Origin of the sequence: Flavobacterium sp. C4GT6, from assembly GCF_036347315.1 — a bacterium.
GTDB lineage: Bacteria > Bacteroidota > Bacteroidia > Flavobacteriales > Flavobacteriaceae > Flavobacterium.
This window is the reverse complement of record NZ_JAZGZU010000004.1, coordinates 57672-115342: the sequence shown is the minus strand read 5'-3', so window position 1 is coordinate 115342 and position 57671 is coordinate 57672. Positions and strand designations below refer to the sequence as shown.

At 37.7% G+C, this 57671-nt stretch carries 48 protein-coding genes, 1 tRNA gene and 1 pseudogene (2 of these 50 cut by a window edge); 19 read left to right on the top strand and 31 right to left on the bottom strand.

All coding sequences use genetic code 11. The features are described 5' to 3' along the window. From V3Z67_RS06760 to V3Z67_RS06725, 8 genes are all read right to left on the bottom strand, one after another. Positions 1 to 1367: the 5' portion of a calcineurin-like phosphoesterase family protein gene (locus V3Z67_RS06760; RefSeq protein ID WP_330442589.1), read on the bottom strand. 208 nt of this gene lie to the left of the window's left edge; the window shows 1367 of its 1575 coding nt (coding positions 1–1367); the start codon lies at positions 1365 to 1367; its stop codon lies beyond the left edge, outside the window. 15 nt (positions 1368 to 1382) lie between these two features. Beyond that, positions 1383 to 2813 carry a SusD/RagB family nutrient-binding outer membrane lipoprotein gene (locus V3Z67_RS06755; RefSeq protein WP_330442588.1) on the bottom strand — a complete coding sequence of 477 codons (1431 nt, stop codon included), beginning with the start codon at positions 2811 to 2813 and terminating at the stop codon, positions 1383 to 1385. Between the two features lie 12 nt (positions 2814 to 2825). Further along, a complete protein-coding gene (locus tag V3Z67_RS06750; RefSeq protein WP_442902261.1) occupies positions 2826 to 6263 on the bottom strand; it encodes a SusC/RagA family TonB-linked outer membrane protein in 3438 nt (1145 codons plus the stop codon). A 93-nt stretch (positions 6264 to 6356) separates the two neighbouring features. Continuing rightward, on the bottom strand, positions 6357 to 7289 hold the full coding sequence (locus V3Z67_RS06745) for a FecR family protein (RefSeq protein ID WP_330442586.1): 933 nt from the start codon (positions 7287 to 7289) through the stop codon (positions 6357 to 6359). Between the two features lie 99 nt (positions 7290 to 7388). Next, entirely contained in the window at positions 7389 to 7967 is a 579-nt protein-coding gene (locus tag V3Z67_RS06740) for an RNA polymerase sigma factor (protein ID WP_330442585.1), read from the bottom strand. A gap of 97 nt (positions 7968 to 8064) precedes the next feature. Next, entirely contained in the window at positions 8065 to 9156 is a 1092-nt protein-coding gene (locus tag V3Z67_RS06735; RefSeq protein ID WP_330442584.1) for an acyl-CoA dehydrogenase family protein, read from the bottom strand. A gap of 74 nt (positions 9157 to 9230) precedes the next feature. Then, complete coding sequence (locus V3Z67_RS06730; RefSeq protein WP_330442583.1) at positions 9231 to 10418, bottom strand: porin; 1188 nt, start codon at positions 10416 to 10418, stop codon at positions 9231 to 9233. An 88-nt stretch (positions 10419 to 10506) separates the two neighbouring features. Next, complete coding sequence (locus V3Z67_RS06725) at positions 10507 to 11763, bottom strand: DoxX family protein (protein WP_330442582.1); 1257 nt, start codon at positions 11761 to 11763, stop codon at positions 10507 to 10509. A 306-nt stretch (positions 11764 to 12069) separates the two neighbouring features. On the opposite strand from V3Z67_RS06725, the gene V3Z67_RS06720 reads away from it, so the two are divergent. Then, entirely contained in the window at positions 12070 to 12360 is a 291-nt protein-coding gene (locus V3Z67_RS06720) for an RNA recognition motif domain-containing protein (protein WP_330442581.1), read from the top strand. Positions 12361 to 12506: 146 nt separating this feature from the next. Next, positions 12507 to 12689 (top strand): annotated as a pseudogene (locus V3Z67_RS06715) (cold shock domain-containing protein); the annotation flags it as partial. A gap of 146 nt (positions 12690 to 12835) precedes the next feature. Here V3Z67_RS06715 and V3Z67_RS06710 read toward each other — a convergent pair. Next, positions 12836 to 12908, bottom strand: a tRNA-Phe gene (locus V3Z67_RS06710). Between the two features lie 99 nt (positions 12909 to 13007). Between V3Z67_RS06710 and V3Z67_RS06705 the strand changes: the two genes are divergently transcribed. The 7 genes from V3Z67_RS06705 (at position 13008) to V3Z67_RS06675 (ending at position 20617) form a co-directional block, all read left to right on the top strand. After that, the gene (locus tag V3Z67_RS06705) at positions 13008 to 13742 is read left to right on the top strand and encodes a type III pantothenate kinase (protein WP_330442580.1); all 735 of its coding nucleotides are present in this window, start codon (positions 13008 to 13010) and stop codon (positions 13740 to 13742) included. After that, on the top strand, positions 13735 to 15000 hold the full coding sequence (locus V3Z67_RS06700; protein ID WP_330442579.1) for a hypothetical protein: 1266 nt from the start codon (positions 13735 to 13737) through the stop codon (positions 14998 to 15000). The genes V3Z67_RS06705 and V3Z67_RS06700 overlap by 8 nt, the downstream gene beginning before the upstream one ends. Positions 15001 to 15020: 20 nt before the next feature. Then, positions 15021 to 16391: a tetratricopeptide repeat protein gene (locus V3Z67_RS06695; RefSeq protein WP_330442578.1), complete on the top strand. Its 1371-nt coding sequence runs from the start codon at positions 15021 to 15023 to the stop codon at positions 16389 to 16391. After that, positions 16391 to 16948 (top strand): LPS export ABC transporter periplasmic protein LptC, encoded by a 558-nt coding sequence (gene lptC / locus V3Z67_RS06690; protein WP_330442577.1) that lies wholly within the window; start codon positions 16391 to 16393, stop codon positions 16946 to 16948. Before V3Z67_RS06695 ends, lptC begins: the two co-directional genes overlap by 1 nt. A gap of 9 nt (positions 16949 to 16957) precedes the next feature. Continuing rightward, positions 16958 to 17140, top strand: a complete 183-nt coding sequence (locus V3Z67_RS06685; RefSeq protein ID WP_330442576.1) for a hypothetical protein — start codon at positions 16958 to 16960, stop codon at positions 17138 to 17140. Positions 17141 to 17153: 13 nt separating this feature from the next. After that, positions 17154 to 18413 (top strand): hemolysin family protein, encoded by a 1260-nt coding sequence (locus tag V3Z67_RS06680; RefSeq protein WP_330442575.1) that lies wholly within the window; start codon positions 17154 to 17156, stop codon positions 18411 to 18413. Positions 18414 to 18514: 101 nt separating this feature from the next. Beyond that, positions 18515 to 20617: a peptidylprolyl isomerase gene (locus tag V3Z67_RS06675; protein ID WP_330442574.1), complete on the top strand. Its 2103-nt coding sequence runs from the start codon at positions 18515 to 18517 to the stop codon at positions 20615 to 20617. Between the two features lie 53 nt (positions 20618 to 20670). Here the strand turns inward: V3Z67_RS06675 and V3Z67_RS06670 are convergent, their stop codons facing one another. Then, positions 20671 to 21585 (bottom strand): GYDIA family GHMP kinase, encoded by a 915-nt coding sequence (locus tag V3Z67_RS06670; protein ID WP_330442573.1) that lies wholly within the window; start codon positions 21583 to 21585, stop codon positions 20671 to 20673. After that, the gene (locus V3Z67_RS06665; protein WP_330442572.1) at positions 21566 to 22915 is read right to left on the bottom strand and encodes a hydroxymethylglutaryl-CoA reductase, degradative; all 1350 of its coding nucleotides are present in this window, start codon (positions 22913 to 22915) and stop codon (positions 21566 to 21568) included. The genes V3Z67_RS06670 and V3Z67_RS06665 overlap by 20 nt, the downstream gene beginning before the upstream one ends. A 176-nt stretch (positions 22916 to 23091) precedes the next feature. Here V3Z67_RS06665 and V3Z67_RS06660 point away from each other — a divergent pair, with 176 nt between their 5' ends. Genes V3Z67_RS06660 through V3Z67_RS06635 form a run of 6 tightly spaced genes read left to right on the top strand, consistent with a single transcriptional unit; the run spans position 23092 to position 31828 of the window. Further along, positions 23092 to 25257, top strand: coding sequence for a S9 family peptidase (locus V3Z67_RS06660; RefSeq protein WP_330442571.1), 2166 nt, complete (start codon positions 23092 to 23094; stop codon positions 25255 to 25257). A gap of 12 nt (positions 25258 to 25269) precedes the next feature. Beyond that, entirely contained in the window at positions 25270 to 26991 is a 1722-nt protein-coding gene (locus tag V3Z67_RS06655; RefSeq protein ID WP_330442570.1) for a peptide MFS transporter, read from the top strand. A gap of 18 nt (positions 26992 to 27009) precedes the next feature. Then, positions 27010 to 28638: a peptide MFS transporter gene (locus tag V3Z67_RS06650; RefSeq protein ID WP_330442569.1), complete on the top strand. Its 1629-nt coding sequence runs from the start codon at positions 27010 to 27012 to the stop codon at positions 28636 to 28638. A gap of 18 nt (positions 28639 to 28656) precedes the next feature. Continuing rightward, positions 28657 to 30807, top strand: coding sequence for a peptide MFS transporter (locus V3Z67_RS06645; RefSeq protein WP_330442568.1), 2151 nt, complete (start codon positions 28657 to 28659; stop codon positions 30805 to 30807). Between the two features lie 43 nt (positions 30808 to 30850). Beyond that, the gene (locus tag V3Z67_RS06640) at positions 30851 to 31312 is read left to right on the top strand and encodes a thioredoxin family protein (RefSeq protein WP_330442567.1); all 462 of its coding nucleotides are present in this window, start codon (positions 30851 to 30853) and stop codon (positions 31310 to 31312) included. 36 nt (positions 31313 to 31348) lie between these two features. Then, entirely contained in the window at positions 31349 to 31828 is a 480-nt protein-coding gene (locus V3Z67_RS06635; protein ID WP_330442566.1) for a thioredoxin family protein, read from the top strand. 61 nt (positions 31829 to 31889) lie between these two features. Here the strand turns inward: V3Z67_RS06635 and V3Z67_RS06630 are convergent, their stop codons facing one another. From V3Z67_RS06630 to surE, 5 genes are all read right to left on the bottom strand, one after another. Beyond that, complete coding sequence (locus V3Z67_RS06630) at positions 31890 to 33881, bottom strand: ComEC/Rec2 family competence protein (RefSeq protein ID WP_330442565.1); 1992 nt, start codon at positions 33879 to 33881, stop codon at positions 31890 to 31892. Between the two features lie 59 nt (positions 33882 to 33940). After that, a complete protein-coding gene (locus V3Z67_RS06625; protein WP_330442564.1) occupies positions 33941 to 34645 on the bottom strand; it encodes a C40 family peptidase in 705 nt (234 codons plus the stop codon). Positions 34646 to 34709: 64 nt separating this feature from the next. Further along, complete coding sequence (gene lpxB / locus V3Z67_RS06620; protein WP_330442563.1) at positions 34710 to 35831, bottom strand: lipid-A-disaccharide synthase; 1122 nt, start codon at positions 35829 to 35831, stop codon at positions 34710 to 34712. A 45-nt stretch (positions 35832 to 35876) separates the two neighbouring features. Then, positions 35877 to 36167, bottom strand: coding sequence for a hypothetical protein (locus tag V3Z67_RS06615; RefSeq protein WP_330442562.1), 291 nt, complete (start codon positions 36165 to 36167; stop codon positions 35877 to 35879). After that, complete coding sequence (gene surE / locus V3Z67_RS06610) at positions 36154 to 36936, bottom strand: 5'/3'-nucleotidase SurE (protein WP_330442561.1); 783 nt, start codon at positions 36934 to 36936, stop codon at positions 36154 to 36156. Before surE ends, V3Z67_RS06615 begins: the two co-directional genes overlap by 14 nt. A gap of 138 nt (positions 36937 to 37074) precedes the next feature. Here surE and V3Z67_RS06605 point away from each other — a divergent pair, with 138 nt between their 5' ends. Next, the gene (locus tag V3Z67_RS06605) at positions 37075 to 39273 is read left to right on the top strand and encodes a carboxy terminal-processing peptidase (RefSeq protein ID WP_330442560.1); all 2199 of its coding nucleotides are present in this window, start codon (positions 37075 to 37077) and stop codon (positions 39271 to 39273) included. Between the two features lie 8 nt (positions 39274 to 39281). After that, positions 39282 to 40391, top strand: a complete 1110-nt coding sequence (locus V3Z67_RS06600; RefSeq protein ID WP_330442559.1) for an ABC transporter permease — start codon at positions 39282 to 39284, stop codon at positions 40389 to 40391. Between the two features lie 8 nt (positions 40392 to 40399). Here V3Z67_RS06600 and rodA read toward each other — a convergent pair whose 3' ends face one another. Genes rodA through purH form a run of 6 tightly spaced genes read right to left on the bottom strand, consistent with a single transcriptional unit; the run spans position 40400 to position 47452 of the window. Continuing rightward, positions 40400 to 41656: a rod shape-determining protein RodA gene (gene rodA, locus V3Z67_RS06595; protein WP_330442558.1), complete on the bottom strand. Its 1257-nt coding sequence runs from the start codon at positions 41654 to 41656 to the stop codon at positions 40400 to 40402. Then, positions 41656 to 43506 carry a penicillin-binding protein 2 gene (mrdA, locus tag V3Z67_RS06590; RefSeq protein ID WP_330442557.1) on the bottom strand — a complete coding sequence of 617 codons (1851 nt, stop codon included), beginning with the start codon at positions 43504 to 43506 and terminating at the stop codon, positions 41656 to 41658. Before mrdA ends, rodA begins: the two co-directional genes overlap by 1 nt. Further along, complete coding sequence (locus V3Z67_RS06585; protein ID WP_330442556.1) at positions 43503 to 44006, bottom strand: rod shape-determining protein MreD; 504 nt, start codon at positions 44004 to 44006, stop codon at positions 43503 to 43505. The genes mrdA and V3Z67_RS06585 overlap by 4 nt, the downstream gene beginning before the upstream one ends. Further along, positions 43999 to 44823, bottom strand: coding sequence for a rod shape-determining protein MreC (gene mreC / locus V3Z67_RS06580; protein WP_330442555.1), 825 nt, complete (start codon positions 44821 to 44823; stop codon positions 43999 to 44001). The genes V3Z67_RS06585 and mreC overlap by 8 nt, the downstream gene beginning before the upstream one ends. Positions 44824 to 44836: 13 nt before the next feature. Beyond that, a complete protein-coding gene (locus tag V3Z67_RS06575) occupies positions 44837 to 45865 on the bottom strand; it encodes a rod shape-determining protein (RefSeq protein ID WP_035133962.1) in 1029 nt (342 codons plus the stop codon). A 60-nt stretch (positions 45866 to 45925) separates the two neighbouring features. Then, a complete protein-coding gene (gene purH, locus V3Z67_RS06570) occupies positions 45926 to 47452 on the bottom strand; it encodes a bifunctional phosphoribosylaminoimidazolecarboxamide formyltransferase/IMP cyclohydrolase (protein WP_330442554.1) in 1527 nt (508 codons plus the stop codon). Positions 47453 to 47609: 157 nt separating this feature from the next. Between purH and V3Z67_RS06565 the strand changes: the two genes are divergently transcribed. After that, entirely contained in the window at positions 47610 to 48860 is a 1251-nt protein-coding gene (locus tag V3Z67_RS06565) for an ABC transporter permease (protein ID WP_330442553.1), read from the top strand. A gap of 57 nt (positions 48861 to 48917) precedes the next feature. Here the strand turns inward: V3Z67_RS06565 and accD are convergent, their stop codons facing one another. From accD to tamL, 3 genes are read right to left on the bottom strand one after another with little or no spacing between them, the layout of a single operon-like run. Then, positions 48918 to 49772, bottom strand: coding sequence for an acetyl-CoA carboxylase, carboxyltransferase subunit beta (gene accD / locus V3Z67_RS06560; protein WP_330442552.1), 855 nt, complete (start codon positions 49770 to 49772; stop codon positions 48918 to 48920). 35 nt (positions 49773 to 49807) lie between these two features. Then, the gene (gene fbaA, locus V3Z67_RS06555; RefSeq protein WP_035133950.1) at positions 49808 to 50875 is read right to left on the bottom strand and encodes a class II fructose-bisphosphate aldolase; all 1068 of its coding nucleotides are present in this window, start codon (positions 50873 to 50875) and stop codon (positions 49808 to 49810) included. 47 nt (positions 50876 to 50922) lie between these two features. Continuing rightward, positions 50923 to 53493, bottom strand: a complete 2571-nt coding sequence (gene tamL / locus V3Z67_RS06550; RefSeq protein WP_330442551.1) for a translocation and assembly module lipoprotein TamL — start codon at positions 53491 to 53493, stop codon at positions 50923 to 50925. A gap of 39 nt (positions 53494 to 53532) precedes the next feature. Here tamL and V3Z67_RS06545 point away from each other — a divergent pair, with 39 nt between their 5' ends. Beyond that, complete coding sequence (locus V3Z67_RS06545; RefSeq protein WP_330442550.1) at positions 53533 to 54273, top strand: TrmH family RNA methyltransferase; 741 nt, start codon at positions 53533 to 53535, stop codon at positions 54271 to 54273. Here V3Z67_RS06545 and porT read toward each other — a convergent pair. The 6 genes from porT to V3Z67_RS06515 form a co-directional block, all read right to left on the bottom strand. Next, on the bottom strand, positions 54260 to 54961 hold the full coding sequence (gene porT, locus V3Z67_RS06540) for a type IX secretion/gliding motility protein PorT/SprT (protein WP_330442549.1): 702 nt from the start codon (positions 54959 to 54961) through the stop codon (positions 54260 to 54262). The two genes, V3Z67_RS06545 and porT, sit on opposite strands and share 14 nt — an antisense overlap. A gap of 4 nt (positions 54962 to 54965) precedes the next feature. Continuing rightward, positions 54966 to 55694, bottom strand: coding sequence for a bifunctional demethylmenaquinone methyltransferase/2-methoxy-6-polyprenyl-1,4-benzoquinol methylase UbiE (gene ubiE / locus V3Z67_RS06535; protein WP_330442548.1), 729 nt, complete (start codon positions 55692 to 55694; stop codon positions 54966 to 54968). Between the two features lie 74 nt (positions 55695 to 55768). Continuing rightward, on the bottom strand, positions 55769 to 56056 hold the full coding sequence (locus tag V3Z67_RS06530; RefSeq protein WP_330442547.1) for a hypothetical protein: 288 nt from the start codon (positions 56054 to 56056) through the stop codon (positions 55769 to 55771). Beyond that, complete coding sequence (locus V3Z67_RS06525; protein ID WP_330442546.1) at positions 56049 to 56552, bottom strand: dihydrofolate reductase; 504 nt, start codon at positions 56550 to 56552, stop codon at positions 56049 to 56051. Before V3Z67_RS06525 ends, V3Z67_RS06530 begins: the two co-directional genes overlap by 8 nt. Beyond that, complete coding sequence (locus V3Z67_RS06520; protein ID WP_330442545.1) at positions 56552 to 56929, bottom strand: 2TM domain-containing protein; 378 nt, start codon at positions 56927 to 56929, stop codon at positions 56552 to 56554. Before V3Z67_RS06520 ends, V3Z67_RS06525 begins: the two co-directional genes overlap by 1 nt. A gap of 40 nt (positions 56930 to 56969) precedes the next feature. Beyond that, on the bottom strand, positions 56970 to 57671 hold the 3' portion of the coding sequence (locus V3Z67_RS06515; protein ID WP_330442544.1) for a thymidylate synthase. 123 nt of this gene lie beyond the right edge of the window; the window shows 702 of its 825 coding nt (coding positions 124–825); its start codon lies beyond the right edge, outside the window — the gene reads right to left on this strand; the stop codon is at positions 56970 to 56972.

Here is a 57671-nt window from a genome sequence, read left to right as displayed (position 1 = left end):
TACGACGGATCCTGCGCTTCAATATGGTGCATTTGCTCCCACTTACCATTGTCTACACGATATTCAATTTTGTCATTTTTACCACCCATAAAGAAGTTTACAAAAACACCTGCTTTTGTTCTTTTTCCTTTAGCAACCACCTTAGGGGCAAATATCTCCATTTGATGTTCTTTGGCTTTTCCGGCAGCTTTATAATCAATAGTATATTGATTTCCGTTAAAACGAATAAAGGCATAACCTTTTGGAGTACCGTCCCTCATTACAGAGATAGGAATTCCTTTTTCATCCAGTTTACCTGAATACCAGTCGCCCGAAGTTGTACCGATATTATAATGGTGATGCGGTTTGTCCTGTAACCATCCGTCTTCTTTAGAGAAGAAGTCCTGACGCTGTAAATGTGTATGAGCTGAAAGGGAAAGGGTATAAGGATAATCTTTTAACGCACGGAACATCCTGTTACGGTCTTCATCACGAAAAGAATCGTCATTTTCATCCGGTTCGCTAATTGGGATATGGAATGCCAGTACGATAAGATGGTCTTTAGGTACAAATTTCAGGTCGTTTTCAAGAAACTCAAGTTGGTCTTCCCTAAAACCACCCCAATAGCCTTTTGCATCCCTTGGGTCCGGGTACATAACATCGTCCAGCACTATAAAGTGAACCTTACCATAGTTGAATGCATAGTTGGCAGGGCCAAAGTGAGCCTCATAGGTCTCGTCGGCAAGGTTGTCACTTTCAGTATCAAAATTCAAATCGTGGTTACCCAGTACGTTATACCATGGCAATCCTACTTTTTTTGTAGCCTGTATGTACGGATTAAAAAGGCTAAGGTCATTACCTACAAGGTCACCCATACTAAGCCCGAAAACAACACCTTTTGTGTCCTGGACATCGGCAACAATACCTCTTGCATAAAAGTCAATCTCTTCAAGATTGTATGGTTGCGGATCACCAAAAACAAGCGCGGTGAAATCTTCGGTTTCCTTAGCGGTTGTTAGAGCAAAGTCTACCGACTTAGGTAGTTTCCCTGTTGGAGCAACACCATCGAATTTTGCTTTAGGAGAACCCTGTGGTTTGTGGATGTAAAAAAACTGAGGCAGGTTGTCACTGTTTACAGGAACATTATATCCGGCCGGTTTGATTACCGATATTATGGCATCATCGCTAAGGCTAAGTTCATAATTACCGTTTTTGTCGGTAAGTACAACATCACGTCCGTTAGTAACGGCAACATTGGCAACGCCTTTTTCTTTTCTTTCTTTTTTACCGTTTAGGTTAGCATCGTTATATACTGTCCCTTTAACGGTTTGGGCAGAAAGGTATGCTGCGAAAAGCAGCATACCTGTTGTAATAATGTGTTTCTTCATTTTTAGTTGAATCTATTAATTATCCCACCAAACTTTGGTGTTGATATCATCTTCACCTATCATTTGTACAGCGTCCTGATAGTTTGAAAGGTTATAAATCTGCTGATCTGATGGATAAGGAAATCTTGATGGCATTATACCGTTGTTAAGCATTGCCGGAGTTGTAGGGAGTTCAGGTAAACCTGTTCTTCTAAACTCAAACCATTGCTGATAGTCTACAAAGTACAGTGCGTAGTATTTTTGAAGCATTATCTGTTCCAGTGTGCCGTCATACTGTGCTGCTGTGTTATCAAAGTAATCTTCGGACATAGTGGCTTTAACCTGCTCTATAGCTGCTTTAACACCTTTGTTGTAATGCTCTTCAGCATCACCTGTAAATCCTCTTTGTGCTACCTCAGCCTTAATGAATTCTACTTCAGAATAAGGAAGTATAAAAATTTGCATAGGGTTTGTAACCTGTAATATCTGTAAGGTTGAGGCATTGTATTCAAACTGAGAATCCGGTCCGTCATATCCGCTGGGAATACCGATGTAGCCAATGTTGTTATTGTCAAGATCAGTACCTGTAGTTGCAATAAGCGGTCTCCTTGGGTCATTCCAGTCGTTAAGATTGTCAATAAAGAACGATGCCATTTTTACATTAAGCCTGAAATCCTGTGGTCTTCCCCATGGCGATACATTTGCACCCACACCTGTTACCTGTAGTATAGCCGACTCGGCATTGCTTTCAAATACAGGATATTCTTCAGGGTTGTTTATCATTGTTGTCAGCTTTTGGAAGGCATTCGTCTCAGTACGGTTTGAAACCCTTAATAAAAGTCTCATGTGTAGTGAGTTGGTGAATTTTTTCCATTTCTCAACATCATTGTTAAAAAGGATGTCACTTGCATATATCATACCTGCATCGGTATCATATAGTTGGTTAGCTGTTTCCAGGTCGTTAAGTATGGTTTCATAAATAAGTTCCTGACTGTCGTATGCAGGGTAAAGTATACCGTCTTCAGCTCTTACGGCCTCAGTCATCGGTACAGGCCCAAACTGGTCTGTTAGGTTTGAGTATACCCATGCGTTAAGCGTTAAAGCGGCTGCAAGGTAGTTGTTATCTCCCGAAGCTTCGGCAGCCATACGCATTTCGCGTATGTTTGCCAGCCACTTGTAGGATGTATTCCATGACGAGTTACCTATATTAGGACTAACGTCATAACGATGTAAGCCTCCCGATACACTTGGGAAAGGCAGGGTAACCTGCATAAGATCAAAATTAGTACTGGCACTGCGTGATGCATTGTGACTGGCCATACCATAAATGATAGGGTTAATAAGTGTACCCGGACTAATTTGTGCTATACGGTTTGGATCTTCGTTTATTTCTTCAAAATCACCTGTACAGGCTGTGTTAAGCATAAACAGCGATAAACAGGCGGCTATATAAGTTATCTTTTTCATTTTCAAATCAGATTAAAAATTCACTTTTAAGTTAAAACCATAAGTTGCAGGCGAAGGCATTTGCCCCATTTCTATACCCTGTAGCATTACGTTACCGTTAAGTGCTGCAGTTTCCGGATCGTATATAGGGAAGTCTGAAACTACTGCCAGGTCTCTACCGAATACTGAAAGCTGAACTGAGTTAAGTCCTGTATTTTTTAACCACGTTTTTGGGAAGTTATATCCAAGGCTCACCTCACGAAGTTTTAGGTATGAAGCGTCAAATGAGTTTGACTCAATATTAGCCCTGCGGTAGTATCTCTTATACCAGTCGGCAGGTTTAACCTGCGTAGTGTTTGGAGAATAAGTACCGTCGCCATTTTGAACAACACCGTCACCTACAATAAAGCCTTCTTCTCTACCGTAATAAGTTGAGGTAAGTTTACCCTGCTCCATAGACTTGTGGTGCGTTTGCGAATAAATGATACCGCCATACTGTCCGTCAACTGTTACACTGGCAGTGAAATCGCCAACGGTGAATACGTTTGTTAAACCAGCTTTCCATTTAGGACTGGCATCGCCTATGTATTGTATCTCATCCGGGTAAGCCGGTAAACCTGCATTGTCGTAAACAATCTGTCCGTCGTCAGAACGTACAAAACCATAACCGTAAATTGCAGTTGTTGTACCACCTACACGTGCAATTACCGATGCAGTACCTCCTTCACCAATTACCTGCTGATCCTGGATGCCTTCGGCTAACGAAAGTACTTTGTTCCAGTTGCGTGACCAGTTAAGGTTAGCAGACCATTTAAATTTCTGGTTGTCAAATATTTTACCGCCTAATAATATTTCTATACCGCGGTTTCTTACTTTACCAGCATTAAGTACGGCTCTGCTGTAACCTGTACTGTAATCCATAGGCACTTCTATAATTTGGTTCTTGGTGTTACTTTCATAAATAGTAGCATCAAGATTAATACGTTTTTTAAGCATGTATAACTCAATACCTGTTTCAAAGCTGGTAGTAATTTCAGGCTTAAAGTGGTCGTTAAATAATAATACCGGAGCTACAGCCGAGCTTGCAAAATCACTCTGGTCATAGTATTTCTGTGTTTTGTAAGGTCCGGTATCGTTACCTACCTGTGCAAAAGAGAAACGGTATTTTAAGTAATCGATAGCCTTTGGCATGTTGAACATCTCTGAAAGAACAAAACTCGAGTTTGCCGAAGGGTAGAAGAATGAGTTGTTAGCAGCCGGGAGGGTACTAGACCAGTCGTTACGTCCGGTAAGGTCAATAAATATCTGATCCTTATAAGAGAACGACATTAAGCCGTAAAGTGAGTTTACCTTTTCAAAAGCATCTCTTGCCCTGATAAGCGGAGCATTAACACCATTTGTTAATTTGTAAACATTCGGTACTACAAGTCCTTCAACCTCTGCTTCAGTGTTTCTGTATTTGTAGTTTTTAAGGTTACCACCTACAGATCCCGAGAATGCAATAGTGTTACTTATATTGTTTTTGTATGATAGTAAGAAATCAGTATTAACTTCCTGCTTAAATACATTTTGTGTTTTAAAGAAACCTTTTGCATAACGGTTAATGCTGTAAGGTCTTCTTTGCTCCCTGTGCTGACTGTAAGTGTTAATAGCCGATCTAAGCATTAAGTCAAGGTTTGAAGCCAGATTAATGTTAGCAAAAATGTTACCTACTATCTGGTCATTGTCCAGTGAGTTAGTAGCTTCATAAGCTATAAGGTACGGGTTGTCTATATACGAACTGAAAGGGTGTACCTGCTGGATATTTTCCTGTCCCTGTTTCCATATGCTACGGTACCAGTCAAGGTCTACGTTAGGGTTTTGGAATATCATAAAGTAAGCAATAGATCCGTTGTTGTAACCTGTAGAAGGAAGGTTGTCACTGGTTCTGTTATTAAAGTTAACCGATGTTCCCAGTTTAATTCTTTCTGAAACCTGATAGTTAGCGTTCACGGCAGCAGATATTCTTTCGAAACCTGTGTTAGGCATTATCCACTCATTTTTTTGGTGGCCTAAAGAAAAACGCATAGAACCTTTCTCGTCACCTCCCTGAATAGAAAGGTTGTTGTTGTAAGTTACACCTGTTCTCCAAAAATCCTTACGGTTATCTTTGTATGGCTGCCATAATTGTCTTTCTGCCGACTGACCTTCAAGAGTTGGGTCGTACTGGTAAAATGACTGACCGTTAAATTCAGGTCCCCATGCACTACTTGTACCACCTGTACTACCTCCGTCTTCAGAACTCCCGTAAGAATAGTATGGGTTTCCGTCTGCGCCAAAAGAGTTTCCTGTACCCTGACCGTATTTATACTGCCAGTCCGGCCATCTTTGTATTACATCAAACGTAGCTCCCGTTGTATAAGTAATACCTAAACCTTTGTTCTTTTTACCCGATTTTGTTGTAATGATTAATGCACCGTTTGCAGCACGGCTACCATAAAGAGCTGTTGCACCTGCACCTTTAAGTACAGTAACGGTCTCTATATCGTCAAGGTTAAGTTCAGATATACCGTTACCATAATCAATAGGAGAGTCCTGCCCCATGTAAGCTGATGATGATCCAGATGTTGTCATCTCCTGATTCATCGGCACACCGTCTACTACTATAAGAGCATAGTTGTTTTCGGTAACAAGTGATCTGTTTCCTCTTAATACAATTTGTTGTGAGTTAAGTGGCCCTGATCCTGATGATACTATATTTAAACCGGCTACTTTACCTTTTAGGGCAGATGACCAGTTGTTTGGAGTTGTAGTTTCAAGCTGATCCGTTTTAATAGTTTGCTGTGCGAAACCTAAACGTTTTTCTTCCCTTTTAATACCAAGAGCTGTTACTACTACTTCATTAAGCTCGTTTGATTTTAGAGCAAGCGTAATAATAAGTTCTTTAGAAGGGTTTGCTTTTACCTCTACGGTTTCAAAACCTATGAATGACACTGCAAGGGTAGCACCTGTAGAAGTGGTAATGGTAAAGTTACCATCCATATCGGTCACTACACTGTTGTTGGTTCCTTTTTCAAGTACCGAGGCGCCCGGTAGTGAAAGTCCGTCTTCATCTATTACCTTACCGCGGATTATTTCCTGTTGATTTTTAGTAACAGTGATGGTGTTGTTTATTTTTTTGAACAGAAATCCTGTTTTAATGGTGATTTTGTTTAAAACATCTTCAACGCTTTCGTTAACTGCTTTAATGGTTAGGCGCTGGTTAGCTCCCGATATTTTTTCGTCAAAAACAAAAGTGAATTCTGTTTCTTTTTCAATAGCAGAAAAAACTTCTGTTATTGAGGCATTTTTTAGGTCTAGGTTAATTTGCTTACCTGTTGTCTGTCCTTTTACCGGAGCTGCAATTGTGGTTGCAGCCATGAGGATGGTGCAAAACAAATAAAATAATTTGTTTAATATTCGATTCAAAAAAAATTGTAGTTTAGTATCCATTACTATAGGCTATAAATTTGATTTTGTTTGTAGTCTTTGTTTTAAGTAAGTGGCCCGTTTCTGTTGCAGCAGACGCGGGTTTTTTTGTGTTGGTTAATGTTGAGTATTTCTTCTTATAATGATTTGGTTTTTAGTTAAATAATCAATTTTTACTTCTTTAAGGAAGGCGATACTTTCTAATATGTTTTCCAGCTTCTCGTTTTTATACTTACCGGTTATGGTAAGGTTCTCAAGGCGGCTGTCTTCAAATTTTATGGATACATCATACCAGTTTTCAAGTATTCTGGCAGTTTCGGCAAGAGTATTGTCTTTAAGTATTATTATGTTTTTAGTCCAGGCTATACCATCGCTGCTGTTCTCTTTAGAGAGCACAAATTCATTTTGAGTAGTATATTCTGCCTGCTCATTTTTAATAAGGAATACTTTTTTTCCTGTATCGTCAGTCACCTGTACTTTTCCGGTAAGCACACTTACTTTGGTATTAAGAGTGTCGTAAGCATTAATGTTGAATGAGGTTCCCAGTACTTTTATATCTACCTTATGGGTTTGAACTATAAAAGGCTGTTGCGGGTTGCGAAATACTTTAAAGTACGCTTCACCTTTCAGGGTTACTTCTCTGGTTTTGCCAAACTCTTCAGGATAACTTATACTACTGTTGGAGTTAAGTACAACTACACTACCATCATGCAGCATAACTTCTTTTTTCTCCCCTTTAGCGGCAAACTCGGTAACAGTAGGGATTTTTTTATTGATAAGCGTGTAGCAAAAAGCAAGTCCGGCTACTATAAACAGGGTAGCGGCAACCCTCATGGCTTTTTTCCATAGCGGAATAACCTTAACCGGTTTTATAGCTTTGTTTATAGTATTGTAAATGTTGTCTCTTTTTGAGTCAAGAATATACTCAGGGACATTATCAGTGGTTTTTTGCATGTTTTCAAAGTAGGCTTCAATGGCATTTTTTTCTTCTTCTGTGCAGTTGCCTGATGCATACTTTTGGGCTAAAACGATAAAATCTTCTTTTTTCAAAATACTTGCTTTTACCCTTAAGTCACATTTTTTGACCCGAACAAGTAGTAGGAAAATAACGTTTAATGTTTTCTTAAAAAACGAGGTTAAGCCGTAACATTAAAGAAACAATGAGACAACAACTATTGCTAGCTGATAATTGTCTAAGTTGTTGCGTAGGTGTTTAATAGCGTTGCTTATGTGCTTCTCTACAGTATGTACTGATAAATCCAGTTTTTTAGCAATTTCGCTATTAGTGTAGTTTTCAAAACGGCTTAAAAGGAAAACTTCACGACATTTTGGTGAAAGTTTTTCAATTTCGGTAAGGATGCCTTTTTCAAATTCCTGATATTCTATATCAACGGTTGTTTTTGACGGAGTAGGGATGTCCTGTAACGCATCAATATGTTCCTGAGTGAACTTTAGTCCTCTAATATGATTGGCTACCCTGTATTTTACCGAACGCATAAGGTAGGCTTCAAGATTTAATATGTTTGAGGAGGAAGTATTTTTCCAAAGACTGATAAAAATTTCCTGAACTATGTCCTGGCAAATTTCTTCGTCGCGATAAATTTTGTGGGCGTAGTTGTAGAGTTTTTTCCAGTAGCGATCAAAAATAACACCAAAAGCCGCCTCATTCCCTTGTTTTAAAAGGTTTTGTAATTCATTGTCTGGTAATGAAGTAAGCTTTTCTCTCATGGTAAAAACAGCATAGGCAAATGAATGACAATCCTGTAAAACCTACCAGAGATTTATTTTAAGTTTGTGTTACGTAATGTTTAAATTGATAACGTTTTTAAAAAGGGAAAGTAAGTAGCGAATGCTGACTTGCCGTATGTAAATCCCGCCATACCCGGTTAAGTTCAGATTCGGTTTTGGCAGCTTCCAGTCCGCAGTAAGGGTATAGGGTATCAGTGATCTTTAGGGCAGTATGAGCTAAAGTTCTGCTGTAATGCGATACCTGTTTCAGTATATCGTCAGGAATAGTATAATGTTTTATGTAGTTCTCCCACGATAAATCGACCGCATCATAAAAAAGTTTAGAATTCTCCTGTAGTTGTGATTGTTGTTCTCTGAATTCGTTTTCAAAATATGATTTCTGTTCGGGGGTAAAACGTTCCATGCCCGGTCTGTTATAAAACAAATCCTTAACCAAATCAATAAAATGTGATGCCATTCCTAAAAAGTTAACAGCAAGTGTAGCTTCAGCTAATTGCAGGAAAGGGTAGTTGAGGTAGGGAGCAGCTGTTTTAGGGCTTCCGTTTATGGTAAAGCTTCGGTTTGTAGGGACTTCAATGTTGTTTACGGTAAAACTATGGCTGCCCGATGCTACCATTCCCATGGAAGGCCAGTTAGGTACAACGGTTACTTCATCTTTTTTGAGGAGGAAGGAAATTACCTGTTCTTCATTATTATCATTAATAACTGCAAATCCATCATTGTTTTTAACCATGCAGTTCATGGTAAAGTGAGTGGCGTGCAGTGCTCCGCTGGCATATTTCCAGCTACCGTTAATACTATATCCGTTTGGGGTAATGGTTGCTGTTCCTGTTGCGGCACCGCTTCCTGCCAGGCAGGCTTTTGGGGTGCTGAATACTTCTTTTGCTAAATCAGGGTCTAAAAATGCTGCAAACCAGGCTGCTCCGCTACAAAGGGTAACGGTCCATCCGGTACTACCGTCGGCTTTTGCAATCTGTTCCTCCAGTCGTAGTATTTCGGGTAATGGTTTTTCCAGTCCGCCATATACTTTCGGTACATAAATGTTAAACCAGTTTTGGGAATGGATGAGGTTAAGGATTTCATGATGCAGTTTACCATTTTGTTCCGATTGTGCTGCATGTTCTTTTATGGTTTGTGCCCATAAATCGTTAAACTCAAAATTATCCATAATTGTTTTTTACCTCGATACTTTGCAAAAGTAAAGTATAGCCTAGTTACAGAAAATATAAACGTACAGAAATATTAAAAAGAAATATCCAGCTGAAGCCTAAAGCGCCATCCGCCTTTATAAGGAAGACTTTTATCCTGATAACTGAAATACGATCCTTCGCCTGTTAGTTTGCACGCGTGCCCGTGGAAAAACCAGTTACACGCTATGGAGGTTTCTGTTTCCAGGTTTTGTGCCATATCGATGTTTGGTTTATATTGGGCATATCGGGCGGCAATCTCCATTTTTTTAGGGAACCAGTCCAGCAGGTAATGAAAAAAGTACCCGACCTGAAAGTAATATCCTCTCATTCGGGTTTTCTCGTTGCCGTTAAGTTTGTCAAAAATGTTTTTATGATGCCATTCGGCCTGTGCAGAAAATCCGCGGTATACAAAAGCTGTTTCTAAATTGTTTTGGTTTACCCTGTATTGTCCGTCAAGGCCATCTTCAAATCCGGTTATGTAACCACCGCCTGCCTGTGAGAAACGCGTGTAGGGGCTACGGTTTGTGGCAGCCGAAAAAGCAATTATAGCGGCAGGTTTTCCATGAAACTCTAAATCACTGCTTTCAAACCCTACCTCACGCCCTAAAAAGTTCCATTGCAATCGCCCGAAGTACATAAGGTTATTATCGTCGTTAGCAGTATTGCCGCGCCCGTTTCCGGTAAGGGTGGCGACCCAGTAATTAAAGTCAATTATACCTTTGCCTTTCAGATGTCCGTAAACCTCAATGCCCTGTTGCCTGTCCAGTGTGAATTCGCGGTTTATAAGAGAGCGGTCTACCATTTGCTGTTCACCGCTGCTTATAAAGCGTTCGCGGGAAAACTCCACTTTCCACTGTCCGGCCTTGAAGTTTAAAAAATCCCATTTTTCCAGCATTACCCTAAAGTCAAGCAGGTTGCTTTGTGACAGTTCGTATTCAAAATAATATTTAAGCCATGATTCATAGGCGTGTCCGCCTACTTTAAGGCGTGCCCTGTTTATTTTGAAAACTGTTTTATTATCGGTTTGAAAATCATCATAGGTTAACGGGTTCTGGTCACCGGGTGTAGCACCTCTAAATTGTAATCTTGTCCTTATCTGCATCTCAAAACGATTGTCTGCTGTGGTAAGTTCGAAACCTTTGTGCCCGTAACGGACTTTAACTACAGAAGAATCTCTTTCGGTTTGTGAAAATACCGATAAGGGGAGGAGCAAAAGCAGGTAAGGTAATGTTTTGTTCATTATGTTGGTTTTCAGTTGGATATAACTAATTTATAAAAAAAGCCTCTGATTTTCAGAGGCTTTTTTGTTTTGATGTGATAATGGTGATTTATCTGTTATACGGATACTCATTTATCCAATGAAACCCTCTGTTCATAAGCAGGTAGTCATTCTCATCAGTACGCAATGTGTTTAATTTTATAGTATCGTTTTTATAAACGCCTTCAAAGGCATAATGAATACTATCGGTTTTTCTATACTTAAGTTTTACAACCTCGGTAGAATCTTTATAACTAAAAAATGAAATGCCTTTATTTACAGTGTCTGTTTCTGAGCGGTAATATACCAAATTGTGGTAGCCTGATGTTTTCATTTTAAAAACATTAGCCGAATTTCCTTTGTCTACCACAAAGTAACGCCATCTTATGGTATCAGTAAGTACGGGCGGTATGGTATCGTTATTTATAATGAAGTCTTCCACTTCATAAATTCCATACATAGGTGGTTTAGGGACAGCATCGCCATATTGCGCCTGAGATTCGAGTCCGTTATAAACCATAAGTGATACTGCTGCTATAATAGCTATCCCTTTTAATGCCTGTGTAGTAAGATTTGCCCATCTTGGTTTAAAAGGGTTTCGGTTAAGTTGTGCACTAACAGGTTTATTCAGGATAAATACATTTACAAGTCTTTTATAATCGAGCCCTATAAGGAAAGCGGAAAGGACTAGTAATTCGAAAGAGAATAATTTTACAGGTATATCATAAGACATGTTCATTAAAAACACGTTTAGCATTACGCCAAAACATACAACAGCTCCCAGTGTTCGTGTTTTACGGTACATTAAAAGCAGTCCGCCTGCTACTTCACATAAACCTGAAAATATAGTGTAGGTGTCAGAATATCCCATAAATGTCCATGCCAGTCCCATAGGTGATTTATTGCCCAAGGGGAAAAGCAGCTCAGAAAGCGAAGGATATCCAAACTGGGTTTTAATAACTTTAGAGAATCCGTATATAAGCATAAAGCCGCCTAAATAATAACGGATGTAGGTTTCCTGCAGGTAGAGTATAAGCTTGTATTCTTTGCTCTTTCTGTCAATAAGAGTCCAAATCAATGCTACTATTAGTGCAAGAGTAAGTGTAAATGCTAGTTTGGAATAATCGTAAAGGGTGTCTCCGCTGCCACTTGGATGTCTAACAATCTCAATGTCTAGTAACGGACTGATTAATTCGTTAGTGATGTTAAACAGGGTGTTTCCTATTATGGGTAGTATTGAAAAGGAACAATAAGCAAAGAAAAACCTGAAAATAAATTTAGAAACCCAATTCCAGGGTGTTGGGGTCAAGGTGTTTGAATTATTCATTACTGTTGGTTTGATTGTTTAATGAATAACGCTAAGGGTTTAAAAATGTTGTAGGCTTTTTCTTTGGTTTTAACCTTAAAAAAATGAAGTATTTATTATTGTGTTTTTTCTTAACTCTTAATGTAGTGGTCTATTACTGTTGTTTTGTGCAGTTTTTTGAATAATATGGTGTAAATGAATTTATTATGCTTACCTTTACCCATATTGGTTTTCTGCCTGAGCTTTTTCTGATCTGCAATTTGTTTACACTTTCTCTTCAGCCCGGCGTTTCAGTTGCCACTTTTCTAATCTAAACAAATTTTTATCATGAACATTTATGTAGGGAATCTGAGTCAGGAGACTTCGGAAACCAAATTACGTGACCTATTCGCAACGTATGGCGAGGTCGAAACAGCGAAAATTATAACAGACAGTCTTAGCGGTTTTTCCAAAGGATTTGGTTTTGTTGAAATGAGTAGTAAAAAAGAAGGAGAGAAAGCTATTGATGAGCTTAATTCGACCGTTTTTGAATCAAGTACTATAGTTGTTAACGAAGCACGTAAAAAGCCTACCCATTCGGGAGGAGGGAACTTTAAGTTCAATAAAAGGAGTTACTAGAGCTAACCTTATTTAAAAAGCTAAGGGTAGCACATTTTATGTATTATCCTTAGCTTTTTGTTTTAACGTGTGCTTAATGTAACTACTATTGGCTTTTATAGCCAAACACAAACAAGTAAATATAAATTAAAAACTAAATAACATTTATGCCAGACTCATTTACAAAAAAAGAGAATATCAAAAAGAAAATTAAAAAGAAAAAAGACAAAGAGTTAAAAAGAGAGGATAGGAAAACAAACAACAATAAAGGTAAAAGCCTGGAAGATATGTTTGTTTATGTTGACAAGAACGGGCAGTTAACCTCTACACCACCGGTACAAAAGCAGCCTGAAACAAAAAATGAAAAGCGTAGTGATGCTTTTAATAAAAAGTACAAATAAACTAGTATAGGTTTTTATATAAAAAAAACAAAAGCCGATTTACTTTAGTGAATACAAATAAAAAAGCCCTTGAAATTTCAAGGGCTTTTTTTAAGTGGTACCTCCAGGAATCGAACCAGGGACACATGGATTTTCAGTCCATTGCTCTACCAACTGAGCTAAGGTACCGTTGTCATTGCGGGTGCAAATATAGAACCATTTTTATATTATCCAAAACAAAAATCAAAAAAAATCAATTTGTATCTTTGCTGTACTAACAAAAGGAAAATGCTTTTAGCTGTAGATATAGGTAATACAAAAATTAAAGCCGCTGTGTTTGAGGTGAATGCCTTGAAAGAGAAATTTATTTTTGAGAAAAACGAGGCCGAAAAAAAAATTAAAAAAATTTTTCATCAATATGAAAAAATTGAGGTTTCCATTCTTTCTTCGGTAGGAGAAAAGGAAAAAGAAGTAATCAGTCTACTTCAAAAATATACCCGTGTTGAGGTGGTGGACCAAACTTTTTTGTTTCCGTTTATAAATAAATATGCCACTCCGGCTACTCTAGGTATCGATAGGATGGTGCTTGCGGCAGGTGCCGTGTTGCAATATCCGGATAAAAACAGGCTGGTGCTCGATGCCGGAACCTGTATAACCTACGATTTTATAGACAGGAACAATCACTATCTGGGTGGTGCTATTGCCCCAGGTTTGCAAATGCGTTATGATGCCATGCATAATTTTACCGCTAAACTTCCGTTGTTATATCCTGAAGAGCCGATAAACTATATTGGAAACTCTACTGCGGGCTCAATGCATTCGGGAGCGGTTAATGGTTTTTTGCATGAAATTGAGGGGTTTATAAAAGACTATAGTAGGGACTATGAAGATTTAACGGTTATATTAACAGGAGGAGATGCTGAATTTTTGGCTAAAAGATTAAAAAACACCATATTTGCCAATTCAAATTTTCTACTGGAAAGTTTGAACAATTTGTATATATATAAAACCAACAATGATTAAAAAGATAATCGCAGGTATATTCCTTCTTTCTTCGGGGGTAATATTTTCACAAGAGAGTAATTCGTCACCATATTCATACTACGGCCTGGGTGACAGAAAATTTAAAGGTACTGTAGAGAATATAAGTATGGGAGGCGTAGGGATACTAAGAGATAGTATTCATGTCAACCTTCAAAACCCTTCGGGTTATGCAGCTTTAAAATTCACCACTTTTACAGTTGGGGCTAATACTTCGGCTACCACTTTAAAAACAGATGAGGCTAGTGAAAAAGCTAATAGAACTACGTTTAATTATATTGCAATAGGGATTCCTGTAAATAATAAATTTGGGGTAGGTTTTGGTTTAATGCCGCTTACTTCGGTTGGGTATAAGCTGGATAATTCATCTGTAGGCGGTGATGGTTTGGAAAGATACAGGAGGTTTAACGGTAAGGGCGGATTGAACCGTGTGTATGGAGCGGCTTCTTATGCTATTACTCCAAAACTTAGTGTAGGTGCAGAAATCCAGTACAACTTTGGTAACATTGAAACAAAATCTATAATAGCCGTTTCAGATGTACAATATCCTACAAGAGAAAGTAACGATGCTCACTATGGTGGAGCATCATTTAACTTAGGAGCTACCTATCAAACCCGCTTTGAGAGCGGTACTACATGGTATGCAGCTGCGACTTTTACGCCTTCTACTACTTTAAACAGTTCGGTAACACGTAATATAGCGGTAGTTTCTTATGTCAATAGTGGGGCAGAAACGATTATGGATGCGCTTGACGAATCGAGCTTTGATGAAAAAGTAAAATTACCTTCAGCATATAGTATTGGTACAGGATTTGGTGTAGAGAGAAAATGGTTTGTAGGTGCGCAATATACTGCTCAGGAAAGTAATGAACTTGGTAATAGGTTTGATAACGTATCTGATGCTTCATTCCAAAGCTCATACAGAATGTCGTTAGGAGGATATTTTATTCCTAAATACAATTCGTTTACCAGTTATTTGAGTAGGGTTACTTATAGGGCAGGTGTGAGATATGAAAATACAGGTCTTGTTTTGAATGGTGAAGATATAACCGATCTTGGTGTTAGCTTCGGTTTAGGTTTGCCGCTTGGAAGTGGTATTGGCGGGTCTAACCTTAACATAGGTTTTGAGTATGGTAAGCGAGGTACTACTAACGCCGGACTAATACAGGAAAATTATTTTAACCTGCATGTAGGTTTGTCGTTTAACGAAAAATGGTTTGTTAAGCGTAAGTTTAACTAATACTTAAAAATGTGTCATTTATGATAAAGAAAAATCTAACGGCTTTTTTATTTATCGCTTCGGTTTTTACAGCTGTAGCGCAGCAAACTTCAAAGTGTGAAGAGCAAATTGCTGCTTTTGAGCAAACTGTAAAGGCTGAAAAATATGATGATGCATTACAACAGTTTGAAGGGCTTGTGAAAAAATGTCCTAATGTTGATGAAAAGCTATATGCGCTGGCAGAAACTGCTTTGGTATATAAAATAGAATCGGCTCAAACGAAAGAATTGAGGCAACAGTATGCTGATAGTATTTTTGGGGTGTACGGGTTACATAATAAAAACTTCCCTAAAGCTAAAAACACTAACAATATCAATAAGGCTTTAATACAAAGCGATTACAGGTTGGCAGACGAGAAGGAAGTTTTTAAAGCTCTTGATGCTGCTTTTATTTTACAACCGCATGATTATACTGATTACAGGGCTATAGAGGCTTATTATAATATTTATCTTAAGCGTTTTGAAGCAGGGCAGGAAATTACGCTAACTGATTTTACCGAAAAATTCGGTGCTATTTCCACTCAGGTAATGTATGCTAAAAACAGAATTGCCGATAGGCAAAATCAGTTAAAGCTTAAAAAAGAAACCGAGCCGCTTACTCAGGAAGAAAAAGATTTTTTAGCTAGGGCAAATAAAGATATTGATGTGCTCACCGCTGTGGGTGAAAATGTAGACAGGCAATCGTCAAAGCATTTTAGTTGTAAAGGACTTGAGGAATATTATACGGCTAATTTTGAAAAGAACAAAGAGAATAGTGATTGGCTGGAGGCTCTCGTTAATGTAATGTTTTTAAACAGATGTTATGAGTCGGAAGTGTTGGCGAAAGGTGCTGTAGCTTTATATGAGTTAAAACCTTCTGCTCAATCGGCTTTTAATATGGGTACTATTGAGCTTAGAAAAAACAATATTGACGGTGCTGCCGAATACTTTGATAAGTCGGCGCAACTTGAAACGGATGCCGATCAAAAAGCTGAAGTATATTATAAAGTAGCCGGGATATTAAGAAATTCAGATAAGGCCAGAGCTAAAGAGTATATTTTGAAAACAGTTAAGGCTAATCCTAAAAAAGCCCGTGCTTATATTTTTCTTGCCGAGATGTATGCTTCTGTAACTAAAGAGTGCAATGTGACCGATTTTGAAAGGAAAGCGCTGCTTTGGCTTGCTATTGATACTGTAAAGAAAGCTGAAGAGGCCGATGTTAAATATAAAGGCACTGTTGCTTCCATGATTGAGAATTATGAGAAAAGGCTGCCTAATCGTGATGAAGTGAAAGAGGCCGGGAAAAGAAAAGGCGATGAAATTGTTTACGGTTGCTGGATTAACGAAACAGTTACTGTTCCAAAAGTGAAATAATGATGCTTTTAAAAAGTAAAGCTTTTATTTGTATAGGTCTTTTAGCAGTGATGTTTGCTTCCTGCGAAAGTAATCTGAAAGATGTTCAGATGATGAATGCTGTGGCTTTTTCACCGGCAGGTCAGTCTGAAGATGTAAATTTAAAATATACCGATTCGGGTGAGCTTAAGGCAATACTTGAGAGTCCGTTAATGCTTGATTTTTCTAATCTGGATTATGGTTTCAATGAGTTTCCTAAGGGAGTTCATGTAACTATGCTGGATGAAAACGGGAATAAAACCTTTATTGAGTCGGACTATGCTATTAGTTACAATAAGACTCAACTTATAGATTTACAGGGTAATGTGAAAATTACCTCGCATGACGGAAAAAGGCTGGAGACACAGCAACTTTACTACGATCAGAAAAATGAGTGGTTTTATACCGAGAAAAATTTTAAATTTACAGATGAGGACGGGCGTTATTATGAAGGTCCGGGTATAGACTTCAATAAGGATTTCAGCATTATTAATGCACAACAGAACTCCGGTGAAGGAAATGTAGATAATATTGAATAATTATAACAAATGGGAATTTTTAAGTTTACAGCATATCTTTATCTTGTAGTAGCCGCTTTTTTTGTGTACGATGGTGTTATGAGAATACAGGCAGGTGAGGCACCATATATGTCTTTTGCGATTGTTGCTGTTTGTATTTTTATGTTTTTCTTTAGGAAAAGCCAAATCAAGAAGTTTCAAAACAGAAGGTAAACAGTAAACGCTTATGGAAGCGACAATTATTATAGTATGTCTATTGCTTTCCGCTTTTTTTTCGGGAATGGAGATAGCCTATGTGTCGTCAAATAAAATTTATCTGGGTGTAGAGAGAAAGCAAACTTCGTTTCTCTCCAGGATACTTACCAAACTTACCGAAAAACCGGCACGTTTTATTACCTCTATGTTAGTGGGTAACAGTATTTGTCTTGTGATTTACGGTTACTATATGGGGGGAGTTGTAATGGGGTGGCTTGCTCCAATGCAGTTTTCACTGGCTTCGGCTATATTACTTCAAATAATTATATCGGCTTTTATAATACTTCTTACAGCCGAGTTTATTCCAAAAGTTTTTTTTCAGGTGTATGCCAATAAGTTAATTAAGCTTTTTGCATTACCGGCCTATGCTTTTTACTGTGTCTTTTCGTGGGTTTCAAAATTTGTTATTCATGTGTCTGACTTTATTTTGATAAAAGTATTTCGTACAAGTGGTGATAAACAGCAGGGGTACTTTAGTCGTGGTGAGCTTGGGCATTATATTACTGAACAAATGAATGGTGTGGAAGAGCAGGAAGAGGTGGATTCTGAAATTCAGATATTCCAGAACGCACTTGAGTTTTCTGATCTTAAGGCCAGGGATATCATGACACCACGTACAGAAATTGTAGCGGTAGAGATAAATGATACCGTGCAGGAGCTTAAAGATTTATTTGTGGATACCGGATATTCTAAAATGATAGTGTATCGCGAATCACTGGATAATATCATTGGTTATATACATTCGTTTGAGCTTTTCAAAAAACCGAAAACAGTGGGTCAAATGATGATAGCTGCCGAATATGTTCCGGGTACGATTTATATAAAAGAGCTTTTAAATATACTTACCAAGAAAAGAAAAAGTCTGGCTGTTGTGATAGATGAGTATGGGGGTACATCGGGTATTGTTACTATTGAGGATATTATTGAGGAGCTTTTTGGTGAGATAGAGGATGAGCATGATGATGAAGAAGAGTTAGTAGAAAAAGAGCTGGAAGGAGGAGTTTGCCTTTTCTCTGCAAGGCTTGATGTAGAGTATGTTAACGAAGAATACGGGTTGGAAATTCCAGAGAGTGATTCTTATTCTACACTGGGAGGTTTTGTGGTTTACAATACCAAAGAGATCCCTAAAACCGGGGAGCGTGTAAAGTTTGATCATTTCGAAATTCTTATAGAAATGGCGTCAAATAAGAAGATTGAGCTTATTAAGTTTGTTCCGTTGCAGCAGAAATAAAAAAATTAACATTTTAATCCGAAAATATAACTTAACGACTTTTATTATTAAATAGATAATTGTATTTTCGCCCACTGAAATAAAATTTAACAACATTAAAAATGGCAGTTTTATCAAAAATTAGGGAGCGTTCGCTTATACTGATACTTGTTATTGGCTTTTGTCTTTTCGCTTTTGTGATAGGTGATGTTATCAAAAGCGGCGGGTTTGGAGTTACCAGAAACATAGGTAGTGTTAATGGTACCGATATACCTGTACAGGAATTTTTAGAAAAAGTAAATGAACTGGAAAGCAGACAGCCGGGGATATCTCCAACTCAGGCATCTAATGCAATTTGGAGTCAGGAAGTAGACAGAATCCTTTTTGGTGAAAGATTTGAGCAGGCAGGTTTGAGAGTAGGTAAGGATCATGTTATTAACATGTATGCCCAAAATCCTCAGATAGCTCAAAATCCTCAGTTTCTTAATGCTGCAGGTCAGTTTGACAAAGCTAAGTTCAATGAGTTTCTTGTGAACATGAAAACCACAAATCCTGAAATGTGGAATTCTATGGAAAGAAACACGCCTGCTGTTGAGGCTTCTGCTATGAGGCAAATATATACTGCAATGGTTAAGTCTGGTTATGTAGCAACAAACAATGATGCTAAAGCCAGATATGAGGCAGAAAACAACAAAGTTACTTTTGATTATGTATATGTTCCTTTTTCAACAATCAATGATGATGAGATTACTGTCTCAGATGATGAGGTTATTGCTTACATGAAAAAGAACGAGAAAAAATACAAATCTCAACCTACACGTTCTATCGAGTATGTTAAGATAGAGGATAAAGCTTCTGCTGAAGATGAGCTTGAGATTAGAGAAAGAATAAACTCTCTTCTTAATTCAAGAGTAGAATACAGAGATGGTAAAAACGATACTCTTCCTGGTTTTAAAGATATGAAGCTTGAAGAAGTTCCTGATTTTGTTAATGCAAATTCAGATATCAAATATGATTCTACTTATGTAGTTAAAAATAGTCTTCCAAAAGACCATGCTGATGATATTTTTGATTTGGCTAAAGGTGAGGTTTTTGGTCCTTATGTAGAAGGTGGTTATTATAAAGTAACCAGAATGCTTGATAAAAATGATGGTGGCAATGTTAAAGCAAGTCACATTCTTATTGCATACAAAGGAGCTATGAGAGCTGCTCCAACTGTAGAGCTTACAAAAGAGGAAGCTAAAGCTAAAGCTGATGATTTATTAAAACAAATCAATGCAGACGCATCTAAGTTTGGAGTACTTGCTGCTCAAAACAGTGATGATCCGGGATCTAAAAATAACGGTGGTACTTATGATAATATCACTCCGGGACAAATGGTTCCTGCTTTTGATGAGTTTATCTTTAACAGCCCAGTAGGTAAAACTGCAGTTGTTGAAACTGATTTTGGTTACCACGTTATTAAAGTAGATGCGAAATATGAGGCTGTAAGAATTGCTACTATAGCTTTAGAGATTCGTCCAAGTGATAAGACAGGAGACCAAACTTATGCTAAAGCTTCTCAGTTTGAACTTGATGCTACAGAAAAACCGTTTGAAGAAGTTGCTAAAGCGGCTAATGTAAATGTTGTTAATGTTGCTAAATTACTTCCAAGTGATGAGAGTATTCAGGGATTAGGTGCGCAAAGAGGTATTGTTCTTTGGGCTTTCTCTAAAGATTCTGAAGCTGGAGCTGTTAAGAGATTTGATGTGTCTGACGGATACGTGATTGCAAGACTTAAAGATGTAAACGAATCTGGGTTAATGCCGGTTGAAGAGGCTAGACTTGTTATTGCTCCGATAATCAGAAATGAGAAAAAAGCAGAACAAATAAAAGCAAAAATGACTGGTGATACTCTTGAGGCTGTTTCACAGGCATCGGGTTCAAAAGTTAGTACTGCAGAGAATGTAACAATGGGTTCTGCTATGGTTCCAACGGTTGGTGTTGAGCCAAAAATAGTAGGTTCTGCTTTTGCTCTTGAGGCTGGTAAAACATCAGGTCTTATAGTAGGTAAATCAGGTGTGTTTAAAATTGCTACAAAAACTGTAGAGAAAGCTGCTGAGCTTCCTAACTATAACTCTTATTTAGCAAGAGTTGAAAAACAGGAGAAAACTGCTGCTGCTTCAAGAATAAGCCCTGCTCTTAAAGAGAATGCTGATATCGAAGATAACAGAGTGAAAATATAACTTCACAAACACATATAAATAAAAAATCCCGCTTTAGTAGCGGGATTTTTTATTTATAATATCATGTCTTTGTAAGGTATGATTACAGGATAGCCTTTTTGGTTGAAATAAGTGGTTGTGTTGCTGTTTTTAGATACGGCTAATACAAAGTCACCTCCCCATGCTCCAAGACTCTTTACGCTCCCAGTAAAGTCGGGAAATAGTTCTTCTTTAACTGGAGGTGTTTCCAGTACGTTACTCATTATGGCTGTATGTTTGTCCAGTAATTCCATAAATCGCTCAATGTTATCTGTGCTTAGTAGCTTCTCTGTAATATTGTTTATCTGAGTAACTATAGAGGTTATATTGCTTTTCTTTTCGTTGTAAGCTGCAATCGCACTACGGCTATTTTGTTTTTGGTTTAGGTAAACAAAATAAATATTGTTAGAGAACTCTGGGTTAAAGTTGATATTTTTTACAGTTGGTGTCGGGTTGCCTATGTTGTAAATGATAGGGGTGTTGTTTTGAGCGCAGGCAATATCATATCCGCTACCGCCAAAACTATTTTTTAATAAAATAAAAGCATCAATGGCAAACCACTGTGCAATGTTGTTTATAAGTGTAGATGACGTTCCCAGTCCCCAGTATCTTGGAAAAGTTAATTCTGTAACTACATTAAACCCTTTTGAACCCGATAGTATTTCCGGATTCATACCGTTTGCGGTATGTAGTATTTTTACCAGTGTTTGGGTAACAGGATTGATGCTTTCGGTTTCGCCTTTTTTTATATCGCTGAACGATAATGTATCTTGAAACCATGTGTTTTTATCAGTATCAAAGCTTGTCCATTTAATAAATAGGTCTTCTCCTTTATTTACATGCAGGTACTGACCGTATTTGGTAGGTAGGGCAAAAGCATCTGCGCCATCAAGTACGGTATATTCTCCGGTTATTAAAAGTTTTCCGTTACTATAAAATGTCTGTTTCAATGTTGCTTGCTGTTGCTTTACGTAAATCTTTTATAAAGTCTACCACTGCGGAATGAGTTACGGTATTCTGTTCAAAATGTCTAACGGTTTGTAGCTTTTCACTTTCGTTAGCTTCCAATTGGTTCAGTATGTTCATCAGGTGCATTTTCATGTGGCCCTGCTGAATTCCGGTAGTGGTAAGTGATCGAAGGGCAGCAAAGTTTTGTGCCAGTCCGGCTGCAGCTACAATCTGCATCAGTTCTTTTGCTGTTGGGTTGCCCAGCATCTCCAGTGAAAACTTAACCAATGGGTGTAGTGTTGTAAGTCCGCCTACAGTTCCTAAAGCTAAAGGTACGTCCATCCAGAAAGTGAAAATACCATTTTCTATTTTAGCATGAGACAGGCTACTGTATGTTCCGTTTTTAGACGCATAAGCATGAACTCCGGCTTCAACAGCTCTAAAGTCGTTACCTGTTGCTACAACTACAGCATCAATACCGTTCATTACCCCTTTGTTGTGAGTAACGGCTCTAAAGGGTTCTACTTCGGCTATTTTAACGGCTGTAACAAACTTTTCGGCAAATTCCTGCGGGTCTATGTTGTTTCCTTCGTTTAAATCGGCTACCGGGCATGAAACCTCTGCTCTTACAACGCAGTTAGGAACATAGTTGGAAAGTATGCTCATTACCGTTTCAATATGTTTTTCCTCTTCGGTAAAATCGTTATGTTGTAATGCTTCGGTTTTTAGTGTTTTGGAAAACTGCTCCAGGCAGGAGTTTATAAAGTTGGCTCCCATGCTGTCTTTAGTTTCAAAAGTAGCATGAAGCTGGTAGTAGTTGTCTAACGATTCGGTTTTGTCTCTTAGTTCTATATCTGTAATACCACCACCGCGCTTTTGCATGTTTTTGGTAATACTTTCTGTTTCGCTAAAAAACTTTGTTTTTATTGTGTTGAAAAAGGCTGTTAACTTTTGTTTGTCTCCTTTGTATATAAAGTGAACCTGACCTATTTTTTCGGTACCCAGTATCATAGTTTTAAAACCGCCACGCTGTGCCCAAAATTTTGCTGCTTTTGATGCGGCTGCTACTACCGAACTTTCTTCAATAGCCATTGGGATGGTATATTCCCTTCCGTTGATGTTGAAGTTAGGGCAAACCCCTAACGGAAGATAGAAGTTAGTAATTGTGTTTTCTATAAACTCATCGTGTAGTTTTTGCAGGTTTTCGTCATTGTTCCAGTATTTTTTTAATAGTGAAACAGCCACCGCCGGATTGGTGAAATATTCATTTGCAATCCAGTTAATTTTTTCTTGTTTAGTCAGTTTTGAAAAACCAGCTATAGCCTTGCTCATTTTCAGTGTCTTAAAGTAATTACAGGTTGCAAAGATACATTTTAACGCGTGTAAATACTAAAAAAGTATAGGTGCGATATTGTTAGTAATTATACATGAAAATTTCATTTAACAAAAAAAAGCAGGGTTATCTCATAAAATTTTACTAAAATTGGAAGTTTTTTACCATGTATAGAATGAAAAATATCAAAAAGTCACTTTACTTATTTTTACTGTTAAGCCTGCCGGTTCTCGGTCAGCAAAAAATAACCCTCGAAGAGATTTGTGGCGGAGCATTCAGAACACAAGGAATGTATTCGCGGGAAGCTATGAAAAACACTAACCAGTATACTGTGTTAAACGGTGGTTGGGGTAGTGGACAAATCGATTTGTATGATTTTGCAACACTGGAAAAAGTTAGCACTATTATCAGCTCAAAAGATTTTAGTGAGCTTGATGGTATAGATAGCTATACTTTTAGTCCGGATGAGAAAAAAGTGCTGATAGCAGTTAATTCAGAACAAATTTTCAGGCATTCGTTTACGGCCGATTACTTTATTTATGACATTGCTTCCAAAAAACTGGTAAGACTTAGTGATAATAAAGTTCAGGAGCCTACCTTCTCTGCAGATAATTCTAAAATAGCCTACGGTTACAACAACAACCTGTACGTTTATGATATGGCTACAGGTGCTACAAAACAAATTACTACCGACGGAGTTAGAAATGCTGTGATAAACGGTATTACCGACTGGGTTTATGAAGAGGAATTTGCCTTTGTAAGAGCTTATGACTGGAATGCAGCCGGAGACAAAATTGCTTACATCCGTTTTGATGAAAGCGAAGTGCCGGAATTTTCAATGGATATTTACCAGGGCGGACTTTACCCTCAGCAATATTCGTTTAAATATCCTAAAGCGGGGGAGAACAATTCTAAGGTGTCTCTTCATATTTATGATGTGAAAAATAATACTACGCAAAAAATAGCTTTTGCTAATATTGATGCTTACTATATTCCTAGAATTAAATGGACTAATGATGAGCAAACATTAAGCGTTCAGTTAATCAATAGGCATCAAAATGACCTTAACCTTGTTTTTGTGAACGGAAATTCGGGTAAGGTTACACCGGTACTTCATGAAACAGATAAGGCTTATGTTGATATTACTGATAATCTAACTTTCCTTAACGATAACAGTTTTATATGGACAAGTGAAAAAGATGGGTTTAACCACATTTATCACTATGATAAATCAGGTAAGCTTATCCGTCAGGTAACAAAAGGTGATTGGGAAGTAACAGCTTACTATGGTTTTGATAAAAAAACAGGGAATATTTTTTACCAGTCGGTAGAAAATGGTTCCATTAACCGTGATGTGTACAGGATTGCCTTAACAGGGAAGAACAAAACAAGGCTTACACAAAAAACAGGGACTAACAGTGCTACATTCAGTCCCAACTTCGAATACTTTATTAATAGTTTTTCGAGTGCTCAGGAGCCAACTTCTTATGCTTTATTAAGTGCTAAAAACGGTAAAGAGGTAAAAGAAATAGCTAATAATAATGCTCTTAAGGATAGATTAGCAAATTATAATCTTCCAACAAAAGAATTTACTACCATTAAAACAGATAAAGGGCATGAACTTAATGCATGGGTAATTAAACCAGCAAATTTTGATTCTTCAAAAAAATATCCGCTGTTCATGTATCAATATAGTGGTCCCGGTTCTCAGGAGGTAGCTAACAAGTGGAACAGTTATAATGACTACTGGTTCCTTATGCTGGCACAACAGGGTTATGTTGTAGCCTGTGTTGATGGTAGGGGGACGGGTTTTAAAGGTGCCGACTTTAAAAAAGTAACTTACAAGGAACTTGGAAAGTATGAAGTGGAAGACCAAATTGATGCTGCAAAAGTATTAGGACGCTATGATTATGTAGATGCGTCAAGAATAGGTATATTTGGCTGGAGTTTTGGAGGCTTCATGTCTTCAAACTGTATTTTAAAAGGTAACGATGTCTTTAAAATGGCTATTGCAGTTGCTCCGGTAACTAACTGGCGTCTTTATGACTCAGTATATACCGAGAGATATATGCAAACACCACAGGAAAACGCATCCGGATATGATGATAATTCTCCAATAAGCCATGTAGGCAAGCTGGAAGGTTCTTACCTGCTTATTCATGGTACTGCCGATGATAATGTGCATGTGCAAAACACTATGCTTATGGTAGAGGCTTTGGTTCAGGCTAACAAGCAGTTTGATTGGGCTATTTACCCTGATAAGAATCACGGAATTTATGGAGGGGCGACAAGGCTGCAGCTGTTTACCAAGATGACTAATTTTATAAAAGAAAAACTATAACACAAATTGTTTATGAGCAGTAACAATTCACAACAGGGTCAGCATCCTAAAGGACTATGGTTTTTATTTGCCACAGAAATGTGGGAAAGATTTGGCTACTACCTAATGCTGGGGATTTTTTCCCTATATATGTTAGACGGCTGGAATAATGGAGGGATGGGTTTCTCCCCTGAAAAGAAATCTGATATTTATGGTACTTACCTTGGCTTGGTTTATCTTACTCCTTTTATTGGTGGATTGCTTGCAGATAGGGTTCTTGGTTATAGAAGATCTATAGTTATGGGTGGTCTGTCTATGGCGGCAGGTTATTTTTTACTTTCTGTTCATGATATGACCAGTTTTTACCTTGGACTTTTCTTTATCATCATGGGTAACGGTTTCTTCAAACCGAACATCTCTACTCTTGTAGGTAATTTGTATAGTACAGATGATCTAAAGGATAAAAAAGATTCAGGATATAATATTTTCTATATGGGTATAAATATAGGGGCCTTTGTGTGCAACTTTGTGGCTGCCTATATGAGAATAAACTTTGGTTGGGGATACGCCTTTGCAGCAGCCGGTGTAGGTATGTTGTTAGGGGTTTTAATATTCCTTACGGGAACTAAACATATAAAGCATGTAGATGTTATGAAGCCTCTTGAAGAAGGTGATATGTCTACTTTAAAAATATTAAGCTATACTTTATTACCTATGTTTGGATTTGGTGTTTTAGGATACCTTATTCCTGGTAATATTTTAGGGACAGATACTAACGATGCCTTTATTTTTGGTTGTGTTCCTGTAATAGGGTTCTTTATTTACCTGTGGTTTAAATCATCAGGACTGGAAAAAAGAGCAATAGGAGCACTACTTGCAGTGTTCTCCTGTGTGATTCTTTTCTTTGCCGTTTTCCATCAAAATGGTGATGCATTAACCATTTGGGCTGAAGATTATACTGATAGGGAAATGCCGGAATCTGTAGCTAATATCGCAACTAAATTCGATATGGCTCAAACGGTAGAAAATAATGACATAGTGGAATTGAATGAGGCCGACTTTAATGCTAAGATTGCCGAAATGAGAGCCCAGGAACAGGCAATGCCTGAGACTACTGATGAAGAAACGGAAGCAAAAAAAGCATATGCTAAAGAAATTTCGGGTTATGTGGCTTCGAGAAAATACTTTAGTAACCTGGCAGCAGATAAAGTTCCGGCAAACGGAAAGGATTTAAAGTTGTTCTCTACAGAACTATATCAATCTATCAACCCGTTCTGGGTTGTTTTATTAACTCCTGTACTTGTAGGTGTTTGGGGCTTTTTAAGAAAAAGGAAAAAAGAGCCAAGCACACCAACAAAAATTGCGATAGGTCTTGTTATTACAGCACTGTCTGCACTTGTTATGGTAGGAGCTGTATATGCTACTAACGATTTGAGTATGAAAGCGAGTAGCTGGTGGTTAATAGTTTCTTATGCGGTAATTACTTTAGGAGAACTTTGTTTATCACCAATGGGACTTTCGTTGGTTTCAAAATTAAGTCCGCCAAGGATAACGGCACTTATGATGGGAGGTTTTTTCCTTTCAATATCAGTAGGTAATAAGCTTGCAGGGATGCTTTCCAGTCTTTGGGAAACAATTGAGGAGAAAGAAAACTTTTTCTTCCTTAACTTCGCACTCGTGCTTGGAGCAGCATTAATGTTATTCCTTATGCTAAAATGGCTGAATAAGGTAATGAAAGAAAACAATGTATATTAATTTATAGAATAAATATAAATGTCAACATCAAGAATTGCAACTCTGGAAGAAATTCAGGGTTTTGAAGGAAAGTACCCAAAACAACTATGGGGCTTGTTTTTTTCTGAAATGTGGGAGCGTTTTTGCTTCTACGGCATGAGAGGGGTTTTAACCTATTTTATGATTACCCATCTTATACTGGAAAATGGTGAGCACATGCAGGAAAGTCAGGCTAACTTACAGTATGGTGCTACACAGGCCTTTGTTTATGCCTTTACATTTATAGGAGGTTTGTTTGCCGATAAGATTTTAGGTTTTCGTAAATCACTTTTCTGGGGTGGTATCCTAATGATTATTGGTAGCCTTATTTTGGCATTCGACCCTTTTCCTGAAAAGAATTTCTTTTTAGGGATTAGTTTCACGGTAATCGGTACCGGTTTCTTCAAACCGAATATCTCTACCATGGTAGGGTCGCTTTATAAAAAAGGTGATCCTAGAAGAGATGCAGGTTTCTCGTTATTCTATTCGGGTATTAATATTGGTGCTCTTTTAGGAGGGTACGCATGTATAGCAATAGGTAAGGGGCAGTTATTTACTAGTTTTATCCCTGCCGATAAAACGTGGAATGTAGCTTTCGGTCTTGCAGGTGTTGTAATGACTATTAGTTTAGTGACATTTATTTTTACTCAAAAAACATTAGGTCCTATCGGTCTTTCTCCTTTAAGAAAGAATAACGATACGATTGAAGAAATTCCTGAAATTGATGGGGTTGGTACAGTGCAGCCTGAAGCTACTACAGTAAAAACTAAAGTTAAATCAGGTAAAGCTTGGTATGAGTATGTAGTATACCTAGGTACACTTGCTCTTATTCCTGTTATTATGACCATGGTTGCCAAGACCGAGTATACAGACTGGTTTATGTATATAATAGGACCATGTACATTAATATATCTTATTTATGAAATGACAAAACACTCTTGGGAAGAGAGTAAAAAGCTTATAGCGGCACTTGTATTTATACTGTTCTCTATTGTCTTTTGGGCATTTTTTGAGCAGAGTGGAGGTTCGTTAAGTATTTTCGCGGCTAAAAACCTTAACAATGAAGTGTTAGGCGTATTTACACTTGATCCAAATGGAGTAAATAATGCGGCCAACTCAATATTTGTAATTGTATTTGCGCCAATAGTAGGTCTTATATGGATTGCTATGGCTAAAAAGAAAATAGAACCTAATACAGTTATTAAATTTGGTTTAGGTTTTCTTTTCCTTGCAGGTGGTTTTTATACGTTTTATACTACAAGATTCTTTGAAGTAGTTGCAGGGTCAGGAATTGCAAGCTTAGATGTTTTTGTTTTAGCCTATTTTGTAATTACCTTTGGCGAGCTTTGTTTATCGCCTATTGGTTTATCAATCATGACAAAACTGTCTCCGCAAAGGTTACAGGGTGTAATGATGGGTATGTGGTTCCTGGCAAGCGCATACGGTCAGTATGTGGCAGGTATTCTTGGAGCTGGTCTATCTCAGGCTGGTGAAGGAGATTCACTGCAGCAAAAACTGGTAACTTATACTGAAGGTTATTTACAACTGGCAATCTATGCTGCAATAGCAGGTGTGGTATTAATCGCAATATCACCAATTGTAAGAAAGCTAATGCAGGATGTAAAATAATTAATAAAAAAACTTTTAATGTCTTCACAAGTAGTAAACAACGATTTTTTTAAGTCTAAAGTATTAGGTCATCCGGCAGGATTATTTGTATTATTTTTTACCGAAATGTGGGAAAGGTTCTCATTCTACGGTATGAGGGTTCTTCTTATTAACTTCTTAACCATGGCGGCTATTGGTACGAATCCTGGTTGGGAATGGACTTCTGAGAATGCCGGAGCGCTGTTTGGAACTTATGCAGGATTATTATATTTAACACCTATTGCAGGTGGTATTATAGCCGATAAGCTAACAGGTTATAGATGGGCGGTTGTAATAGGCGCCATCATAATGACCTTGGGACATGCTTCTATGGCTCTCGAGACTGAGTTTTCTTTATATTTAGGTTTAGGGCTTTTGGTTGTTGGAACCGGTTTCTTTAAGCCTAATATGACTTCGATAATATCTGAAATGTATAAAGATCTTCCTGAGAAAAAGGATGGAGCTTATACTATTTTTTATATGGGAGTTAATGCAGGTGCCTTTTTTGGGATGATGCTGTGTGGTTACCTTGCTGAAAAAGTAGGATGGAGCTGGGGCTTTGGTTTGGCAGGTATTTTTATGCTTCTTGGGATGCTGCAGTTTTGGTTGGCAAAACCATTATTCGGTACTATAGGTGATGTGCCTTCTAAAACAACTAAACACGAAGATGCAGAAATCTCTCCAGACGGAAGGATTGAAGATAAAGCTATAAGCAATGAGAGTAAACCTGCTGGAAAATTAAATAATTTTACGCTGGTTGATAAGGTATTAATTGTGATAACTTCATTGATAGGTTTGCTTTATCTTATTGATGATCCAGCATCTAAAATTGGTAATATACACTTATTGCCAGAGCAGTTTATACTGTCAAAAGATATACTTCCGGGCTCAATAGTAATTACTATTATAGGATTACTGTTATTCCTTTACCTTGTTATTTCAAGGATTGTGAGGTATGAAAAAGTTGTGAGAGACAGAATGATTGCTGTAATCGTGTTTGCATTTTTTACAATATTCTTCTGGATGTCGTTTGAGCAGGGAGCTACTTCATTAGTGCTTTTCGCTAGAGATTTTACAGACAGAACGCTTAGCGGTAACTCGGCAATAGCCTTCTTTGTTATTGATACATTATTAACAATTGTGCCTTTACTGCTTATTTCATGGGTACTGTATTTATTATTCAGGAAGACATTTAATAGAATTGGCTTGTCTAATATTATATTAGCATTGAGTTTTATAGGTGTTTGGGGTATTGTTGCATGGAAAATGAATAACGATTTTACTTCTCAGGCTTATCAGATAAAATATCAGGCAATTAAATCAGCTAAATTAAATGAGGAAACAAAGGAGCAGGAAAAAGACGAAAAAGGTGAGCCTGTTTTTGAATATACTCCGGTTACAGAATCTACCGTTTTAAATGGTAATGAGGTTATAACCGATCAATTTGTGGACCTTTCTGATCAGGAAATTAAAAGGGTTAATGATAAAGTTACTCTTCATAGTGAAATAGGTAAGATGATGTATCTTACTAAAGAAAAAGAAGATAAGATTAGAGGTGATTACAAAAAGGCTGGAAGGCCTTCTCTTATAGTACCGGCTACAATTTCTGAAATAAAAGAAAACCATATTGAAATCACCACTTCATGGTTTAGTATACTTAACTCATTCTTTATTATTGTATTTGCATCATTATTCTCTAAATGGTGGGATAGTAAATATAATCCTAGTGCTGCAGTTAAATATGGGCTTGGTTTGATTATTATGGGTGTTGGTTTTGGTATTTTGGCTTATGGTACCCAAATTATCCCACCGGGAGCAGCTGCAGGTAGTGTAAGGGTTAGCTTGGTATGGCTCGTCCTCGCTTATCTGTTCCATACATTGGGAGAGTTATGTTTGTCTCCGGTAGGACTTTCTTATGTGAGTAAGTTGGTACCGGCAAGGATGATTGCATTTATGTTTGGTATGTGGTACCTGGCAATTGCTATAGGAAACAAGCTTGCAGGTACATTAGGAGGACAAATTGAAAACATTACCAAGGAATATTCCTTATCAGTGTTCTTCCTTATATTTACAATAGTTCCTGTTGTGGCTGGTTTGATTGTTATGTCGTTAAACCCAATGCTTAAAAAATTGATGCACGGGGTGAAATAATTTCGGCACTGTTTTTGGAATCCAATCGGAAAAATAAATACTTATGAAAAAAATACTTTTAATACTGTTTGTAGCTTTAGGTACTATAGCTGCACAGGCTCAGGAAATAAAATGGATGTCTATGGATGAGGCACTGGCTGCTCAGAAAAAAGAAGCCAAGCCTATTTTTATGGATGTGTATACTGATTGGTGCGGACCGTGTAAAATACTGGATAAGCACACTTTTCATGACCCTGCAGTAGTAGAGTACATAAGTAAAAATTACTATGCGGTTAAGTTTAATGCCGAAGGTAACTCTGAGGTGAACTATAAAGGTAAAAAATATGCTAACCCTGGTTTTGTAGAGGGACGTAAAGGAAGAAATTCCAATCATGAATTCGCAAAGCTTTTAAGCATAAGGGCATATCCTACCATGATGGTTTTTGATAAAAAAGGGGAGATTATAAACACCATTGTTGGTTTACAAACTCCCGATCAGTTACTAACTGCTTTAAAGGAACAATAAATTAATATCGGTTATTGCCGGCTAATACAATAGCTCATGAAAAAAATACTGTTAACACTTTTTATTGTGCTGGGTTCAATCACCATACAGGCTCAGGAGCTTGAATGGCATACTGATATGAATAAAGCTATGGAGCTTTCACAAAAAAACAAGAAACCTTTATTGTTGTTTTTTACCGGAAGTGACTGGTGCGGTTGGTGTATGCGTTTGCAAAAAGAAGTGCTGAAAACAGATGAATTTGCAAAATGGGCTAATGATAATGTTATCCTTGTAGAGCTTGACTTTCCTAAAAGAACAGCTCAGTCTGCCGAACTTAAGCAACAAAATGCTTCACTGGCAAGATCGTTTGCTGTGCAGGGATATCCTACCGTATGGTTTGTAGATGTGCAAAAGGGTGAAGATAAAAAACCTGTACTGAAACAGCTTGGTAAAACAGGCTATGTTAGAGGCGGAGCTTCAGCTTGGCTTGAAGGTGCTAATGCAATATTAAATCACGGTAAAACACAAAAAAAATAAATTAAAGATATTATCCCTTTTCCCGTTTTGGTGAAAAGGGATTTTTTTAGTGATTAATTATTTATTCAAGTTTATAATATCCTTTTTCTGCAGTAGCATGGAAAAGGATATTTTGTTTATGGCAGGTAGCTTTCCATTGTTGTATTAAATTCCTGTAATTAGTGCCGTCTGCAATAATTGTTTTCGGTTTCATTTCATTAATTACTTTTTCAAGATTTATTTTAGGGGAATGGCTTAGTAGTATTATATCCGGATTCAGGTTTTCGGGATAAATGGTGTTAGGTTCAATAATAGCTATTTTTTGCCCTTTAAACCATAATAATGTGTTGAGTTGGGTAAGTGTGGGTTTGGGATTAAAAGTGGCTGTGAGGTAGGGTTTAATTGTTTTTATAGGATATGCTGTAGTATCGTTGCAGAGAATGGTTAATCTGTTGCAGTCTTTTATACTGATAACTGATTCGTTGTAATTGTTAAATACAATCAGTTCACAGCTGTTCGTTACATGGATTTTATAACCCAAATAGCTTATTTGAAAGAGAAGAAAACAACCTAATACAGCTATTGTGGTTTTAAATGTCTGTTTTTTTAGCCATATACCTAATGTAATCATTACTAATGTCAGGATAATTGAAAACACCAAAGTGAATGTAATTTGTTTAATGTTGAGGCTCTCAAAACCAGCAATCCATTCGGTATAATTGTTAAGGATTTTTATAAGCCATTTTAAGACTATTCCAGATATATGTGCTAGGTGTGGGCTGATAAAGCTGAATAGTAGTGTTAGTATTCCAAAGGTTAATAGTAATCCGGTTAGCGGAACAACAATAATATTGGTAACGACAGATAGTAATGGTACTTGCTTAAAGTAGTAAAGGCATAGCGGGAGGGTACTTATTTGTGCTATTATTGATATAATAGCGATATCTGTAAAGTAGTTTATAACTCGGTATTTGGACAGCTTAATGTTTTTGTATATAGGTCTTAAGGCAATAATAGCTATGACTGCCGTATAGCTTAACTGAAAACCAACATCGAAAAGCTGCTTGGGATTAAACAGGAGTATAAGCAGCATGGATATGGCAACCGAATTCATCATACTACTGTTTCGGTTTAAATATTGACCAATACTTATAAAACTAAACATGATAACAGCCCTGACTACCGACGGTGATAAGCCCGAAAGTATGGCAAAACCCGAAAGTGATAGTAGTAATAATATCAACTTTATTGTTTTGCCTCTTTTTGATAATCTGTCTAACGGTTTTAGTAACAGATTAAGCAGGAAAAATAAAATCGCAATATGCAGCCCTGATATAGCCAGTATGTGTATAGCTCCTGCAGAAGCAAACGTCTCTGTTGTTTCTGTACTCAAGTCCTGCCGTTGTCCCAGTAGTAAAGCCTTTAGTAGAGCAATTTCTTTTGGGTCGAAAGTGTTTTTGTTGAAACTTTCTGTCAGTTTGTTTCTTGTGTAGTCAAGATAATAATTGAAGCTCTTGGTCTGGTCGATGAGTGCATAATTTTTATTCAGGTTTAATTGATGGAAAATATTCTGTTTTTCCATGTAAGCTGCATAATCAAACTGATAAGGGTTGAGAGGTTTGTTTATTTGGTTTGGTGATTCTGTAATGATAAGTTTATCTCCCGGGCTGAATTTTTTATTTTTAGAGCTAATTAATATCCTACCTGTGGTTTTATGGTGATTTACTCTGCTAACTTCAAAATAATATCTTTCGGAAAATTCGGTAGGTTTTAATCGGTGAGTTATAGTGCCTTCAATAATTGCGTTATCGGTTACATAATGCGAGTAATGTAGTTTTTGATTGGGAGCGTTGTGTATAGTGTAAGAAAGTATCCCGAAGCTAAAAGTTAACAGCCATGTACTTATGGAAAAGTAAGGTTTTTGTATTAGTTGTTTTTGGCTTCTCCTGTATATGAATAGTAAAAGCAATAACGCAACGGCTAAAAAATATAAGGCTGAATTTACAGATGGGTTTATGTAATAGCCGGCAATAATGCCTACTGCAAAAAATAATGTTAGTAATGCTATTATCATATCTTTAGGTAAGGTATTGCCCAAAGATAGTAAAAGTTAGTTTTTGTAAAAGGGAGATATTAGTTAAGTATTCTGTTAGCCTGAACGAAACTTTTTGTGTAATATTCTTCACTCATGGAAGATACGGTAACGCCTAAACTAAGTGTTGAATGTATAAAAAGGATTTCGCCGTTTTCTACAGATGTAACCAGCCCTACGTGATTAATAGTTTTTTTGCGACGGTTAGTTTTAAAGAAAAGCAGGTCGCCGGGCTTTACTTCAGATAGTTTAATTTCTTCGCCAACCTTTGCCTGTTCGTAAGAACTTCTGGGTAGGGAAATGTCAAAAATCTTAAAGGTAGTAAAAACAAGTCCTGAGCAGTCCATGCCGTCTTTTGTAGTTCCTCCGGTTCTGTAACGTACGCCTTCAAAATCCATGGCGTTATTTACAATCTGGATTTGGGTATAATTGTCGAAGGTAAAATCAGAAACAAAGCCATAATCATTTTCGTCCAGCTCAATTTCTTTTTTGACAACAGTAACAGGCTGTGTAGTCGGTTCATTTACCGACTCGCTTTTTTTGCGCTTTCTCTTTTTCTTTGATTTTTCAGTGTCGTTACTTTGACTTCCGCTACCGCCTGATGTAATATCAAGGCTTCCGGGTACTTCACTGTAAGAATATAATCCTTTTTCCACAGCCTCTTCCTTAGATGTTATAATCTGTCCCGAAGCTTTCCAGGAAAGCGCCAGTAATAGGAAAACGGATATGGATACTAATTTTTTCAAAAGCTGTTGTTTGGTTACTATTACAGTTGTGCTATACACAAATATAAAAATAAAAATACGGGTTTTATTTTCCTTCGTTCAAATGCTTAATTATTCGTTGAGCTGTTTTTTGGCTTGCACCTTCACCGCCCAGTTTCTGTTCCAGTAAGTCGTAGTCAGTAAGTACTTTCTTCCTGTGTTCAGGATCCAGTATTTTTTGCAGCTCTTTTTTGATGTTCTTACGGTTACATTCTCCCTGTATTAGTTCTTTAACCACTTCACGATCCATAATAAGGTTAACCAGTGAAATGAATTTAAGGGTGATAATACGTTTAGCTATCTGGTAAGATATCCAGCTGCCTTTATAGCATACCACTTCGGGTACTTTAAAGAGTGCTGTTTCGAGAGTAGCGGTGCCCGATGTTACTAAAGCAGCGTGAGCTATGCTCAACAAATCGTATGTTTTATTACTTATAAAATGAACATTACTGTTTTTAAGGAATTGCTGGTAGAACTCGTAATCCTGAGACGGAGCTCCGGCAATTACAAACTGATAGTCGGGAAAATCCTTTACTATAGAAAGCATTTCGCTAAGTAATTTTGAGATTTCCTGCTTACGGCTGCCCGGTAAAAGTGCAATAACAGGTTTATCGTCAAGATTATGTTCTTTTTTAAAACTTTCGGCATCGGTTGGTTTACGATTGTGAATGGCATCAATTAGCGGATGTCCTACAAACTCGACGGCAAACTGATGTTTATTTTCATAAAAATCCTTTTCGAAAGGAAGTATGATATACATGTGGTCTACATCCCTCTTAATGGCTTTAATCCTGTTTTCCTTCCAGGCCCATATTTGTGGGGAAATGTAGTAATGTGTTTTAATACCCAGTTCCTTTGCCCATTTGGCTATGCGCATATTAAAACCGGGGTAGTCTATAAAAATAATCACATCGGGCTTAAAGCCCAGTATGTCTTCCTTGCAAAATTTAATATTACCTAAAATAGTACGTAGGTTGGCTACTACTTCTGCAAATCCCATAAATGCCAGCTCACGGTAATGCTTAACCAGCGTTCCGCCTGCCTGCTGCATAAGGTCACCTCCCCAAAAGCGTATGTTTGCTTCTGGGTCCTGTTTGTGCAGTTCTTTCATAAGGTTCGAACCATGCAGGTCTCCCGAAGCTTCACCGGCTATAATGTAATATTTCATGCTTAGTGTTTATAGGTCAAAAGTACTTAATTTAATCAGCCTTTTTTATACAAATACTGTAATTAAAGTTAAAATAGCCGTAGCAATTATTATGCCCCAGGCCATCATATCTCTTTTTAATCGTAGCAAGAGGAAAAATATAAGCAGGTTAGGTATTGCGCCAATGGTAATTACTTTACCCATTACGCCCTGCGACTTTATTGCAGTGATAGTATCGTTTAGGTTGTTTCCTGTAGTAGATTCCACATATTTTAAATATAAAAATATACCTAATGAGGCAATAGCAAAGCCAATAATTATACCTATGGCTACCTGTATGTATTTACTTATTTTCATTTAATTTCCACGAATTTAATTGTTGTATGGCGTGATGTGCGGTTAGGTCAAACTGAACCGGTACTATGGAGATGTAGCCTTTTTCTAAAGCCCACTCGTCAGTGTCTTCGCCATTATCGAGGTTTACAAATTTTCCGGTTAGCCAGTAATAATCGCGCCCCTGCGGGTTTTGTCTTTTGTCAAACTCCTCCATCCACATTGCTTTTGCCTGTCGGCATATTTTGATACCCTTAATTTCGTTCTCCTTTAGTTTAGGGAAGTTTACATTAAGGATAACACCTTCCGGCAACCCGTTAGCAAGCACCTGTAGGGTTATTTTTTTAATAAAAGATTTAGCAGCTTCAAAGTCGGCGTTCCAGTTGTAATCCACTAATGAAAAACCTATGGCAGGTATACCTTCAATACCAGCTTCTACAGCGGCACTTAGTGTTCCCGAATAAATTACATTTATGGATGAATTGGACCCGTGATTAATGCCCGATACGCATAGATCGGGTTTTCTGTCCAGTATTTCGTTTACGGCAAATTTCACACAGTCTACCGGGGTTCCCGAGCAGCTATATTCGCTGTCAACATCGGGATCAGTGTTTATTTTATTGATAGATAGTGTACTGTTTATGGTTATGGCGTGACCTGTGGCAGATTGTGGACTGTCAGGCGCCACTACCACAACATCACCTATAGTTTTCATTACCGATATTAATGCTCTTATTCCGGGTGCGGAAATACCGTCGTCGTTAGTAACCAGTATTAGCGGTTTTTTCTTCATGCTTTTAGTAAAATCAAAATAAGTATTGTACTTTTACGTTAGCTAAAATAAGCATTTTTGCTTTCGTGCCCTTTATTTTTATTGAAGTTAACTCATGCCGTTTGAATTTTTGGCACGCTTTTTTATACAGATTACATAATGAAAGCTATTTTGGAATTTATGAAAAGAAACTATAAAATACTGATGTTTGTTACCGTACTTGCGGTGGCACTACTTAGTTTTATCCCCGGAAAAAAAGAATCTGACCCAGATAAGGACAAACTTTTACTGGAACTTATAACGTTTGTTATTGAAAAAGGGCATTATGATCCGGCTGCTATTAACGACAATTTCTCTAAAGGAGTATATAAAGATTACATTGAAGGACTTGATCCTTCTAAACGTTTTTTCTTACAGTCAGATATTGATGAGTTTGCTAAATATGAAACTCAGATTGATGATATGATCAATACTCAGGATCTTACCTTTTTTGATCTTACTTACACTAAATTGATTCAGCGATTAAAAGAGTCTGAAGATATTTATAAAGATATATTGGATAAACCTTTTGATTATAGTATTGATGAAACTTTTGATGCCGATTATGAGCATAAGCCATATGCAAAATCTAAAGATGAACTAAAGTTACGTTGGGAAAAACAACTTAAGCTTTCTGTGCTTTCGTCTATAACAGATAAGCAAAAGGTACAGGAGAAAAATCTTGAGACTTACAACAAGAAGTCGGCTGAAGAAAAAGAGAAAGCTGATAAACCTGAAATGAAGTCTTTTGATGAACTTGAAGAAGAGGCTCGCGAATCAAGCCGTAAATCATTAGATCAGTACTTTGAATTTATTGACGATCTTACCCGTGATGAGTGGTTTAGTATATATCTTAACTCTATTGTAGAGAGGTTTGATCCACACACATTCTACTTTGCTCCGGATGATAAGGAGAAATTTGATACCAGTATGAGAGGTTCTATTGAAGGTATTGGTGCCAGACTGCAAAAGAAAAGTGACTATGTAGAGATATCTGAACTTATACCGGGCGGACCTGCCTGGAGAGGGAAAGAACTTGAGCAGGGTGATCTTATTATGAAAGTAGCTCAGGGTGAAGATGAGCCTGTTGATATTGCAGGTATGCGCCTTGACGATGTGGTAAAAAAAATTAAAGGCCCTAAAGGTACAGAGGTTCGACTTACAGTTAAAAAAGTAGACGGTAGTATTGAAGTTATTCCTATAGTGAGAGAGGTAGTAGAGATCGAAGAGACCTATGCTAAATCGAGCGTTGTAGAGAAAGACGGAAAAAAATATGGTATTATTAACCTGCCTAAGTTCTATATTGACTTTGAAAATAAAGATAATCGTGATGCTGCTAAAGATGTAAAGCAGGAAGTTATCAGATTAAGAGAATATGGAGTAGACGGTATTGTTCTTGATTTAAGAAATAACGGTGGTGGTTCACTTAGAACTGTTGTAGATATGACAGGTTTATTTGTGCCTGAAGGACCTGTTGTTCAGGTAAAATCGTCTAACAAGAATAAAGAGGTTTTAGAGGATAAAGGTACTAAAGTAGAGTGGGACGGACCGCTTGTGGTTTTGGTGAACAACTTCTCGGCTTCGGCTTCAGAGATTTTTGCTGCGGCTATTCAGGATTATAACCGTGGACTAATACTAGGTAGCAGGCATACTTATGGTAAAGGCACCGTACAAAATGTAATTGACCTTAACCAATTTGTTAGAGGTAACTCAATGGGAGACCTTGGTGCGCTTAAAACTACTACGCAGAAGTTTTACAGAATTAATGGTGGCTCTACTCAAAGAGAAGGTGTTTACAGTGATATCGTAATGCCGGACAGATATGCTTACCTGCAAATGGGTGAGCGTGATAGCGAAACGGCTATGCCTTGGGATAAAATAGATGCAGCTTCATTTAAGCCATTTAAAAATAACTATGATTTAGTTATTGCTAAAAGTAATGACAGGATTTCTAAAAATGACCAGTTTAAGCTAATTGACGAAAATGCAAAGTGGATTGACGCTAAAAAAGACGACAATCAGTTTGACCTTAATATAGACAAGTTTAAGGCAGAGCTTAAAAAGACCGAGAATATTACCAAGAAGTTTAAAGCCATCTCCGATTACAAAAACGGACTTGAATTTAAACCGCTTCCATACGAACAGGCAATTTTTGATAAAGACCCTGCCTTTGCAGAGAAAAAGGAAATATGGTATGAGAGCCTGGCTAAAGATGTTTATGTTGAAGAAGCAATAAATGTACTTGGTGACATGCAGGATAAATCGGCTAAAACAGCGGTTACCCTTAATAAAAAAGAGAAACCTATTAAAACAAGATAACAGTTTTAATGAGTAGAAATAATCAATCCCTCACAATTTTAGCGCTCCAAAAGTTTAAAAAGAACTTTTGGGGCGTTTTAAGTTTATCATTCATTTTAATTTTGGTATTTATTGCTGTATTTGCTTATGTGTTTGCACCTGATAGTACCAAAAATGCCAACTGGGGAGATTTGTCTATTCATTCTAAGTCACCGGGCTTTAAAGTAGAGATGCTTACACTACCTGTGCCGGGAAAAACTGAGAAAACACACTTCTCTGATTATTTTACGGGGAAAGAGTTTGTTCAGCCTAAAGTGCCTATACTTGGTTATGAAATAAAGAATGATAGCCTTACTTATATCGAATATACTAACGATCCCGATTTGGCAGTTACTAAATCTGTTCCGCTTACGGTATTTGGTACAAATGACCCCGAAACTATTAAGACAGACTTTATAAACGAACAAAAGTTTATACTGGGTACCGATAGTCAGGGTAGGGATTTATTGAGTAGGCTTATTGTTGGCTCAAGGGTGTCTATTGCTATTGGTTTTGTGGCTGTATTTATATCGCTTGTTGTAGGGATATTTTTTGGAGCCATTGCCGGTTTTTTTGGAGGTAAGGTAGATGCTTTTGTAATGTGGCTGGTAAACATAATCTGGTCTATACCTACACTGCTTTTAGTAATAGCTATCACGTTGGCTTTAGGGAAAGGATTCTGGCAGGTTTTTGTGGCTGTCGGGCTTACTATGTGGGTAGAGGTTGCCCGTGTGGTTAGAGGGCAGGTTATGAGTATTAAACAAATGCAGTTTGTGACAGCCGCGAGGGCTTTAGGGTATAACAATGTCAGAATAATATTTAATCATATACTGCCTAACAGTATGGCTCCGGTTATAGTAATATCGGCGGCTAATTTTGCTTCGGCTATTCTGGTGGAAAGTGGGCTTAGCTTTTTAGGGCTTGGTGCACAACCACCTGTGCCAAGCTGGGGAGGTATGATTAAAGATCACTACAACTATATTATTTTAGGTAAACCCTATTTGGCATTAGCGCCGGGTATAGCCATGTTATTATTGGTGCTTGCCTTTATGATGGTGGGGAATGCTCTAAGGGATGCCCTCGATGTGAAAGCAGAGTAGGATAATAACTACCACTCATTGACCTTATTGGCATCCAGTTTTATAAAAATAAACAGCAGGGTAGTAAAAGCAAACAGGCTTGATCCTCCATACGAGAAGAACGGAAGCGGTACCCCGATAGTTGGGAAAAGCTTTATTAGCATCGCTATATTAACGAAAAAGTGTGTAAAGAGCAATGCTGCCACACAGTAGCCATACGTTCGGCTAAAACGCGATTTTTGCCTTTCTGCCAAATATAGTATACGTAGGAGCAGGGTCACAAATAAAACTATTACAGTCATTGAACCTGCAAAGCCCCATTCTTCACCTACTGTTGTGAAAATATAGTCAGTATGCTGTTCGGGTACAAACTTACCTTTGGTTTGTGTTCCTTCTAAGTATCCTTTACCTGCCCACGAACCCGATCCAATAGCAATCATTGATTGGTTTAGGTTATAACCTTCGGCCTGAATATTTACATTTTTATCAAAAAGTACATTGATACGGTCCTTTTGGTGTTCTTCAAGTACGTTGTTAAAAACATAGTCTACTGAGAAGGTAAAGCCTATCATTGTGATTAAAGTTATGCCATACAGGAATATGTTTCTTTTCTTTTTTCTGTTCAGTACATAATGGATAATAATTCCGGCAATTATATATACTACTAAAAACTGAAGTTTTATAAGTAATGCCAAAAGGAATAACAGTATTGCAAAAAAGCCTGTCCATAAATACCATGATGGTAAGCCTTCACGATGCAGTACAAAAGCCAGAGATAAAAATATCATGGCACTACCGGCATCAGGCTGCATCATAATAAGTAATACAGGCATTGCTATAATACCAAAGGCTATCATTTGGTTGTTGGCAAGCTTTAAGTTTATCTGTACATCACTAAGGTATTTAGAAAGGATAAGCGAGGTGGCTATCTTGGCAAATTCTGAAGGTTGTATACTAAAGCCCCCAAATGCATACCAGTTGGTTTGTCCCTTTATGGTTTTACCGGCAACAAATAGTCCGGCAAGGAGTATGAGTGAGAGTATGTAAAATATAAGGGAATACTTCTCGTAAACTTTAGCATCGAGCATAAGTATCACGCTTATTAAAGGGATACACATCATTATGAAAAGCATTTGCTTACCATAAATTTCGCTCAGGTCAAAAATAGAACCCGGATTTGTAGGTAAGGAAGCAGAGTATATAGTCATCCAGCCCAGTAATACCAATGCGGTATATAGGAAAATTAAAGGCCAGTCAACATTATTAATTACACTCTGGTTTTTCATTATTTGTTATTATAATATCCGTTTATAACTTTATCATATTCTTCTTTAAGGCCTTGTGTAAGCATTTTTGTTTCTAAATCCTTACGTGTTATTTCGCCTTTTAGGTATTTCTCTATCATAAGGCTGGCAATAGGTCCTGCCCAGCGTGCTCCCCAGTATCCGTTCTCAATAAATACAGCGATAGCGATTTTTGGATCATGCCTTGGTGCAAACGCTACGAATACCGAGTGATCCTGTAGTTTTACCCTTTTGCCGTTTATTTTTGCATAGTTCTCGGCTGTACCTGTTTTACCACAAATCTCTATACCCTCAATACGAAGACTTTTTGCTGTACCTAAATTATATACATCATATAACCCGTCTATCACAGGTTTAAAATGCTCTTTGTTGATAGTGGTTTCATGTTTGGTAGTGAACTTGTCGTCAATTTTACCATCCTGAATATTTTTGATGATATGAGGGGTGTAATAATAACCCTCGTTAGCAACAGTAGCCATCATGTTTGCCAGCTGGATAGGAGTCATTTTAATCTCACCCTGCCCAATAGCGTTTGATATGGTAGTTGTGCTTCTCCATCCGCCGTTAGGATAGTAACGGTTGTAGTAATCACCATCGGGTATTAATCCTCTTCTTCCCGGTGGCAGGTCATATCCTAAAAAGTTACCAAGCCCAAAACTCTTTAAATGGTTACTCCAGGCATCCATACCGTCTTTTGGTTTGTCATACTTGTCAATAGTCAGTTTGTAAGTGCTGGCAAAGTAAGTATTACAGGAGTTGTATATGCCGTTATGCAGTTTTGACGGACCGCTATCGTGGCACTTCATAAACGCCCCGCGACCATAAAAGAAACCATGATGGCAAATAAAAGTAGTATTCTCGTCAATTACCTCTTCCTGTAGTCCTATAAGTCCGGTAAGAATTTTAAACGGAGATCCCGGAGGATATTCGGCTAAAAGTCCACGGTCAAATAGGGGTACAGCTATAGTATCTCTGGATAATTTGGTGTAGTTCTCTGAGCGTTTGCGCCCTACAAGTATTGCCGGGTCGTAACTGGGAGCGGTAACCAATGCCAGTATCTCACCGGTTTTAGGCTCAATAGCAACAATACCGCCGCGCTTTTCAAACATTAGTGATTCACCATATTTTTGTAGTTCAGCATCAAGGGTTAAGGTAATGTCTTTACCTTTAACGGCAATAGTGTCATACATGCCATCTTTAAAAGGGCCTATTTCCCTTCCAAAGCGGTCTCTCTGTATGCGTTTTACACCTTTTACACCCCTAAGTACATCCTCATACATTTCTTCAACTCCCTGTCTGCCTATAAGGTCGCCACTTTTGTAATATGGATTTTTTTGAATGATATAATCATTAACCTGTTGGATGTAGCCAAAAACATTGGCTGCTTCGTTTACCTGATAATCTCTTAGTGAACGTTTAACAATGTCGAAACCTTTAAAACGTCGTATTTTTTCCTGAAAAGCGGCAAACTCTTTTTTATTTAGCTGAGCTAAAAAGATAGAGGGTAGCCTTGGGCTGTATACTTTTGCCTTTTCAACTTTTCGTATAAATTCTTCTTTGGTAATGCTTAGAAGGCTGCATATTTCAAGCGTATCTGTATCCTTCATTTCATTAGGAGTAACCATAATGTCGTATGAAGGTTGGTTAGCTACCAGTAGCTCTCCGTTACGGTCGTATATATAACCACGCTCAGGGTATTCGTATTTTATTTTAACGGCATTGTTGTCCGATGCCTCAATGTAAGAGTCGTCAAGTATTTGTAGATAATAAAGTCTGACCGTTATCAGTAGCGCTGCAGCTATAATTATGGCTGGCAGTAAAATCTTTCTCATTGTTTGCCCGGCTTAATTAAATAAATTATGGTAATACTAAGAATTAGGGTGAAAACAGTTGTTGCAACCGTTCTTATCAGGGTGTCTATGATAAGAGTAAACCTTAATAACTCCAAAAGATATAAAATTAAATGGTGTGTTACAACTGAAATCAGAATAAATGAAAAACGTTCGGGCGTAAGGCGGTCATTTATCCGTATAGTTTGATATTCGTAACTGATACCGAATGAAAATCTGAAAAAAGCTGGCCTGAAATAGGCTAAGCAAACACAGGCAGCGGCATGTGGTCCTGATGTGTTTAAAAAGATATCCTGAGTAAGTCCTAAAAAGAAAGCAGTAATAAGCAATACAGCTTTATTGCCGTTAACAGGGAATAAAAGGATATATAATATATACGGAAATGCGGTGTAGCCAAACAGTTCCATCTTGTTAAAAACAAGAATTTGTGCTGCCATCAAAAGGACAAATCGTGATATGTTGCCTATAACTGTGCTATTCATCTCCGGTACGGGCTTCCAGGTCTCTTATCTCCTGTAAGTCTTTGTTTTCTATAATGTATACATGGTTAAGGTTAGTCATGTCGTTAAACAGCCTAACGCTTAGTGTGTAATAGTTTGTTTTGGTATCTCTGAAAATATTTTCGATTTTGCCTATTGGAATATTTTCCGGGAATATTACCGATCGTCCTCCGGTTACAATAGTGTCACCTTTTTTTACAGATGCCAGTCTTGGTACCTCAGTAAGTTGGGCGTAACCTGCATTTTTGGCATCCCATTTTAGGGTTCCGAAGTGGTTACTGCCTTTAATTTTGGCATCCAGCTTAAACTTTAAGTTTAGTATACTGATTACCGTAGCATAATTTTTAGATGTATTCTCTATTATACCTACAACGCCTAAACTGCTTACAACGCCCATGTCGGGTTTAACACCATCGTTAGTGCCGCTATTAATGGTTAAGTAGTTTTCGTAATTGTTGTAAGAGTTAGATATGACTTTAGACTGTATAACGGTAAAATTATCCAGTCCCTGTGGTTTCTGTACGGCAGGAATAGCAATAGTGTCCTGACTGTTATACAGTAATTGTTTTAATGTAGCGTTTTCGGTAGCAAGCTTGTCGTTTTGTTCTTTAAGACTGAAATACTGCTCGACATCGTTTATTTTTTCGTAGGTATAGCCCGATATCGCATTAGCCGATGTAACAGCTCTGCTCCTGTGGTAGTAGTGAGACTGAAATACCAGCGATAACGATATGCCTAAAAGCAGCAAAAACAGTAATAAGATACTGTTTTTAAATATAAAATTAAATATTTGCTGCATGAACTATTGCTGTTTATTTGATAAGTATGCTCCTGAATTTCTCGATGTTTTTAAGTGCCATTCCGGTACCGCGTACAACCGCTCTTAACGGATCTTCGGCGATGTAAACCGGTAGGTCTGTTTTTTGTGATATACGTTTGTCAAGTCCTCTTAACATCGAACCACCACCTGCAAGGTAAATACCGGTGTTGTAAATATCGGCAGCAAGTTCAGGGGGAGTTTGTGAAAGTGTTTCCATAACAGCATCCTCAATACGCTGGATAGACTTGTCAAGGGCTTTGGCGATTTCACGGTATGAAACATCAACCTGTTTTGGCTTACCTGTTAAAAGGTCACGACCCTGAACAGACATTTCCTCCGGTGGAGACTCAAGATCTTCAAGGGCAGCACCAATCTGAATTTTGATTTTTTCGGCAGTTGTCTCACCAACAAAAAGGTTATGTTGGGTTCTCATGTAGTAAACAATATCGTTAGTGAAAACGTCACCCGCAATCTTAACCGATTTGTCACATACAATACCGCCAAGTGCTATAACAGCAATCTCGGTAGTACCACCACCTATATCTACAATCATATTACCCTTAGGCTGCATAATATCCACACCAATACCTATGGCCGCAGCCATAGGTTCGTGGATTAGGTATACTTCTTTGCCGTTTACCCTTTCGGCAGATTCTTTTACTGCACGCATCTCCACTTCGGTAATACCCGAAGGGATACAGATAACCATGCGAAGGGCCGGTTGAAACAGTTTCTTTTTTAAAGCCGGAATACTTTTGATAAACATTTTTATCATTTCTTCCGATGCAGCAAAGTCTGCAATAACCCCGTCTTTAAGCGGACGTATGGTTTTGATGTTTTCATGGGTTTTACCCTGCATCATATTGGCTTCTTTACCAACGGCAATTATTTTACCGGTAACACGGTTCCGCGCTACTATAGACGGGCTGTCAATAACAACTTTGTCATTATGTATAATCAGGGTGTTTGCGGTACCAAGGTCAATCGCAATGTCCTCGGTCATGAAATCAAAAAATCCCATACTTTTTATTCCTCAGGGTTTAGTTTATTTAAAATAAGATGCACAAACAAAAATAACAAATTAATGTTTAAAATGACGTGTTCCTGTAAATACCATTGCAACATTATTTTCATTACAGTAGTTTATACTCAACTCGTCTTTAATTGAGCCTCCCGGTTGTATTACAGCAGTAATTCCTGCCTGCTTAGCCATTTCAACGCAATCCGGGAACGGGAAAAACGCATCACTTGCCATTACAGCGCCGTTAAGGTCAAAGTTAAATGAGTTTGCTTTTTCTACAGCCTGCCTTAAAGCATCTACACGAGACGTTTGTCCGGTGCCGCTTGCAAACAGCTGTTTGTTTTTAGCAAAAACGATGGTATTGGATTTTGTATGCTTACAGATTTTTGAAGCAAATAGCAGGTCTTCCACTTCCTGCTCAGTAGGTGAAGTTAATGTAACGGTTTTTAAATGCTCTTTATTATCTGTAATATTGTCTTTATCCTGAACTAATAATCCATTTAAGCATGTTCTAACCTGTTTAGCAGGTAGTTCTACTTCGTTTTGGATTAAAATAATTCTGTTTTTCTTTTCCTGAAGCACTTCAAGAGCGTCATTGTCATAAGCCGGAGCAATAACAACTTCACAGAAAAGCTGGTTTATCTCACTGGCAGCAGCCTTGTCTATTTTTGCATTAGAGATAAGTACACCTCCAAAAGCAGAAGTAGGGTCGCCTGCAAGAGCGTCAAGGTAAGCCTCTTTTACATTGCTTCTTGTTGCTAAGCCACAAGCATTATTGTGTTTAAGGATAGCAAATGTAGGGTCATCGTTTTTAAATTCCTGCATTAGGTTAACGGCAGCATCTACATCAAGAAGGTTGTTGTATGATAATTCCTTACCGTGAAGTTTGCTGAACATTTTGTCAAACTCGCCAAAGAAGAAACCTTTTTGGTGAGGGTTTTCGCCGTAGCGAAGTACCTGTCCGTTAGCAATACTCTCTTTGTAGTAAGTATCGTCTGTATTAAAGTAATTAAATATTGCAGTATCGTAGTTTGAAGAAACGTGGAATGCTTTTGTAGCAAGTAGTCTTCTTTCTTCGATTGTAGTACCACAGTTATTTTTAGTAATCATATCCAAAAACAGGCTGTACTCGTCTACAGAGGCAACGATAACAGTGTCTTTAAAGTTTTTTGCTGCAGCACGGATAAGTGAAATGCCACCAATATCAATTTTCTCGATAATGTCGGCTTCAGGAGCACCCGAGGCTACAGTTTTTTCAAAAGGATACAGGTCAACAATAACCAGGTCAATTTGCGGGATATCGAATTCTTTCATCTGCTGTACGTCCGACTCGTTGTCCTGACGGTTAAGAATACCTCCAAATACTTTTGGGTGTAATGTTTTTACTCGTCCCCCAAGTATTGAAGGGTAAGAAGTTACGTCTTCAACAGCTACAACCGGTATGCCTAAATCTTTGATAAAAGATTCTGTTCCTCCGGTAGAATAGATGGTTACTGAATTTTCGTGTAGTTTCCTTACAATAGGTTCTAAGCCGTCTTTATCGAATACTGAGATAAGGGCTGATGAAATGTTTTTTACTGTGCTCATTTTGATGCGTGTTCTAAAGGTGCAAAAGTAGTTATTGTATAGCTAACATTCAAAGAGATATAACATATAATTTTATGTTTTTTTAATTTTAATGTTTTTAGTTTTTAGGATTTTGCGAAAAAAATATTGAATTTTACACAACTCAATAAAAAATGTTATGCTGTTATACCTGCGTTTGCTTAGAGAAAGCCTCGGATTTGCCCTAAATGCACTTAGGAACAATAAGCTGCGTACCTTTTTGTCGCTGCTTGGAGTTACCATAGGTATATTTTCTATTATTGCTGTTTGGGCTGCTGTAGACTCTATGGATAGGCAAATAAAAGAGCAGCTTAGTAGTGTAGACAGGAATACCATGTATTTAAAAAGGTTTTCTTTTGCACCCAGTAATGTTCCAAGGTGGAAAAGGGATCAATTCCCGGATGTTACTTATGCCGAATACCAGTACCTGAAAGAATCGGTAACTATGGCTGATAAGCTGGCTTATCAAATTTTTACCAGCAGGGAAGTAGTTAAATACAATGACAAATCGGTTAGTGATATAAATGTGGTTCCAGTGTCGTATGAATTTACCGATATACAGAAGCTGGATATATCTAACGGTCGTTTTTATAATGAGGCCGAATCGGTTTCCGGTACACCGGTTATCGTAATTGGTTATGAAGTGGCCGATGCTTTGTTTGGGGCTGTAGATCCTGTAGGTAGGAAGATAAGAATGTATGGACAGAAATTTACCGTGATAGGTGTTTTGAACAAACAGGGGCAGGGAAGCTTTGGCGAGAATAATGATACTGCTGTATTTCTTCCGGTTAACTTTTTGCGTCGTAAATATGGTGATCATAATGATTTTATGACGCCTATTATTATTATAAAGCCCAAAGACGGTTATACTGGGGAAGAAGTAAAGGCAGAGGTAGCTTATAAGTTAAGAAGTTACAGAGGGATTAAAGCCGGTGAGATTGATAATTTTATGATTGATATCCTTTCGGGCTTTACTGATTTTATTGATGATATTGTGTTTAACCTAAACCTTGGTGGCGGTATAATAGCCTTTTTCTCTATTATTGTTGGAGGGTTTGGTATTGCTAATATTATGTTTGTTTCGGTTAAAGAAAGGACTAATCTTATAGGTGTTCAAAAAGCACTTGGTGCAAAAAGGAAATTTATATTGCTTCAGTTTTTGTTTGAAGCTATTATACTTTGTGTAATTGGCGGACTGGTAGGTATGGCACTGGTATGGGTAATAGCGGCTGTTTTAACTAAGGTGCTTGACTTTGAGTTTGTTTTAAGTGCAGCCAATATCATTTGGGGTATTGGTATATCGGTAGCTATAGGTCTTGTTTCGGGAATAATGCCTGCGGTTTCGGCATCAAGACTTGATCCTGTAGAGGCTATTAGAAGCGGAATGTAATAAATCTAGATATAATAAAAAAGTCCCTGCATTGCAGGGACTTTTTTATTTGTTTATTTATCGTACCGGTTGATTTTGAATAAGGTCAAGGTACAGGTTAATCTTGTCTTTAAGTTCTCTACGAGGAGTGATAAAGTCAAGGAAACCGTGTTCTAATACAAACTCTGCAGTTTGGAATCCTTCAGGTAGGTCTTTACCTGTAGTGTCTTTTACTACACGCGGACCTGCAAACCCGATAAGAGCTCCCGGTTCTGAAATGTTTACGTCTCCTAGCATCGCGTATGATGCAGTTGTACCACCCGTTGTTGGGTCTGTACATAGAGAGATGTAAGGTATTTTAGCATCTGCAAGCTGAGCAAGTTTAGCTGATGTTTTAGCAAGCTGCATAAGTGAATAAGCAGCCTCCATCATTCTTGCTCCACCAGATTTAGATATCATAAGGAATGGAATTCTGTTTTTGATAGAATGATCAATTGCGCGTGCAATTTTTTCACCTACCACAGCTCCCATAGATCCGCCGATGAAAGCAAAATCCATACATGCAATTACGATGTCTTTTCCTTTAGATTTACCTACTCCGGTTCTAACGGCATCTTTAAGTTTTGTTTTTTCCTGAGCGTCTTTTAAACGATCGCCATACTTTTTGGTGTCCACAAACTTAAGAGGATCCTTTGATGTCATATCGGCATCAAGTTCTTTATACTCGTTATTGTCAAACAGTATTTCAAAATATTCCTTACTGCCTATCCTAACGTGGTATCCGTCTTCAGGGCTTACATAAAAGTTTTTTGCCAGTTCTTCGGCATCAACAATTTTACCGGTTGGTGATTTGTACCATAATCCTTTAGGTACATCCTTCTTGTTCTCGGTTGGTGTTTGTATTCCTTTTTCCGTTCTTTTAAACCAAGCCATTTTACAAATATTAGTTAGTTATACGGCCCTAATTATTATAGGGTATTAACGTTGTTCAGGTCTTCAAAAGCTTTTGCAAGCCTAGCATTAAAGGTAAGTTCTCCTTCACGCATCCATTTTCTTGGGTCGTAGTATTTTTTGTTTGGAGAATCGGCCCCTTCAGGGTTACCTATTTGAGTTTTAAGATATTCAATGTTTTTAGAAACATAATCACGGATACCTTCTGTAAATGCAAACTGAAGGTCAGTGTCAATGTTCATTTTGATTACACCATAAGTGATTGCTTCCCTGATTTCTTCAAGTGTAGAACCTGAGCCACCATGGAAAACAAAATCTACAGGGTTAACACCTGTGTTGTATTTCTCCTGAATGTAATCCTGGGAGTTTTTAAGAATTTTTGGTGTAAGTTTTACGTTGCCCGGTTTGTATACACCGTGTACGTTACCAAAAGCAGCCGCTACAGTGAATCTGTTAGAAACTTTGCTTAGTTCTTCATAAGCATAAGCTACTTCTTCCGGCTGAGTATATAGTTTAGAGCTGTCTACGTCAGAGTTATCTACTCCGTCTTCTTCACCTCCTGTAATACCTAATTCGATTTCAAGGGTCATGCCCATTTTGCTCATTCTCTCAAGGTATTTTTTAGAAATTTCTATGTTTTCCTCAAGAGGCTCTTCTGATAAGTCAATCATGTGAGAGCTGAAAAGTGGTTTTCCTGTAGCTTTGAAGTGCTCTTCACTAGCATCAAGTAAACCGTCTATCCAAGGTAGTAAGTTTTTAGCACAGTGGTCTGTGTGTAATATAACAGTAGCTCCATAAGCTTCTGCAAGTGTATGTATATGTTTTGCTCCTGCAATAGCACCTAAAATGGCAGATTTCTGACCGTCGTTAGATAATCCTTTACCGGCATTGTATGATGAACCGCCGTTAGAGAACTGAATGATTACCGGTGCATTTAATTTTGCAGCTGTTTCAAGTACTCCGTTTATTGTGCTTGATCCCGTTACGTTTACCGCCGGTAGAGCAAATCCTTTTTCTTTAGCATACTGAAAGATTTCCTGAACCTGATCTCCGGTTGCAACCCCGGGTTTAATATTATGAGCCATTTATTTATAGTTTTTTAAATTAATTTACAAAAATAGTATTTTTAAATTTAGAACGGATAATTAATTCCGACATTTAGAACAGAGTGGGAGAAATTATATTCTTTAAACCACCTGTCGTTTACCTCCCTGCCCGGGTTGTATGTTTTGAAACCTAAGTCAAGGCGGACTACAAAGAAATTAAAATCATATCTAAATCCAAAACCCGAACCAAAAGCCAGGTCACGGAAGGATTGAATACCATTAAAGGTATAGTCTTCGTCTTCTTCGTTATCAAAAATATTCCAAATGTTACCTACATCGCCAAACACTGCGCCGTTTAACTGCCCGAATATATTAAAACGTAACTCGGCACTGTAAGCCATTTTGAAGTTGGCTTCATTAAAGTCGTTAGGGCTTCCGCTTCGTCCTGGCCCAAGACTGTAGGACTGCCATGCTCTGTTATCGTTAGATCCGCCACCAAAGTAACTTCGTGTAAACGGAATTGAGTTAGAATTGCCATAAGGGATGGCAATACCAAAAAAGGCTCTCATGGCAAGTACTTTTCCGCGTCTTAGGTCGAAGTGTTTTATAAAGTCGAATTCTGTTTTTACATATTGAGAGTACTCTACGTTTACAAATGTCCTTCTTCCGTTTTCATTCATGTTTTTATCACCCTGTAATTTGGAAAGTAGTGTAAGGAAGTTACCTGCCGTTTCCAGTTTGGTTTTAAAGATGAAAAAAGTATTGTCTAAAAGGTTCTCTTTTGTACTTGTGGTATAAGTAAAGTTTGAAGCAAATATCAGGTTGTTCTCTGTAAGTCTTTGCCTTCTTTCTTCAAGGCTGTTAATACTTTTGTAATCTTCGTTACTTACGGTTACACTTTCATTTTTAACGTCGTTTATAAAACCATTAGTTCCAGATTCTATAATAAGCTCTTCTGCTCCTGTATCTGGATTAGTGGTGAAGTAATCAGGGTTAACCTGCGACTGGTATTGCAGAGCATAATTATTTAATCTTGAGTATGACGATTGGTATACGTTAAAATAATTTTGCGGATTTACATTACGGATGTATTGTATGTTAAGCAGATCCAGTTTTGCTGTAACGTTTCTTTTAGGTGTCCAGTTGTAGTTTAATATTCCGGTAAAGCTCTCTTTGTCCAACCCGATGTTTTGCTGCCTGCTGATACCAAAACTCATTGTTGTAGATGGTATCATTTCCTTACGTATTACCCTATCGGTATTGATAGGGAAAAATATTCGTGGGAAAGTCAGTCGTAAATCGGCACCATATTCAAGGATGTTGAAAAAAGATCGGTCCTTAATAGCCTGATCTCTTGAAGAACCAATGTTTCCTCTTGTGCTGATACTTAGTACCTCGGCTCCTCTAAAAACATTTCTGGCAGATAAAGTAACATTACCCTGTATACCAAAATCCTGAATGTTTGAGTGGTTAAAATCTACACTGGTAGAGAGGTCAAACTTTGATTTTGGTTTAAGATAAATGTTTGTTATAAGCGATGTTCCTGCTGGGTCGTTAGGGTCTACTTCATAAATTATTTTAGGGTAATAAAATACGCTAAGGTTAGAAAGATACCTGTAAGTAAGGGTACGTCTAAAATCGGCATAGGTGCTACCCGGAGTAACAAATACAGGGTCGGTCAAAGCTTTTGGCCTGTAGTTAAGTTTTCCGTTGCTGTATATGTTAAAGCCTTTGTAGGTAGTGCTGTCTATAACAGGGTTTTCTTCACCGTTTGGGTTTTCGGTATAAATATTAACCTCCTTAACGGTGTATATTTTAAAAGGTCTTGTGTAGGTAGAGTCTTGTGTTCTTATAAGCTCATCGGTAACTAATAGTTCTACGTTAGCTTTATATCCTGTTCCAATTGTGTCTATATTATAGGAAACATAGTTGGGTTGGAAATTGTAAACCCCGTGGTTTAAGAAATAGTTTGTAATCCTGTCGCGCTCTCCCGAAAAATCATTTTGGTTGTATTGTTTTCCTTTCTTGATAAGCGATTTTGCTTTTGTGGTTTGGTAAAGTGAGTCCAGAACCGGAGTTGCAATTTGGGTAGATATAGAGTCTACTATATAAGGTTTACCGGTATTTACTGTATAGTTTACTTTTGCTTTTTTGTAACCAATGCTGTCTATTTTGTAGTCTACTTTTGTACGGAAATATCCTTGTCTGAAATAATGGGCTCTTAATCTCGATGCCGATCTTTGTGTGCGTTTTTCGTCTACCACTACAGGGGGTTCTCCAACATTTTTAAGAAAACTGCTCATTCCGGCAACTAAAAATGACTGTCCTAAGCGCTGTACCTGCTTGTCTGAAAGCAGTGCAGTGTATCTTTTGCGGCGGTTAGGTTTCCTGTCCAGCCATGCTTGGTATGATGAATCGGAGTTTGGTGTTGCCCAGTTGTACATGTGCAGTCTAATGTTAAGTCCAAGCACATCGCTGTTGGGTAACTGATATAGCTGATTGGTTACATCTTCGTCATTTACGTTCTTGTCGTTTACGGTTATATTGGTTTCACGCAATAACTGTTTGTCATCAGGAACCCTTTTAGTTAGGGAACATGAAAATAAAACAGAAGCGGTTAATATAATAAGTGCTATTTTTGTTATCTTATTTCTCAAGGGCAGGGCTCTAAATCGTAATTCAAAAATACATTTTTTATGGTTAGTAAAAACCAAATTAAGACAATAACGGGTTTACAGCAAAAAAAATACCGAAAGGAGCATAAAATGTTTATTGCCGAAGGTGTTAAAGTGGTGGAAGAACTATTAAAATCGCATTTTGAATTATATCAGTTGTTTACCACGCAAAACGATTTTAATACAATACCTCAATCCAAAAGGATAGAGGTGACTGATGTCGAACTGAAAAAAATTAGTGCGCTTACTACACAAAATACCTGTTTGGCTGTTTTTTTAATGCCTGATGAAAATGAGGTACTGCCTGACGGTGGACTTATAGTTGCGCTCGATGAGGTGCGTGATCCGGGGAATTTAGGTACAATTATAAGGATGTGCGACTGGTTTGGAGTAACTCATTTAGTGTGTTCTAAAGGATGTGTGGATGTCTACAATCCAAAAGTGGTGCAGGCTACAATGGGATCCATAAGCAGAGTGAACGTTGTTTATACTGATTTAGAAGAATATCTTAAAGATACTTCACTGCCTGTATATGGCACTTTTATGGACGGAGAAAACATTTATACCCAGCAACTCCCTGAAAACGGTATTGTTATTTTTGGTAATGAGGCAAACGGAATATCTGAAGCTATAGAGCAAACCGTTACCGATAAAATTGCCATACCACGTTTTGGTGCCATACAAAAAACCGAAAGCCTTAATGTGGCTACAGCTACTGCAATAATACTAAGCGAGTTTAGACGCTCTTTTAGTGGAAAGTAAAGTTGATTAAAATAGCCCTTGTTTTCATGGAATTTATGTTTCCTGTCCATTGGCTGTTGGGGTTGTTATCGCGAATAAGTTCGTCGTTAAGCCCAAACACTCCTCTAATAGATGGTGAAAACTTAAAGTACTCCAGGTATAAGTCGATACCAAACCCTATTTCATAGTTGGTAGTCCATTTTTTCATCCTGAAAGTACCCGAGTAGTTGTCGTCAAGGGATGAGGCATTACTCGAAAGGTTTAATGTTCTTGAAAAACCTCCCACAAGGTATGGTTTTATGTTACCTGTTCTTTTTGCAGAAAACTTAAGTAATAAGGGGAAATGGATATAAGTTGACTTTGCCTGTCTTAAAGCATCGCTCTGGCGTTCAATGTCAGGATAAGTAAGATCTCTTTGAGTATAGTATAGTCCCGGTTCAAAACGAAGATCCAGGTGCTCCATAATCCTTAGGTTCCCTACAAGCCCTACGTTAAATCCTGTAGTTTGTTTTACTACAATATCGGTTACGGGATCATCAATGTAATCCATTTTAAAGCCATAGCTGTTAAAACCTAAAAAGTACCCCCAGTGAACTCTTTGTTTGTCAAAATTCTCAAGGTGTATAATTGGGTCTTTACCAAATATTTTAAGCTGGGCATGGCCTTGCATACCACATATAAGGATAAGGTATATTAAATATCTTTTCATTGTATTACTTTGAAGCGGAATAAATTGTAGCCACACCCATTGTTTGTGGTCTGTTCTTCACCTCTATAAACCCAATTTTTCTCAAAATATTGTTTAACATTTCGCCATGAGGGAAAACCGAGGCCGATTCACTAAGGTAAGCATAGGCCGATTTGTCTTTAGAAAACAGTTTGCCTATTAATGGTAATATGTATTTGGTGTAGAATTTATATCCCTGTTTAAAAGGTGTTTTTGTAGGTACTGATGTTTCCAGTATCACAAAAATACCACCCGGTTTTAATACCCTTAAAATTTCGGAAAGGCCTTTTTCAAGGTTTTCAAAATTACGAACCCCAAAAGCTACGGTGATTGCGTCAAAGCTATTGTCTTCAAACGGAATATTTTCGCTGTCGCCCAGTACCATTTCAATTTTACCATCAAGCTTTCTTTCGGCTATTTTTTTACGGCCTACTTCAAGCATACCTGCAGAAATGTCAAGTCCGGTAATTTTTTTTGCTCCGGTTTGTGTCATTAAAATGGCAAGGTCACCGGTACCTGTGGCAATATCAAGAACGGTTTCGGGGTTTGTGTCCGATACTAGTTTCAATACTTTTTTTCTCCATTTAACATCAATACCAAAAGAGATTACGCGGTTAAGCCCGTCATACTTGCCTGAAATGGTATCAAACATTTGGGCTACCTGTTCTTTTTTTCCCAGTTGGGAATCTTTATAGGGGGTTACGTTTTGTGACATTGCAAATATTTACGGCGCAAAGATAAAAATAGTTTTTTGGAAAACAGTTTTTAATTATTAGCTATATGGATTGGTTATTTAATACTTAGTTCTAATAATGTATAAGTTAATTCTTTTTTGAAAAAAGCATGAGTGTTAATCCATTCACCTTTGTTTTTTACTTGTGTTATGAATATATCATCTCTACCATCATATAGTGTTCTTTTAAAAGTGTATTCAATTGTCCATGAGCAACAATTTTTTTCAGAATAATTTATGAGAACAATCTGTTTTTTATCAAGAATGGAAAAGGATAAATCAAAAAGAAATAAATTCCAGTTTTTATTTTGATTCTTTTCTATTTCAAATAAGTTATCATTCATTTTTACCAGTATTCTTCACAAAAGTCTCAAACGTAAAGTCAAACTTATGCTTTTCATCTTTTGGATGATACGCTTTTTGGGTGAGTTCCCATTTGTTGAGGTCTATCTCAGGGAAAAAAGCATCTGCTTCGGGAGTGGTGCCATGTACGCGGGTAAGTTCTATTTTATTAGCAAACGGTAGGGACTGTTTGTAAATTTCACCACCACCTATTACGAATACTTCTTCGTCCTGCGGGCAGGCTTTTAAAGCTTCTTCAAGGCTGTTGGCTATAATGCAGTTTTTGGCAGTGTAGTCCTGTTGTCTTGTAATAATAACGTGGGTGCGGTTAGGGAGCATTCCCGATAGGCTGTCAAAAGTTTTACGACCCATTATTATGTAATGCCCCGAGGTTAATTGCTTAAAGCGTTTAAAATCATCCGGCAGGTGCCATATCATCTGGTTGTCTTTTCCTAAAGCATTGTTTTCTGCCGCAGCGGCTATAAGGGTAATAGTCATTATTCTGTTGGGGTAGTAGTATTATCGGTTTCGGTTTCTGTTTGTGTGTTTTCGCTGTCTTTCTCCAGTTTCTTTTCAAGCTGACTTATCCTGCGTTCCTGTCGGGCTACAAGCTTGTCAATTTGTTCCTGTTCCCATTTCTTGTTTATAAAACTTTCGGTAACAAAAACTTTTATAAAGTGCATTATAAACAGAAAAGCCCATGCGGTAATAGCCCATAGATACCAGTCTTTTTCAGGGTTTACGTTAAGCCATTTGTTTATAATGTATAAAAATATACTGCCTACAAAAAACAGTATAAAGTGGAAGTAAACACGTTTCTTCTGCTTTACCCTTTTGCGGGCATATTCATACAACTCCTGTTGATTTGGTTCCATAAGTTAATATTATATAACTTAAAGATAGGGAAAAAAACAATTACACCGCCACAACTCCTTTAATATGTGGGTGCGGATCGTAGTCTGTTAATGTGAAGTCTTCAAATTTAAAGTCAAAAATGTCTTTAACCTCAGGGTTAAGTATCATTTTAGGAAGCGGTCTTGGTTCGCGCGTTAGCTGAAGTTCCAACTGTTCCATGTGGTTGTTGTAAATGTGGGCATCGCCAAAAGTATGTACAAAATCTCCGGGTTTCAGGTCGCACACCTGAGCAATCATCATGGTAAGCAATGCGTATGATGCAATGTTAAATGGAACGCCTAAAAAGATATCGGCACTCCTTTGGTATAGCTGGCATGATAATTTGCCGTCGGCTACATAAAACTGGAAGAAAGCATGACATGGAGGTAGTGCTACCTTGCCTTCGGCTACATTTTCTGCAAATGATTTAGAAGTGTCTGGTAGTACTTTAGGGTTCCATGCGCTAACAAGCATCCTGCGGCTGTTAGGGTTGTTTTTAAGTGTGTCTATAAGTTCTTTGATCTGGTCTATTTCCTGACTGTCCCAATTTCTCCATTGGTGACCGTATACCGGACCCAAATCGCCATTCTCATCGGCCCATTCGTCCCAAATTCTTACGCCGTTATCATTTAGGTAGCCAATGTTGGTGTTACCCTGTAAAAACCAAAGCAGTTCGTATATGATAGATTTAAGGTGTAGCTTTTTTGTAGTAACAAGCGGAAA

Excerpts from the sequence above, each read along its gene's own strand:
- V3Z67_RS06685 (WP_330442576.1), top strand. The coding sequence starts at position 16,958 with ATGGGAATTTTTAAGTTTACAGCATATCTTTATCTTGTAGTAGCCGCT.
- V3Z67_RS06700 (WP_330442579.1), top strand. The coding sequence starts at position 13,735 with ATGATTAAAAAGATAATCGCAGGTATATTCCTTCTTTCTTCGGGGGTA.
- V3Z67_RS06605 (WP_330442560.1), top strand. The coding sequence starts at position 37,075 with ATGAAAGCTATTTTGGAATTTATGAAAAGAAACTATAAAATACTGATG.
- V3Z67_RS06740 (WP_330442585.1), bottom strand. The coding sequence starts at position 7,967 with ATGAGAGAAAAGCTTACTTCATTACCAGACAATGAATTACAAAACCTT.
- porT (WP_330442549.1), bottom strand. The coding sequence starts at position 54,961 with ATGAAAAGATATTTAATATACCTTATCCTTATATGTGGTATGCAAGGC.
- V3Z67_RS06750 (WP_442902261.1), bottom strand. The coding sequence starts at position 6,263 with ATGGATACTAAACTACAATTTTTTTTGAATCGAATATTAAACAAATTA.
- V3Z67_RS06585 (WP_330442556.1), bottom strand. The coding sequence starts at position 44,006 with ATGAATAGCACAGTTATAGGCAACATATCACGATTTGTCCTTTTGATG.
- V3Z67_RS06630 (WP_330442565.1), bottom strand. The coding sequence starts at position 33,881 with ATGATAATAGCATTACTAACATTATTTTTTGCAGTAGGCATTATTGCC.
- V3Z67_RS06530 (WP_330442547.1), bottom strand. The coding sequence starts at position 56,056 with ATGAATGATAACTTATTTGAAATAGAAAAGAATCAAAATAAAAACTGG.
- V3Z67_RS06575 (WP_035133962.1), bottom strand. The coding sequence starts at position 45,865 with ATGGGATTTTTTGATTTCATGACCGAGGACATTGCGATTGACCTTGGT.
- V3Z67_RS06695 (WP_330442578.1), top strand. The coding sequence starts at position 15,021 with ATGATAAAGAAAAATCTAACGGCTTTTTTATTTATCGCTTCGGTTTTT.
- V3Z67_RS06675 (WP_330442574.1), top strand. The coding sequence starts at position 18,515 with ATGGCAGTTTTATCAAAAATTAGGGAGCGTTCGCTTATACTGATACTT.
- V3Z67_RS06755 (WP_330442588.1), bottom strand. The coding sequence starts at position 2,813 with ATGAAAAAGATAACTTATATAGCCGCCTGTTTATCGCTGTTTATGCTT.
- V3Z67_RS06725 (WP_330442582.1), bottom strand. The coding sequence starts at position 11,763 with ATGAATAATTCAAACACCTTGACCCCAACACCCTGGAATTGGGTTTCT.
- ubiE (WP_330442548.1), bottom strand. The coding sequence starts at position 55,694 with ATGTCACAAAACGTAACCCCCTATAAAGATTCCCAACTGGGAAAAAAA.
- V3Z67_RS06525 (WP_330442546.1), bottom strand. The coding sequence starts at position 56,552 with ATGACTATTACCCTTATAGCCGCTGCGGCAGAAAACAATGCTTTAGGA.
- mreC (WP_330442555.1), bottom strand. The coding sequence starts at position 44,823 with ATGCAGCAAATATTTAATTTTATATTTAAAAACAGTATCTTATTACTG.
- V3Z67_RS06660 (WP_330442571.1), top strand. The coding sequence starts at position 23,092 with ATGAAAAATATCAAAAAGTCACTTTACTTATTTTTACTGTTAAGCCTG.
- lpxB (WP_330442563.1), bottom strand. The coding sequence starts at position 35,831 with ATGAAATATTACATTATAGCCGGTGAAGCTTCGGGAGACCTGCATGGT.
- V3Z67_RS06645 (WP_330442568.1), top strand. The coding sequence starts at position 28,657 with ATGTCTTCACAAGTAGTAAACAACGATTTTTTTAAGTCTAAAGTATTA.
- V3Z67_RS06565 (WP_330442553.1), top strand. The coding sequence starts at position 47,610 with ATGCTGTTATACCTGCGTTTGCTTAGAGAAAGCCTCGGATTTGCCCTA.
- V3Z67_RS06545 (WP_330442550.1), top strand. The coding sequence starts at position 53,533 with ATGGTTAGTAAAAACCAAATTAAGACAATAACGGGTTTACAGCAAAAA.
- mrdA (WP_330442557.1), bottom strand. The coding sequence starts at position 43,506 with ATGAGAAAGATTTTACTGCCAGCCATAATTATAGCTGCAGCGCTACTG.
- V3Z67_RS06705 (WP_330442580.1), top strand. The coding sequence starts at position 13,008 with ATGCTTTTAGCTGTAGATATAGGTAATACAAAAATTAAAGCCGCTGTG.
- V3Z67_RS06650 (WP_330442569.1), top strand. The coding sequence starts at position 27,010 with ATGTCAACATCAAGAATTGCAACTCTGGAAGAAATTCAGGGTTTTGAA.
- purH (WP_330442554.1), bottom strand. The coding sequence starts at position 47,452 with ATGAGCACAGTAAAAAACATTTCATCAGCCCTTATCTCAGTATTCGAT.
- accD (WP_330442552.1), bottom strand. The coding sequence starts at position 49,772 with ATGGCTTGGTTTAAAAGAACGGAAAAAGGAATACAAACACCAACCGAG.
- V3Z67_RS06600 (WP_330442559.1), top strand. The coding sequence starts at position 39,282 with ATGAGTAGAAATAATCAATCCCTCACAATTTTAGCGCTCCAAAAGTTT.
- V3Z67_RS06665 (WP_330442572.1), bottom strand. The coding sequence starts at position 22,915 with ATGAGCAAGGCTATAGCTGGTTTTTCAAAACTGACTAAACAAGAAAAA.
- rodA (WP_330442558.1), bottom strand. The coding sequence starts at position 41,656 with ATGAAAAACCAGAGTGTAATTAATAATGTTGACTGGCCTTTAATTTTC.
- fbaA (WP_035133950.1), bottom strand. The coding sequence starts at position 50,875 with ATGGCTCATAATATTAAACCCGGGGTTGCAACCGGAGATCAGGTTCAG.
- V3Z67_RS06635 (WP_330442566.1), top strand. The coding sequence starts at position 31,349 with ATGAAAAAAATACTGTTAACACTTTTTATTGTGCTGGGTTCAATCACC.
- V3Z67_RS06720 (WP_330442581.1), top strand. The coding sequence starts at position 12,070 with ATGAACATTTATGTAGGGAATCTGAGTCAGGAGACTTCGGAAACCAAA.
- V3Z67_RS06730 (WP_330442583.1), bottom strand. The coding sequence starts at position 10,418 with ATGAACAAAACATTACCTTACCTGCTTTTGCTCCTCCCCTTATCGGTA.
- V3Z67_RS06640 (WP_330442567.1), top strand. The coding sequence starts at position 30,851 with ATGAAAAAAATACTTTTAATACTGTTTGTAGCTTTAGGTACTATAGCT.
- lptC (WP_330442577.1), top strand. The coding sequence starts at position 16,391 with ATGATGCTTTTAAAAAGTAAAGCTTTTATTTGTATAGGTCTTTTAGCA.
- V3Z67_RS06680 (WP_330442575.1), top strand. The coding sequence starts at position 17,154 with ATGGAAGCGACAATTATTATAGTATGTCTATTGCTTTCCGCTTTTTTT.
- surE (WP_330442561.1), bottom strand. The coding sequence starts at position 36,936 with ATGAAGAAAAAACCGCTAATACTGGTTACTAACGACGACGGTATTTCC.
- V3Z67_RS06520 (WP_330442545.1), bottom strand. The coding sequence starts at position 56,929 with ATGGAACCAAATCAACAGGAGTTGTATGAATATGCCCGCAAAAGGGTA.
- V3Z67_RS06615 (WP_330442562.1), bottom strand. The coding sequence starts at position 36,167 with ATGAAAATAAGTAAATACATACAGGTAGCCATAGGTATAATTATTGGC.
- V3Z67_RS06735 (WP_330442584.1), bottom strand. The coding sequence starts at position 9,156 with ATGGATAATTTTGAGTTTAACGATTTATGGGCACAAACCATAAAAGAA.
- V3Z67_RS06655 (WP_330442570.1), top strand. The coding sequence starts at position 25,270 with ATGAGCAGTAACAATTCACAACAGGGTCAGCATCCTAAAGGACTATGG.